A 55,461-nucleotide genomic window follows, 5' to 3' on the forward strand; every position below is an offset into this window, starting at 1 on the left:
ACGCTTCTTTTTAGAAGTGCTGGCCACTCCCGTCTTATCGCCACCCCACCGCGACCGCTTGAATGAGCTCGCACCGATTGCCGTCGCCAGCCGCCTCACCGTAATTGAATGTGCCCAGCCGGTCACCCCACAACTGGCGGAACGACTGTTTTATGTATTAGCGACCCAGCAAGCGATTGAAGTCGTCCTGCACGCTATCGATGGCCAGCAACTACTCGTCTGGCATTATATGAAATCGGACTTGGCCGAGGAAGAAGCGGCGCTCTTACAGTGGGCTGACCGTTTTGAAAGTCAGCTCCGAGACAAGTTCATTGAAGCGGAGCCGCGTCTTGGCATCAGTCGACGCTTTTTTGAGAGCGATATGCTCTATGCGGCGATGGAAGAAGCACGACGCGTTACGTCGCTTCGCCGAAAGTTCCCGTATGAGCTTGCGACATCGCGCACGTTCGAACAGATCGGAATTTATCAGCTCGTTCCCGATTTGGCCCGACGCATCGGGCTTCGTCTCGAGACGCATCCGACCATCGAGCGCCTACAGGCGTATGACGTCACGCATCACACCGAGCTCGTCACGACGCTCGAATGGTATTTCTATTTTGATGGGAACGTCAAGCGTGTCGCCGCTCATCTTCACATCCATCCGAACACCGTGCTCTACCGGATTCGGCGGATTGAAGAACTGACGAACATCACACAAGTCTCGCTCCCTGAACGGGCCGCCGTTTATCTCGCCATTAAGGCCGGTCAATACCGCCAAGACGATTGACGCCTACTTTGTGTTTTTTCACAAAGTGGGCGTTATCACTTTTAGAATCCATGCTAAAGACAGCGTTTTCGGATGGGTCTATACTAAAGGTGTGAACAAATTGTGTCAGTAGAGAAAGGGGAACTTTACATGAAAATCGGGGTATTGAAAGAGATTAAAAACAACGAAAACCGCGTCGCATTGACGCCAATGGGTGCAGCCGTATTAACTGAACTTGGACACGAGGTCCTCGTCGAGACGGAAGCGGGCGTCGGTAGCGGCTTCACAAATATGGAGTATGTCGATGCGGGGGCAACCATCGTCGACACAGCCGCAGACGTTTGGGTAAACGTGGAATTGGCGTTGAAAGTAAAGGAACCGCAACCATCGGAATATCGTTATTTCCGTCCTGACTTGACCCTCTTCACTTACTTGCATTTGGCGGCCGAACCAGAACTCACGAAAGCACTCGTCGATTCTGGTGTGACGGCTATCGCCTATGAGACGGTCGAGATCGACCGCACATTGCCGCTCCTCACACCGATGAGCGAAGTGGCCGGACGGATGGCTGCTCAAATCGGCGCCCAAATCCTTGAAAAACCGCACGGTGGAAAAGGGATTCTCTTGTCTGGCCTGCCAGGCGTACCACGTGCGAACGTCACCGTCATCGGGGGCGGTGTCGTCGGGATGAATGCCGCCCGCATCGCGATTGGTCTTGGTGCCAACGTCACGATTATGGATATCAGCCCGGCTCGCCTGCGCCAAATCGATGATCAGTTCGGCAACACAATCAACACACTCATCTCAAACAGCTATAACATCGCCAAACAAGTCGCTGAAAGTGACCTTGTCATCGGTGCCGTCCTCATTCCAGGCGCGAAAGCACCGAAGCTCGTCACGAAAGAAATGGTTCAACAGATGTCACCCGGTTCGGTCATCGTTGATGTCGCCATCGACCAAGGCGGAATCTGCGAAACCATCGACCATATCACGACGCATGACGCGCCGACGTACGAGCGTTACGGGGTTCAACACTATGCCGTCGCCAACATGCCAGGTGCCGTCCCACGCACGTCGACACTCGGTTTGACGAACGCGACGATGCCGTATATCGTCGAGTGCGCACAAAAAGGGATTTTCCCAGCACTCCGCGAGAACGCAGCCTTGCTTAAAGGATTGAACGTCATCGACGGGACGGTCACGTATGAAGCCGTCGCCCGCGACCTCGGCTACACGTTTGTCGCTCCAGTCGAAGCCATCACGAAGCAACTACAAGCGTAAACGTAAAGCCGTCGGCATTGTTGCTGGCGGCTTTTTTGTTTTCCTCGTCCCATTCAAAAACGCTCGAACCAATCGGTTCGAGCGTTTTCATGCTTATGCGTTCTCGACGGCGATGTCCTCACCGATGATTTTCACTTCTGGTTCAAGCTCAATCTCGAACTTCTCCTTTACCGTCGCCTGGACGTGACGGATGAGCGAGATGTACTCAGTCGCTGTCGCTTCATCGATATTGACGATGAATCCGGCATGTTTGAGTGAGACTTCCGCTCCACCGATCCGCTTCCCTTGCAGGCCACAGTCTTGAATCAATTTGCCGGCGAAGTAGCCCGGTGGTCGTTTGAAGACGCTACCGCATGATGGATACTCGAGCGGTTGCTTCGACTCGCGCTTGTACGTCAAGTCGTCCATGACGTCTTTGATCGCTTCATAGCCGAGCGGCTCGAGTTCAAACGTCGCTTCGAGCACAATCAACCCGTCTTTCGAAATCCGGCTCGTCCGGTAGTCGAGATCGAGCTCGTCTTTCGTAAGTGTCATGAGCTGCCCTTCAGGCGACAACACGACCGCACTCGTGATGACGTCTTTCGTTTCTCCACCGTAGGCGCCTGCGTTCATATACACCGCGCCACCGACCGTTCCCGGGATGCCACAGGCGAATTCTAAGCCAGATAACTCTTCGGTCAACGCTTGACGTGAGACGTCGATGATGGCCGCACCGGCTTGGGCGATCAGTTGATTCCCGTCTCGACGAATCGTTTTCAGTTCGTTCAAGTTTAAGACGATGCCACGAAGGCCTCCGTCACGGACAATCAAGTTCGACCCGAACCCGAGAATCATGAATGGGACGCTCTCGCGATGGGCGAGCTCAAGCACGGCTTGAACTTCTTCATACGTGTGCGGGGCCACGAAATAATCGGCCTGCCCACCTAATTTTGTATACGTGTGTGCCGACAGCGGCTCATCTTGCTTCACGCGATCGGCCGGAATGATAGTGAGTAGTTGATTTAAAAAGCTCATGCGTTGCCTCAATCCTTTACGTTCAATTTTAAAGCATGCCTCGGTTCGTCAAGAGAGAGGCAGGCACGTCACTGAATGATTTCAGTACGAAACACAGTATACAAATCTTTGACAGGGGTGACAAGCAACGTTTTCTTTACAATGAAGGAATTGATTTATAACAATAATGATGTAGCAACGGCCACGACGATAGGAATTGTAAAGTTATCCCAATCTCGATACGAAATTGCTTCTGTGAGTGTGGCAACGATTGAAATAATGAATCCATATGTTACCACTTGCCAAAGTGGAATATCATCCCACAAAAATAATAAAAAGAGGACGGCATACGAGCTGAGGAACATGGCCATGCTACCTTGGAACGAGCGCTTCTGTCCGTATAAATCATAGGTCACTGTCCCGTACTTCCGACCAATGAGCGCGGCCAGGCCATCGCCCCAAGCCAAGACGAGCGATCCTGCCAAAAAGGCGAGCGGCTCTGATTCAAAGAAGAAGAACAGGATGACAAGCAAGGCGATCGGATAATAGACGGTGCCGAGCGATTTACGTTCCGTCTGATGAACCGGTGACGGACTCTTATAAAGAAGGAACGCGTTCGCGAACGTGAAAAAGACGAGCGGCACGGCGGCGACGTACCAAGTTTCCATTAACCAAACTGCAAGCAGCGACCAATGGCCGACCGCGATATGTACACTTTTACGAATTGTCTCATCCGTCCAACCGAGGCGTTTGCCAATCTGTTCAAGACCGACGAGAAACACCAGGACAATGACGATGGACAGGATGGAACTGACCCATTCATTCATCGATGAACCACCTTTATCTACATTTTTTTGTACGTTTTCATTATACCTTAATCGAGCGATAGCCTAGCTTCCTTTTCAAACATTTGGTAGAATGAGGTCAAATGACTGTATAGCCAACGAACGAAGGCGGCTATAGAAAGGATGCCTGTATGCGCGACGCAATTTCGATTCAAACTTTGGCTGATTGCCTTCACTATATGCGGGTTGGCGACGTTGACCGGGCCATCTCGCTCTTTCCCGAGGACGTGCGCGAACATTTCCCGAAAGAGCTTCGCAAAATCCACTTGTTTCATATTGAAAAGAACGGACTGTCAATCAATCAAATCGTCGCTTTGGCGAACACGTTGACCGGAGAGCATTTATCCGCGACCACGATTCAAAACTGGACGAAGCGAGAAGTCCGCAAAATCATCGGGGTCCCCCGGGTCGGAAAGAAATACTCGCTCCAACAAGCGGCTATCATTTATTTGCTGGATGATTTGAAGCACTTGTTCTCACTTGAAGAGACGAGTTCTCTCCTCGCACTCATCTTCAACAATCCTGACCGCGACGAGGACGACCTCATCTCGCCCATTGACTTTTATCGTCTCTATGCCGAGTACGCCAAGTCGACGAGCCCGATCGAGCTCCTCGACACGCGTGCGAAGCGCTCGATTGAAAAGATGGGGGTCACCCACCCGAACATCTTGCACGTCCTCAAACTCTGTCTATACGCCCATCGCGTGACGACACTCGAGATCGAGGCAAAACACTATTTGAACCGCTTCATTTGATTTTCGTCGAATGAGGCTTTTTTTTAGAAAAAAACACCAGTCGCAGTGACTGGTGTTCGTCATATTGGTTACACCGATACCGCGATTGGCATCCGTGATTTGACTGTCAACGTTTTAAGGACAGACAACAACTCGAACATCGAGAGTTGGTCGGCCTCTTTCGTCAGGCAGAAGCAATCATCGTCTTGTTTGCGGAGTTCCGCCACAAGCTTACCTGCTTTGTCTCGAACGCTGAACTTGTAACGCTCGACATCGTATTGAATCGTATAGAGACCGCGTTCGTAGACGTTGTACTCACACTTTTTCCCGAATAATGAGAATTTGTCCTTCAACTGACCGATCGCTTGTCCGTCGTGGTTCATGACGACCCACTTCTGACAGTTCGGGATATACTTCCCGTGAGCGATTTGACGGCCTGACAAGTTGTGCACTTGAACACTGCCCTCCGCGTCGCGGTGAACAGATCCGATCGCATCATTTGTCTCGTCATAAATGGTCGCTTCGCCTTGCGTAAAGACGCAACCTTTTACATAAATTAATTTGCGCACCGCTCTTCCTCCTAATACGTTCCAACCGTTGATTTGTGTGTGTTTGGTTGGTATTTCTATGAAACCCCAAATTGGTACTGTGCGTCGCGTTTTCTCGTTTCAGCGACTACATATTTCATATGACGAAGATGATTATTGCACCTATTCGTGAAAAAGACAACCCCTTTTTCTTCGACACAATCCGCCATTCTGTCAAACTTGTGAACACGCCTGATATTATCGCTTGAAACCGGCCTGTTTCAACATCTCTTCGAGCTCCGTTCTTGCAATCAAACGAACTTGATTTGGCTCCGCCAATTCGTATGCACTATCGGTATAAGAGGAGTTCGTCACGACCCAACCTTCGTTCACCCCATAGTATGGAACGGAGGCTGCGACTTGTTGGACTGCCTCAAGCCCGACCGCTTTTTCATAACGTTTCGCTTGGACCGCGATTGACCATCCGTCCTCCGCTTCAAGGAGCAGGTCCGCCCCAAAGTCACGCGACGCCGGCGTCACCGTCACCGTGTAACCGAGTGCGGTGAACACTTCTTCTAAAAACAATTCAAATTCACGACCGTCCATCCGATCGATGCGGTGAATCGTCGACAGACGCATGCGCCAGATGAGCCAGAGCAGGCCGATTCCTAAACACGCGACGATACTCCATATCGGCGCATCTCTCCACCATAATCCGATGGCGATCAACAAGCTGAGCCCCATTCCCTTCACATCTATCGTCCTCTCTATCTGTTCTTGTCTTCACTTTACCGTTTGGAGGCAGGAAAACAAAGGGGGAGCTGTCGAATGTATTGAAGATGTACCCGTGTGACATACAGAAGGAGGGATCATCGTTAATGGAGAACCGAGGACATCTCCAAAACGAATTGCTGCTCGCCTTGCCTTACGGTGTAGCCTTAATCATGACGGACGGGACAATCGTCCAAGCGAACCGGCCATTTTTAGAGCAATTCCCTGAAGACTTACAAACGAGAACAAACATCTTTCATATGGTCAACCAATCACCGATTACGATGGAGCTATCGAGACGAATGGAGCAAGGCTTGCCTTGGACGTACGAGATGCCGACAATCCGCATCCACGCTATCCCGAACGGTGACGTCTATATCTTATCGATTGAACCTCTCCCGCTCGATACGCGCGTGACGGTCCAACATAACGCGTTCGAAGCGATGATGCACACCGAACTCGACATGGCGATGGTTATGACCGATGCAAATCTGTTAATCAATCGCTTCAATAAAGGGGCGACCGAGCTGTTCGGTTACGAGCCGCATGAAGTACTTTACGAAATGACCCCGTTCGGTCTATTCGAGTCGCGCGAGCTGAGCGAGAAACGGACCCATTATCAAGACGAGACAGAGCGGTTGTTGTCATTCGAACAGATGCTGCGTGTGGCGTTAGACCGCGGCGACCGTGAATGGAAGTTCCAACGAAAAGACCGGACCCATTTCGTTGGAAAGCTGTTCATGCATCCGGTGTACGAACAAGCTCGCGTCATCGGCTTCTTCTTTTTCGTGTTCGATGTCAGTCCCGAAATCGCCTTGAAAGGCGAATTGCTACACAAAGAACAACGGTATCGCATGTTCGCCGAATCAGTTATCGAAGCCGTGCTGTTTCACGAAGGTGGGACCATCTTAGACGCGAACAAGGCGGCCGAATCGATTTTCCGAATTCCGGCCGAACAGATGGTCGGTCGCCAAACGATTGAATTTATCGCTGAAGGCTATCGGGCCGACGTGTTGCGCCGGATCCGGAACCATATCCAGACACCTTACGAGGTCATCGGCCGTCGTGAGGACGGGACGTTTCTCGAGATGGAAGTGTATCCGAAAGAAGTGACGTTCCAAGGCCAGACGCTCCGGGTCGCCGTCATGCGCGACATTAGCGATCGGAAGAAAGTCGAGCGGATGCTCGAGCGGGAGAAGAATGCCATCGCCCGGCAACGAGATATCATCCAATCGATTTTACAGGCCTCCAATGAAGCGTTCGTCTTGACCGAATCGAACGGAAGCGTCCTGTTCATGAACGTGCACGCCCGTCGCCTGCTCGATTTGCCAGGAATCGCCCCGAACAAGATGCAAGAGCGGATTCCGCTCCTGTCGACGTTCCGTACGCGCGACCGCACTGAGATGTTGAAAAAAATCGACTTATTACTCGACGGGTCGGCCCGCGAAGTGTCGATGCGTTTCTCCATCCCGCAACCGAACGACCGGGATGAACAGTATTACGAGATGTACGGGACCGGTATGGATACAAAACGCCAAATCGGAATGGACAGCGGCTTCTTATTCGTGTTCCGCAACCGGACCGAGGAAGAGCGGATGGACCAAATCAAAAACGAACTGGTCAGCACCGTCTCACACGAACTTCGCACCCCGCTCTCGTCGCTGTCGGGATATATCGAGCTGATGCTTAGCCGCGACTTGAATCCCGAGAAACGCGAGCGTTACTTAAAGACGATGGCGAAAGAAGCGAAGCGTTTGACCGACCTGTTGAACGCCTTTCTCGACATTCAGCGCATGGAAGACGGCAATCAAGAGTATAAGAAAGACCATTTCGTCTTGAACGAACTCGTCCGTGACGTCGTCGAACGCTTCCGCGAGACGAGCAACCATTCGATCCATTTTGATGACGCCGATGAAGTGCTCCACCTCATCGCCGATCAGGACCGCATCGAGCAGGTCATCATCAACCTGCTATCGAACGCCATCAAATATTCGCCGAACCATCACGAAATCGAGGTGCGGGTGCGCAAAGAACGAAATCAAGCCCACGTCTCGATTCAAGACTTTGGCATCGGGATTCCGGAGCATGCGTTCGAAGAGCTGTTCAAGAAGTTTTATCGCGTCGACAACTCGGATACACGCCAAATCGGCGGGACGGGTCTCGGGCTATCCATCTGTAAGGAAATCATCGAATCGCACGGCGGAAGTATCGAGGTCGAATCGAGCGTTGGCGTTGGCTCGACATTCACGTTCACGTTGGACTTAGCGGAGGAGACACTATGAACCATTACGCTTTCACCGGTTTCCCCGGCTTTTTAGCCGGAAAGATGATCACGCACCTCGCGTCATTGCCGAATCAGATTGGGACGATTTACGCACTCCACCTCCCGACCGAACGTTCCGGCGCACATGCTTTAAAACAGGAGCTGTTGGAAGCGACGTCGTTACGAGATGATCAGCTCGTGCTCGTCGAGGCCGATATCACGCTACCTGAAGTCGTGCTTGATCCAATCATGCGCTCCGTCATCGAGCGTGAAGTGAATTACGTGTTCCATTTGGCAGCCGCTTACGATTTGAGCATCCCTTATGATGTCGGATATCGCATCAACTTGCTCGGGACGAAACACATCACCTCATTGGCGAAACGGGCACCCTATTTAAAGCGGTACGTCTACTTCAGCACCGCCTATGTGTCTGGACGCCGTCAAGGGACCGTTTATGAGAACGAGTTATGGCACCGCGTTCGTTTTAAAAACCATTACGAGGCGACGAAGTATGAGGCCGAGGCCATCGTCTCGCGCGAGCTCGGCTCGATGCCGGTGACCATCATCCGTCCGGGCATCGTCATTGGCCATAGCGAGACCGGCGAGACGAAGAAGTTTGACGGGGTCTATTTCGTCTTAAAGTTAATGGACCAACTTCGTCAAGCTGCCCCGCTGCCTTACATTGGACGACAGAATATCGAAGTAAACCTCGTTCCTTATGATTACGTCGTCGAGGCGACCACTTATCTCGCTCACGCTCCGGTCGGTTTGAAGCGGACGTTTCATTTGACCGACCCGTTTCCACACGGGGCCCGCGAAGTGTACCGTATGATTCACGAAGAGATGTTCGGTCGCCCTCCACGCGGGACCATTCCGCATGCGGTCGCGGAGACCGGATTCTCGGCGCTACATCTGTCGGAACGTTACGGCGTTCCGCGTGAGCTACTCGCCTACTTTAAGCATCAAGTCCATTTCGATACGACACAGACGCTCCGCGCACTCAGCGGCACTGATATCGTCTGTCCGGATTTAAAGGACTATCTGCCAAAAGTCGTTGCCTATTACGAGACACAAAAAAAGCCCTAATTAGGGCTTTTTTTGTGTCATCCGATTAGCAACTTCTCTTTTGGATAGCGAATCTTCCGGTCCATCTGGCGTGCGACCGTGAAGAGGATCGTCAACGAACCGACACGACCGAGTAACATCATGAACATGATAAAACTCTTACCTGCATCGTTCAGTTCCGCCGTGATCCCGAGTGATAACCCGACCGTCCCGAAGGCCGAGACTGTCTCGAACAAGAGTGCTGTCGCCGGAATATGACCGTTCGTCAAGATAGTCAGTGCGGTAATCAATAAGATGAAGAAGAAACTCGTAATAGCCACGATGTACGCTTTTTTAATTTGGAACGCGTCAATCGTCCGCTCGAGGATGACCGTCTCTTTTTTCCCGACGATGAACGCCCACATATCGGCCAAGATGACAACTACGGTCGTCACTTTAATCCCAGACCCAGTGGAAGCGGCTCCAGCACCGATATACATGAGAATCAAGACGACCCCGATTGAGATCGGCGCCATCGTCGTGAGGTCGATTGTATTGAAGCCTGCGGTCCGTGTCGTCACAGCCTGGAAGAAGGTGACGTGCATCGCTTCTCCGAACGGACGGCCATACAGTCCGCCCTCATTCGATACCCACTCAAACAACATGAGCGAGAACCAGGCAATCCCGTTGACGATGGCAAGCGAGGCAATCATGATTTTCGAATGGAGGGCGAGGCGCTTCCAACGCTTCACCTCGGTCGCATCCGCGATGGTCGTGAAGCCGAGACCCCCAATCATGAGCAGCACAGCAATCGTGATCACAATGGCCGTATTCTGCTCGAACTGCATCAAATTGTCCGGCCATAGGGCGAACCCGGCGTTGTTAAACGCTGAGACCGCGTGGAAAAAGCCATAATACAGCGCCTCACCAAAGCGATACTCACCGGTGCTGTACAGTTCGACCGTTAAAAACAACATGCCGAGAAACTGGACGATGAGCGTCGTGAAGACGATGTTGCGGACGAGACGGACCGTGCCGCCGGGACCCGACAAGTTGAGTGATTCTTGGAGCAAGATGCGCTGCTTTAAACCGATTTTCTTTCCGAGCACACTAAGCAGCATGAGCGCGACCGTCATAAAACCTAAACCGCCGATTTGAATCAAGGCGACGATGACGAGCTCACCGAACGTATTAAAGGAAGTCCCAATATCAATTGTCGATAATCCGGTCACCGTTCCGGCCGACGTCGCGATAAACAGACAATCAATCCAGGACACGGGCTGTGTCTGTGCGAACGGCATATAGAGTAACGTCGCCCCTAAAAAAATGGCGAGCAAAAAGCCTGTCGCGATAAAACGGGCCGGCTTTTCAAACACGAGCCGGTAAAGCGCCTCAATTCGTTTTATGCGCAATTCCCGTACGGTCAATCGATGTCGCATCTCGCTATCTCCTTCAAATCAAGTTTTCTAAGGCTCATACTACTCCTCACTTATAAAATTGCCAACTAGAAAAATGTATCGCTAACTGTTTGCCAGATTTTTTGGTAATATGAGAGATAGACTTTATGAATGTTGAGGAGGTTGAATGAAACCGTGGACCCTAGTACGGTAGATCATTCGCTAACGGATGTCTCGCGAAGGTTGGAGCGTCAGTCACAATGCATGCCCGCCCATCTTTATTTCCAGCTCGAAGAACTGCTACATTGGTCACTTGATCAAGAAGTTGTGAATCAATTGTACGCATTATTAAAAAAATACGACGTGTTAACCGATATAGAGCGTGAAGAACGAAATATCAGCATCCAAATGCTGATTGACGAAAACGGCGCTTAACCATCGGGAACGCATTTGCGGGAGACGAGTTAAGTCTCTCGCTTTTTTTGTCTCCTGATTTTTTTTAGAAAGGTGGAAAACATAGACATGGATGTCGTCACGTTAGTAGGACTCATACTTGGGTTCCTCACCCTCGTCGGAGGGATGGTATTGAAAGGAGCCGGGATTGCCCCGCTCATCAACCCGGCAGCACTCGTCATTATTTTTGTCGGGACAGCGGCCGCGGTCAGTATCGCCGTTTCCAAAGAACAGCTGCAAAACGTACCGAAGTTGTTCGGAATTCTCTTCAAAAAGCAGGAGTTACCAAGTAAATCCGGGCTTTTGACACAGTTCGTCGACTTGTCGACGCAAGCGCGTAAAGAAGGACTCCTGTCGCTCGAGACAGCGCTCGAACAAGTTGAAGAGCCGTTCTTGAAACAAGGGATGATGATGGTCATCGACGGCCAACCATCCGAATATATCGCCGAGGTCATGTCGCGCGATATCGAGAACATGGAGCAACGCCATAAAGCGAACTCGGACATCTTTACCCAAGCCGGCACGTACGCGCCGACACTCGGCGTTCTTGGAGCCGTTATCGGTTTGATTGCGGCCCTAAAAGATTTGTCTGATATCGAAAAGCTCGGTCACGCGATTTCAGCCGCGTTCGTCGCGACGTTGTTCGGGATTTTCACAGGATACGTCCTCTGGTTCCCGTTCGCCAATAAATTAAAGCAGTATTCGAAGAGCGAGGTCATCATCAAAGAGATGATGATTGAAGGAATTCTCTCGATTCAAAGTGGGGAGTCTCCGAAGACGTTAGAAGATAAATTGTCTGTGTATTTGTCTCCAAAGGAGCGAGCCGACTATGAAACGCAAAAAGAAGCATGATCATGAGGAACATATCCCGGAAGGTTGGTTAATCCCTTACGCCGATTTATTGACGCTCTTACTCGCCCTATTCATCGTCTTGTTCGCCTCGAGTAACATCGACCAGACGAAGCTCGAGAAAATGTCTCAATCCTTTAACCAAGTGTTCTCTGGCGGGACGAGCGTGTTCCAAGCGTCAACCGCCTCGAACAGTGACATCAGCCGTACGAACAAGACAGATACGACAGCGAATCCTCGGACATATGAGCTCGCCAAACTGGATGAGTTAAAAGAAGAGGTCAATCAATACATCAAAAAGAACGGGCTCGAACAAGAGATTGAAGCGACCATCAACTCGAGCGGTCTCGTTTTGACGATTCAAGACCGAGCCTTGTTCAGTATGGGGGAAGCGACGCTTGACGCCGAGGCTAGAACGGTGGCCGGCTCGATTAGCGGTATCCTGGAAAAAGCCGGTAACCGTGAGATTGTCATATCGGGTCACACCGATAACATCCCGATCAACACGGCCCGGTTCCCGTCGAACTGGGAACTCAGTTCAGCCCGGGCCACGGCTTTCATGCGCGGCCTGTTGACAAACGATGCTTTGAACCCTAGCCAGTTCACGCTCGCTAGCTACGGAGAATACAAACCGATTGCGACGAACGACACCGAAGCAGGGCGCTCGAAAAACCGCCGGGTCGAAGTGTTGATTAAACCACTCGTCGATTTATCAGAAGGCTCACCGAAGATGCTCGAAACGATCGTCTTGCCATAAAAAATCCCACTCTGTTGAGAGTGGGATTTTTTATTATCGAGTCCATTCGAAATACTTACGTGACAAATCCGTGAGCGGGCTGTTGAACAAGCGTTTCCGCCAGTAAAGGTCGGCCACTTTTTTCACGGCCTCGCTTCGCGACGGGTACGGATAAATCATGCGGGACAGCTTGCCGATTTTATCGCCTCGTTGCATCGCATAGACGACGATTTGCATCCAATCCCCGGCCGTCATACCGATGGCGTGACCGCCGATGATTTTGCCGTTCTTGCGCGTGATGATTTTGACGAAACCTGTCTCTTGTCGGTCGGCGACGAAGCGGTCGACCTCAGACAGTTTCGCTTCAAACACCTCGACGTCGTCACCATGGCGCTCCCGTGCCTCAGCTTCGGTCATGCCGACGTGGAACACTTCCGGTTCCGTGAACGTGATCCACGGCATCTTCGTGTAGTCGACCTTGTTCCAAAGTCCGAACAAGGCGTTGGCCACGACCGCTTTTCCTTCCTCGCCAGCTGCGTGTGTGAACGGTAACGTCTTGATTGTATCGCCAATTGCGAATATATGAGGTTGCGATGTGCGGTACGTCGACGTAACGTCGACAAATCCGTCTTTGACGTGGACGTGAGCCCGGTCGAGTCGAAGCTCATCGATTCTCGGTTTCCGGCCTGTCGCCACGAGCAGCTTGTCCGCCTCGTACGTGACCGTTTCGCCATCGATTTCGCCGGTGACGTGAACGCGTCCGTCGACTTCCGAGACTTGATTGATGTTGATGCCGATTTTAAGGCGCATCGCCATCTCGAGCTGCGAACGGAGCAACTTGCTCACCGACTCGTCTTCTCGCGGTAAAAACGTATCCTGTGCCTCGAGCACGGTCACTTGGCTACCGAGACGAGCGAACGACTGGGCGAGTTCGAGACCGATCGTCCCGGCCCCGATGACGATGATGCTCTCCGGCAATGTCTCTTCTTCAAACACTTGCTCATTCGTTAAGTATGGCACGTCGTCCAAGCCGTCAATCGGCGGTATTGTCGGTTGCGAGCCGGTCGCGATGACGAATTTCTTCCCAATCAGTAAATCGTCACCGACTTTGAGTTCGTATGGGCTTTGGAACGAGGCCTCGCCGATATATACGTCGACCCCAAGTTTTTCGAAACGTTCCGTCCCGTCATGGTCTTGAATGATGGCACGGGCACGGTCGACGCGTGCTTTCGTCGTCTGGTAATGGTCGCGGCCGTCAAACTCGGCTCCGAGCACTCGGGCAGCTTGCATCATGCTGCTCGCTTCTTTCGAGGCGGCGATCAGTGCTTTCGATGGGACACACCCAACGTGAAGACAGTCTCCACCAAGGTGTTTTTTCTTCTCGACCAAAGCGACTTTCGCCCCTAAATTTGCGGCACCGGCCGCGACCGTCATTCCGGCCGCACCCCCACCAATCACAATCAATTGATAATCCTTCATCTCATCAACCTCCGATAGCGTTCACTCACGTCTTGCATCCGTTTCCGGTTCACCCCAAAGTCAGAGTGACCGAGTCGTGATGCCGAGCGGAATTCAATTTGTCTTGTCTCATCGTCGAATCGGAATTCGACGTCATCCTTAAAGCGCATCAATTTCGTTGTCACGACATAATGGAGCGTGTCATCCGTCTCCTTGACGAGCTCGGTCCGAGGCAGTTGCCCCATCACCATCTTGATTGTCTCGATGCTCTCGGCGCGGTCTCGCCCGTATGGGAGCGGCTCCATGCGTAGCGCTTCGATTGTCGTTTCGGTCGAGACGGCGTTCGGACTACCTGACAATGGCTTCAATGATTTCGTTGCCATGAAAAAAACCTCCCTCATTCTACATACAATTACATGTATCCTGAATTCGGAAGGTTTAACCCTTTTAATGCAGTTCGCTCGGGTCAAGCGGCAAGAGAACGGTCACCGTCGTCCCATGACCGATCTCACTTTCGATAACGAGCTTTCCTTCGTGCGCCTCGATTAGCTCCTTAGCAATCGCCAAGCCGAGCCCGCTGCTCCCTTTCGTCACTTGCGCCTGATAGAACATTTCAGTGATGCGCTGCAAGTGTTCCCGTGAAATACCAGGTCCCTCGTCAATAATTGAGATGAACGCGACTCGCTCCGATTGCACGAACCGTATCGTCAACGTCCCACCTTCTGGCGAGAAGCGGATGGCGTTCTCGAGCAAGTTTAAAAATACTTGCTTCAGCCGGTTCTCATCGAACAGTCCGATCGACTTTTGCGGATATCGCTCAATGAGCGTAATCTGTTTGTCTTCGAGCGACTGTTTCAATTGAATCGTCACTTTCCGTAACAACGACACGAGATCAAGTTCTTGCCGATACAAGACGAGCCGGCTCTCTTCAATCTTCGTGTAATCGAGCAGCTGCTCGACGAGCCCGATCATCCGCTCCGTCTCCGAATGGATTATGCTCAAACCGAGCTCAGTCTCGTCCGACACTTTCTCGTCCCCGCCTCGAATCGTCTCCGTCCACCCTTTAATCGAAGTGAGCGGTGTCCGCAATTCGTGCGACACGTTGGATAGAAATTCATTCCGCGTCGACTGGTGCTGCTGGACTTTCGCACCTAAATATGTGAGCGTCCGGGCCAGTGCCCCGAGCTCATGTTTTTCATTGGAATAGACTTCAACATCGAAATCACCTTGTGCCATCTCATCGGCCGTCTCAATGATGTCTCGAATCGGTCGCACGAAGCGGTCTGCAATCCGAATGACAGCATAGAGCGCGACCAGCCAAATCAAGATGCCAATCATGACGACAGCCATCCAAATCTCGCGAATCAACGTGTCAAGGTCGGCGAGCGGCCGCGTGAAGCTGATGGCGAATTCACTCGTCTCTTCCGTGATGATTGGACTCGTCACCGACAAATAGTGATTCCCATCGGCATCGTAGTCTTGGACGACGGACTCGCCTCGAGCGAGATCTTGCAACTGTTTGGTCGAAAAGGCCGCCTGTTGCGCCCGCTGTCCCGTAGTTTTGATGATTTGACCGGTCCGGTCGACAATCGTCAAATCGGTACCGGGATAGCCGAACGTCCGAACGAGCACCGAGAACGCGCTCGGTGTCTCGAATCCGACTTGGGCCTGTGGATACAGATAGGCGCTCGTCGTCGCATGGCTAAGTAGCGCCTCTGATTCATATTCATAGTAATAGCGGTACGTTCCGTACGACAGGACGCTCACGAGCAAGACGAGCACGAACGTCATGACGAGCATAATTCGAATGACGAGCTGTTGCTTCATCCGTCATGTCTCCGCCACTTGTACCCATGCCCCCATAGCGTCTCGATATAAGCCGGGTGACTCGGGTCGTCTTCAATCTTTTGACGGAGACGACGGATGTTGACGTCGACCGTCTTTCTGTCCCCGAAGTAATTGATGCCCCAGACGGCATCTAACAGCGCGTCACGCGATAAGACGACTTCCTCGTTTTGGACGAGGTGACAAATCAAATCGTATTCGGTCGGGGTCAAATCAATCGCCTGCCCATACTTCGTCACTTGCTTCGCCGCCAAATCGATGGCGAACGGTCCGGACTTCAACCGTTTCTTTTCTTTACGCTTCACTTTCTCGACACGGCGCAGGAGTGCTTGAATCCGTGCCACAAGCTCACCTGGGCTAAACGGCTTGGCGATATAATCGTCCGCCCCTCTGCCGAGCCCTTCAATCTTATCTTCTTCAAGCGTGCGTGCCGTCAGCATGATGATGCCGACGTTCTCATCTAAGTCGCGGATGGCGGCGCATGCCTCGAATCCATCCATTTCAGGCATCATCACGTCGAGCAAGACGACATCGAACGGCTCACGGTCGAACGCTGTGACCGCCTCGCGTCCGTTCGTCGCCTCAAAGACGTCAAATCCGGCTCGTTTTAAATTAACGATGATAAAGCTGCGAATCGCATGCTCATCTTCGGCTACTAATATTCGATTCATATATCCACCTCTTCTGAAGTTCACTACTCTACATTATAGTTACGTTTTTGCGACAAGGTTGTCAATTGACCTCAAATCGTATTAGGATGGAGTCATTAGATTCTGAAGGAGGACTCCTTACCATTATGAGTTACAAGATGATTGTTTTAGATATGGACGATACGCTCCTCACGAGCGACCATACAATTTCCGCCAAGACGAAAGCAGCCTTGCTAGATGTACAAGAACGCGGACATAAAGTCGTGCTCGCGAGCGGTCGCCCGACATACGCGATGTGGGATGCCGCCCGTGAACTCGAACTTGCCAAATATGGTAGCTATATTCTCTCATTCAACGGTGCCTCAATCATCAATTGTGAGACGAATGAAGAAATCTTCTCGAGTACGTTGCTTCCGGAAACGGTCGCCCATCTCCATGATATCAGTGTCCGGGAAGAAATCGCGATTCATACGTACATCGGTAACGAAATCGTAACCGATCAACCGAACCCGTATACTGATATCGAAGGTGAATTGACGGGGATGCCGGTCATCCATGTCGCCGATTTCAAAGAAGCGGTCACGACGCCTGTCGTCAAATGTCTCATGCTCGGTGACGGCGACACGCTCGCTCCAATCGAAACGAAACTGCAAGTCGAACTTGAAGGAAAACTTGCTGTCGCGCGTTCAAAACCGTTTTTCCTTGAGTTCACTGAAGCGGGTGTGACGAAAGGGACGAGCCTCGCCTTCCTCGCCGAACACGTCGGAATTGAGCAAGCCCACGTTATCGCTTGTGGTGACGGGAACAATGACCTCACGATGATTGAATGGGCCGGCCTCGGAGTCGCCATGGGCAACGCCAACACGACGGTCAAAGGCAAAGCCGACTTCATCACGAAATCAAACAACGAAGACGGGATTGCCCACGTCATTGAGACGTTCATGGGAACGGTCCTTATCGATCGGTAAGTGAACAAACTGGATTGAACCAAGGAGGAATTACGATGAATAAAGGATTGAAACGAGCAGGACTTGGACTGGTCGGTACGGCTGTCGCCGGTGCCGCCTATGTATTTTTGTCCCCGAAACCGACCTCACGTCTCGTTAAGACCTCATTTGCCGGCGGGAACGAAGTGGCCATCAAAGGGTTTGATGAAGTCGTTCAAAAAACATCGGTCCGGAAAGATATCGACTATCATTCAGCCTATGAGAACGGGACGTTCGACTTGATTCGCTATGAAGGCGAGAAACAAATTGTTCCGACCATCTTTTGGGTGCACGGCGGTTCGTTCGTCGGTGGCGACAAGGCCGACGTCTTCAAATATGCGACGTCAATCGCGAGCAACGGCTATAACGTCGTCAGCGTCAACTACGCCCTTGCCCCTGACGTTACGTATCCCGTCCCGCTCCAGCAGCTTGAAGAAGCATACACGTATATCGCGGAAAACAATGACCGCTTCCGTCTCGACCTCGACCGCGTCTTTTTTGCGGGTGATTCGAACGGTGCCCAACTCGTCGCTCAGTTCGTCGGTATTCAATTGAACGACGACTACGCACCATCGGCCGAAGTGAATCAAGTCGTTCCGAAAACGTCGATCCTCGGCACGATTCTCATGTCAGGTCCTTATGACTTAAAACGAAGCATCATCGAGTCATCGAAGGCGGTCAACCGCTTCTTGTTCAAACGGATTGGTTGGGCTTACTTCGGAACGTACAATTGGGAAGACTTGCCGGTCGTCGCGGAAGCGTCACCGCTCGTCAATATCCCGGCCACGTTCGTTCCGACGTTTATCACCGATGGCAACACCGGTTCGTTCGAGACGCAAGCGAAAGAATTTGCGACGATCCTCTCAGGTCGTGCGGACGTCACGAGCGTCTTTTATGACCGAAACGAGCACACACTCGGCCACGACTACCATTTTGAAATGGATAAGCCGGCAGCCAGTGCAACGTATCGCCGTTTAATCACGTTCTTGCGTGAAACGACGCGTTAAAAAATAATCCCCGCCCATCATTGGGCGGGGATTATTTTTGTCAGTTGAGCAATGCGAGCGCGCGGCCAATCAACTCATGCCGCGACGGTGACGTCTCACGTAACGCGTGCAACCGTTCCGTCAACGCTTGTCGAAGCGCATCAGACTCGACGAGCTCCAAGCATTCGATGTGGAGCAACCAAGCATCGGGATGATCGGCAAGAATCGTCGGCACGAGCTCATCAATCGACTCGCCTTGCTCCCGCATATTGCGGACCTGATTGAACATCGGGTCATCGTTCGTCCATACTCGGGCGTCACGTTCGATCTGGACCGGCTTCTCCAAGATGACGAGTTCTTCAATCTCGGTGCCCGGAAAAATCGACGGCAGCGTATCTTGTCTCACTTCGAGTGTCTCCAGTTTAATCTGTCGTCCTTCGATGGTGATGACGACGTCTTCGAGATGCAACGCCTCTGTCGTCTCGCTGACGACTTGACCGTCTAACCGAATGTCCGCTGTCGCCAACACGTCTTGAAGCGGTCCATCGAGCACGAGCAGGCCATGATTATGCAAGTTCGTCAATTGACCGTGATTGACGTTCACGCAGTCGTCCCATTGGATAAGGGCACGGGCTCCAGAGCGTGTCACGTGACGAATCACACCGACGCGATCCGTCCCGTCTTCCAGTCGGATGGTCGATTGACTGCCCGACGCGAGCGCCTTCTCGAGCGAAGCGATCCCACCTTGGTTGACCGCCATCCGTGACTCGAGTTCGTCTAGCGCGTCCTTCAACGCTTCAAAGTCTGGAATGACGAATAACTCGCGTTGCATATTCGTCACGTCTTGCTTCGTCTCGAGGGCATGCTCCAAATTGAATGGATGCTTCGTGACGGCGTCTGTCAAACAGTGACGGCTCTCTCCGACCGAAGATAACAGGCCTGCCCCGTAGATGAGTGGATTGTCTACATCACCGATGAGACCAAACTCGACCGTCCACCAAAAGATGCGGGCGACTTGTTGTGCTTCCGAGAAACCGGTCACTTGGGCTTTGGCCGCATGAACAGACGCTTCGGCTGCCGCAATCTCCTCGTCCGTCGAGTTCGCATTCTCCTTCACGACGGTCAATCGTTTCAGTGCTGCAAACGAGGCATGTTCTTCTCGATTCATGAATGACCTCGCCCCGAGCTGACCGAACCGCTTCACAATCTGTGAAAATTCAGGATCCATCAACATCGGCGCATGGCCGGCCGCCTCGTGGATGATATCCGGTGCCGGACTGTACAAAATATTCTCGACTTTTCGGATATCGGTCGCGACCGGCAACATCCCGTTGCCTTGGAAATCAAAGAAAGCGACGCCTGGAATGAGACCATCGACTGCGACCGTCGACCAACCGGCCGACCGCATCTCTTCGGTCATCTGTTCGACGTTCGGGAGACGCTCAGGTCCCATCCCCGTCTTTTTCAACCCTTCGATGTAAAACGGATGGGCCTTACCTTCAAGCGTGTGCAAGTTCAGTCGCAATACGAAGCGCCAGACAGCATGATCGGTCGGCGTGTACTCGTCGTAGAACTGTGGCGAAATATGAGGGGCCAAATGGCGTGGAATGATTTGTGTGAGCATGATGTTTCCTCCTTTAGTTGACTGAACGTAAAAAAATCCCTATCGATTCACTCGATAGGGACGACTATGCCGCGGTACCACCCTGATTACTAGACGGACGTCTAGTCACTCTACTCCGATAACGGGGGACCGCTCAACAAGTGAGAGCTCGCGAACTGTAATTCGATTCATCCTATGGGCGTGTTCACAGCACCACACGCTCTCTGGGCCAGGGAAGATGTCTCTACTTCGGTTCGGTCATTGCTTTTATACTGTTATACAGTTATGCTTCTATGCACATTCGCTTTTAAGCGCTAAAGTATCTTGTTGCTAGTAACGATAACAGACGATTCGGACGCCGTCAACAAAAAAACAGTCCGCATCTGCAGACTGTCACAAACACCAATCGATTTCATGTTGTCCCCACTCACTCAACTTCGCATTCACTTGCGAGAATGGCTTCGATCCGAAGAAACCGCGATGGGACGAGAGCGGGCTCGGGTGGACCGACGTCAAGACGGCGTGTTGCGGCCCAATCCATTTCTGTTTCTTCTTCGCATCGTTGCCCCACAAGATGAAGACGATCGGCTCTTCCCGCTCTCCGAGTCGCTCGATGATGGAGTCGGTGAACTGCTCCCATCCCTGTCCCCGATGTGAACCGGCTTTGCCTGCTTCGACCGTGAGCGCGGTGTTGAGCAGCAACACGCCTTGACGAGCCCATGCTTCTAAATTCCCGCTGGTCGGTACGGGACAGCCGATATCGTCATGCAATTCTTGAAAGATATTTCGAAGCGACGGTGGGAAACGTACACCGTCTTGGACCGAGAAACTCAGTCCATGCGCTTGGTTTGGCCCATGGTATGGATCTTGTCCGAGAATGACGCATTTGACGTCCTTGAACTTCGTATAGACGAACGCATTCCAAATGTCTTCTCGGGCCGGATATACGGTCGATGACGCATACGCCTCATCGACGAACGCTTTCAAGTTAGTAAAATAAGGCTCGGCCATCTCGGATGCGATGATGTCGCTCCAATCCCCGAGCAGGCGATTTGATAACTGTTCTCCCATGTGTTTCTCCCCTTTCCGTCTTATCATACCCGAATCGATGGCACACAAAAAGGCGAGCCCGATTGGACTCGCCCTTGATCATTATACTGTGACTGCGCCTGCGACTTCTTTCGCAAGTGCTTCGGCTTTCGCTTTTGCGTCAGCAACGATTTCTTCGATTTTGTCTGGGTATTGGTTCATGCCTTCAACTGGAAGTGTCGTCACTTCTGTCACGCCTACGAATGCGAGTGCTTGACGAAGGTATGCGTCTGCGAAGTTGAGGTCTGTACCTGTGTAGATTCCACCCGTACCTTGGATGTGGATCGCTTGTTTGTTCTCGAGAAGACCGACTGGGCCTTGTTCTGTATAACGGAACGTTTTACCAGCAGTCAATACGCTGTCGAGGAACATTTTCATGCGAGCTGGGAAGAAGAAGTTCCACATCGGTGTTGCGAACACGTACATGTCAGCTTCCATGAACTTCTCGAGCATGCCGTTCATCGTCGCGACTTTAGCCGCTTCGACGTCAGTGAGGGCTTCGCCTGAAGCGAATTTGCCCCATGCGCTGAGGACGTCGCCGTCGATTTCTTGAACATCGACATCGTATAATTCGATCGCTTCGACTTCAAGTGCCGGGTTCTCGTTCGTGAGTGTCGTCATGAACGTTTCTGCGACTTGTTTGCTGTATGACAATTCTGTTGGTTTCGGGTTAGCCGATACGTATAATACCTTTTTCATAAATGGGTTCCTCCATAAGTGTGATCTCTATTTTTGTAACAACAGTTAGAACTATATCATCTGTATATCTCATAATCAATTAGTTTAACTTCAAGATAAATAGCCAAAAAAAAAAACAGGCAGGTGTTATTTGCCTGCCGCGTTATAACCGACTCGTTTCAATAAATCGATTAACTGTTCAGTCTCTTGGTCGCTAAGGGGACCATAGATGTCTTTAAAAATCTCGATATGCTCTGGATAGACGACGTCCATCAAGCGCTTACCTTCCTCTGTCAACGAGGCGTATGTGACGCGTCGGTCAGACGGGCAAGCCACACGCTCAATTAAGCCACGTTTTTCAAGCTTATCAATCACGTACGTGACGCTTCCGCTCGTAATCAAAATTTGGTCTCCGATTTGCTGGAGCGGGGTATCCCCTCGTTTATACAAGACGGATAAAACACCGAACTCTGTTGAATTCAATTGGTGGCGTCGTAAATCGTCCTTCACACGGTCACTGATTGCGTCCATCGCTCGTGCCAAGACGATCCATGCCTTCAATTCGAGTGATTCAATCATGTCGGTTTCACCTCAATTCGTTCATCATTTACCTTTAGTATAGCAGGACATGAGCAGTATACGGTGGGAAAAACGCTTCGTCAAGAAACTTCTTCATTGTCGCCTCTGTCTGAAACGTATAGAATGGAATTATTGCGATTTTTAGAAAGGGTGGACGGTATGCGTGAGTATTACGAGATTTCATTGACGATTAAACAAGCCTATTTGAGTACGGTCATCGAGTTGTTGAACCGGGAAGGGATCGCCCCAGACTATGCGCTCGAAAAAGAAGGCGCGGTCTTTTTACTATTCAACCACTTGCCATGGCCGAACGTCACGCGCGAACCCCATGCGGTCGAACGCTTCTTATTGACGTTGTCGCGTGAGGACTATTTGTTCGTCAAAACGAAACGTAAGTCCCCCGTCCCGGACCATGAGCCGGTCGCCTGCATGGGTGCATTCGACTCGCCGTTCCATGAACATTTGAAAATTGAACTCGCCGTCGATGAATCAGATGCTAGCCACCTTGATATGTCGGCATTCCGCCATTATTAAACAACACGTCTGTGTTGTTTTTTTATGACTAGCCTCGCCACAGGACGGGAATACATGACAATATCTGAATGTGAAAAGGGGAATGTACTTTGATGGATACAGTCATGTTAATCGTCAACCCGTCGTCTGGGAAAGAGTTAGGGAAAGAACACGCCGCGGCCGCGGAGGAGGTCTTGCGAGAGCGTTACGGCAACGTCGATGTCCGGTTCACGGAGAAAGCAGACGATGCCACACATTTTGCGAAAGAAGCGGCATCGAAACAATATAAAGCTGTCATCGCGATGGGTGGCGACGGGACACTAAACGAGGCCGTAACGGGGCTCGCCGAAGCCGATCATCGTCCTGATTTCGGCATCATCCCGCTCGGTACCGTCAACGATCTCGCACGCGCGCTCGGTGTCCCTAGCGACCCCGCAGATGCCATCGAGGCGCTCAAGACGGCGCAACCGACATCGATGGATATCGGTAAATACGAGAACGGCTACTTCATGAACGTCATCGCGATCGGCCTCATCGCCGAGGCTGTCGACGAGGTCAGTGTCGAAGAGAAGACAAAATGGGGCCCGTTCGCCTACTTGATTGAAGGAATCAAAGCGTTCCGTGAGCATAGTCCATACGCCTTGTCGGTCCAAGCCGAAGAGCACACGTTCGATGGAGACGCCTATTTGGTCGTCATCGCCCTCACGAACTCGGTCGGCGGGTTTGAAAACTTTGAACCGGACGCCGAACTGAACGACGGGTTACTTCACGTCTATCTGTTTGAGAACCTCGGCTTTAAAGACGCCATCCAACTCGCGCCGGCCCTCTTCACCGGCAAGTTGAAAGAGACGGACAGCGTCACGTCCTTCACGACGAAACGGGTCCATGTCGACTCGCCAGAATCACTTCCGGTCAATGCCGACGGAGATACGGGCGGTAAACTCCCGCTCACGTTCGAAGTGCTTCCGAGCCACCTCAACGTCTTGAAGCCGATTCAGTAAAAAGGGGACTTTTCAGTTCGAGGGCAAAGAAGGATGCCTGAAAGGAGGGGAACTCGATGCCCATCTCGCTCGTCCCATTGCGAGAAGCGTCCGACGCCATCGTCGCGACGTTCAATCGTTGGAATAACGATCCCGCCATCGTCCATTTGATTCGTCCGGCCCAATCCGAAGCCGAACTCGTCGCGGAACACCAAATGACGGTCGCAGACTTGACGGAACGTCTGGACACGCACGATATTTTCTTGATTTACGACGATGATCGGCTCATCGGCGAGGTGAACGTCATCTATGACGCCCCGCACTTGTATGACAAAGAACGCGGCAGCGCTTGGCTTGGTCTGGTCATCGGTGAACAAACAGGTCGCGGGAAAGGCGTCGGCACCGCAGCCCTCACGTTGTTGGCAAATCGACTTCGTGCCCAAGGTGTGCCACGCATCGAGCTAGGTGTGTTCGGATTCAACGAAGCGGCGCATCGCCTCTATCAAAAGCTCGGTTATCACGAAATTGCCCGTATCGAGGCATTCACGTACTGGGACGGTCAATTTTGGCCGGATATCCGGATGGAAAAACGATTGGATTGAATAAGGCCTTCCTCGATGCGAGGAAGGCCTTTCGTCAGTTATTTAAATTCTCGACTTCGACGACGCGGAACCCTTTTTGTTCGAGTTTGGCGACAATCTTGTCTTTTGTCTTCTCGTCACAGTCCGGCGGCAACGTGATTAACACACGACGCAACACCTTGCTCTTGGCGTCAAGCGTCATGAGGCTGGCGATTGATGAATATTTGCTGATGACTTTCGTGATTTTCTCGAGCGCCCCTGCCTGCTCACTGAGTGCAATCGTGACGACATAACTCCCCGTGTCACGGCTCCATGCCTCTTCGAGCATGCCGAGCATCTTCCCGTGTGGCAAAATCCCGTAAAATTCGTTGCTCTCGTCTTTCAAGACCGCGATATACGGAAGTTCTTTGATTGAGAAGAAGACTTTGAAAAAGCCGTCTGACTCGTGGACGTACTTTTGTGTGTTCTTGATGAGTTCCATGACGTTATCGTCTAGGCTCGCCCCACTCATCCCGTGGCGATAAATATGCATTTTATAAATATTACCGCGGAAAAACGTTCCCGTCTCATCGAGTACAGGGACACAACGGTATCCTGTCTTTTCGAGCGTGTCGAGCGCCTCGCGCAATGTCGCCTTTTCACTGATTGTGACGACATCTTTCTTCGGAATGCATAAGCTATGCACTAACATGCGGTTTTCCTCCTAGCCAATTGAAAGTGGTCTACACCCTATTCATTACTATTCCCCAAATACGATTGAAATCCTGCCATCAATTTTCAAAACTTATTCCGGTCTTAATGCGACCTCGGGATTTGTCGTAACGCCAAAAAGTCGTTATAGTGAAACTATCCAAACAGACAAAGGGGATTGAACGACTATGACGATGAAAAAAGCTTTAACAATCGCTGGCTCGGATACGAGTGGCGGTGCAGGCATCCAAGCTGACTTGAAAACGATGGAAGAGCTCGGTGTTTACGGCATGACCGCCCTCACGGTCATCGTGGCTCAAGACCCACATAACGCGTGGCATCACGAAGTGTTCCCGATCGACACGACATTGATCGAGAAACAGATTGATACGGTCCTCGCTGGGATTGGTGTCGATGCTGTCAAGACAGGTATGCTCCCGACTCCAGAGATTATCGAACTCGCTGCCCGTAAAATTAAAGAGTACGGCATCCAAAACGCGGTCGTCGACCCAGTCATGGCATGTAAAGGTGCCGACGAGATTCTCAACCCGGACGTCGCGGTCGCGATGCGCAAGCACCTCGTGCCGGTCGCTAAAATCATCACACCAAACTTGTTCGAGGCGCGTATGCTCGCTGGCCTCGATAAGACACCTTCAACGATGGAAGAAATCAAAGAGGCTGCTCGCTTGATCCATGAACTCGGCGCTGAAATCGTCATCGTCAAAGTCGGTGGCAAGCTCGGCTTCGACACAGCATTCGACGTGCTTTACGACGGCAACGAGTATCGCCTCCTCGAGAGCGAAAAAATCGATCCTGCCTTCACACACGGCGGCGGCTGCACGTTCTCGTCAGCTATCGCGGCGTCACTCGCGAACGGTCACTCGGTCGATGAAGCCATCGAAATCGGAAAAGAGTTCATCACGGAAGCGGTCCGTCATTCGTTCCGCCTCAACCAATACGTTGGGCCAACGAACCATACCGGTTACCGCAAAAAACTAGCAACACAATCATAACGGGTGGCCCGGGACGCATGTCTCGGGTCATCGTTTCCATTGGAGGGAACCGCGTGAAATCAATTCAACCTACAACCATCCAGACTTATTTGGACGCGCATGTATCCATGCCGCTCTATGTCCATGTCGAGACGACGAACGGGGCGTATGCGACGCATAACGACCCTGATTTCCATAACGCCGGTATGTTCATTCGCAACGTCGTCATTGAATATAGCATCGGCCAAATCAAGGGCGATGGACCATACCGGGTCGGCTTGAAACTCGATCACGGTTGGCTTTACGTCGAAGGTTTGACCGACTACGAACAGCACGGAGACCAGCTCCTGCTCGCCGGCCATGACCGTCTCGGACGTCTCGCCTGCGCCTTACACTTAGACATCAAACCGCTCCCGCAAGGAGCCTCGGAGGTGGAAAGCCAATGAATGGACCATTACTCGTTATCTTTCCGCATCCCGATGATGAAGCGTTCAGCTCGGCCGGTACGATTATCCAACACCATAAACACGGATTCCCGGTCACGTACGTCTGCCTGACGCTCGGTGAGATGGGCCGCAATATGGGTTCGCCGATTTTCACGACGCGTGAAGAGTTGCCGAAAATTCGTAAACATGAGCTCGAGGAAGCGTGTGCCGTCATGGGCATCGATGACCTCCGCATGTGGGGACTTCGCGACAAAACCGTCGAATTCGAAGACGAAGCGGAACTGGCGGCACGTTTCAGCGCCTTAATCGAGGAAGTACAGCCGGCACGCGTTATCTCCTTCTATCCGGGTTACGCCGTCCACCCTGATCACGAGGCGACGGCACGTGCGGTCGTCCGAGCGTTGCAAGACATCGATGCCTCGAAGCGTCCTGAATTTTTAGGAGTCGCGTTCGACCATCGCACCGACGCCGAACTCGGAAAACCGCACGTAGTCATCGAAGTCGGTCAAGAGAGCACGGCGAAGCGTGAGGCGTTGCTCGCCCACCGTTCACAGACGGAAGGCCTGTTACGCGCCATCGACAACGCAGAAAACGCCCACGTCATGGAGTTACTCCAACGTGAGCGCTTCTATCACTATCCGTTCTCATGATTCATAGGCAAGGCGTGTCACGTACAATAATGTACCGACAGCTCCTAAGCCGATTAACGTTCCCAATACGACAACGATATGTTCCATGTTCTCACCTCTACTTGGTTATACGAACTTGATGGATCATTGGTTTCAAAGCGCATGTGCTGACATGCGCTTTTTTTCTTAGAAGTACAAGAAGTAAATCACAGCCGCCAACACGATGCGATAAATCGCGAACGGCGTCAACTTCACTTTGTTGATCAACTTCAAGAAGAACTTAATCGACAAGAGCGCGAACAAGAACGCGCTAATGAATCCGACAACGAAGACCGGTAGGGTCGCCATCGTAAAGTACTCCCATTTGCTGTAGAGCGACAGCGCACTAGCACCGAACATGATCGGTACGGCCATGATGAATGTAAAATCTGCCGCGGCCCGGTGACTCATCCCTAAGAGGACACCGCCAGAGATGGTCGACCCTGAGCGTGAAAAACCTGGCCAGAGCGAGAAACATTGAATCAAGCCGACACCGAGCGCTTGTTTATACGAAATCTCATCGAGCGTTGCTGTCGTTTGACGCTTCACGCCTGACAAATCCGCGGCAATCATGAAGAATGCTCCGATGACGAGTCCGATTAAAACGGTCTTGATCGAGAACAAGTTCTCGTCGATATAGTCTTCAAACAATAGCCCGAGCACGCCTGCCGGGAGCAGACCGATGAAGATATGCAGCAAATTCAGTTTTTTTGTCGGCCCGCTGCTACGAATCGCGAGCAACTCCTTCGGATTCAACAACTCTTTGAATCGATTTCGAAATACGACGATGACCGCTAAAATCGAACCGAGCTGAATTACGATCTTAAATGTGTTCGCCACCTCTTGACCGAGGAAGCTGCTCGAGTTGAGCCACAGGTCATCCACGAGAATCATATGTCCCGTTGACGATACCGGAGCAAACTCTGTCAGTCCTTCGACGACGCCTAACAAAAAGCCAATAAATAATTCATACCATTCCATTGTTTATCTCCTACTCCAGTATTGTTTCTTATCATACACAAATTTATTCTCAACCGCCCTAGGTCTTGAGACGTAAAAAAAGAGGACGCTTCAGGAAGCATCCTCTTTCCACGCTCTGACCGTGACAATCGCTTGATGCACACAAACGGTAATCCCGATGAACAAAAAGGCGGCGAACAGCGTCACCCCTGCCCCGACGGCAAACACGAGCCCGAACAGGATGATGCCGCCATGCAGCAACATCGAGACGGACGATTCCGTCGTCGCCCGAATCGTGGACGGGACACGGTGGTGCAACGCCCCGAGATAGAGCGGTTCAACGATCCCGATGAGACAGGCCATTCCGACCATCATCACGAGACCGGTCGGCCCTGGATACAGACCGAGGATGACAAAGCCAATGCCGATGCCCCAGCCAATCCAGCGCAACCAACGCTCGGCCGTGGCGAAACGTAACAGCACCGGTGCGACCAACTGTCCAGGTATTTGGATGAGCAGTAGAATCGTTGATAGCATCCCGAACCAATAAAGCGGAAGCGCGACGTCGCGCGCATACAACTGCCAGAACTCATCGATAAAATTGAACGCACTAATGGTCACAACAAACAACGACGTTACGATAAACACGCGACGATGTTGCCGAATAAAGCGGAAACCGGCCGCGATGTCCGCCCACATCAACCGTTCGTCCGATGCGACTCGCTTTGTTTCAATCAGACCGAGGCTGCATGTCGTCGCGATGAACAAACTGACAATCGACAGCACGTAATTCAGCTCAAACGGGAAGCGTGTCGCCAACAGACTGCCACTGAGAGCCGCGAGCACGGCTGCGACGATTCCGATGACGTTCAATCGACCGACTGTACGTTCAAACGTTCCCGCCTTTCCGTCCTGTTCGAGCGTCTCATACAGCAACGCATTCTCGGCCCCGCTTCGAAACGCCGCTCCAATGCCTGACAAGCCGATGGCGACAGCAAACCCGACAAACGAGAACGACAACAGTAGAACGATAAACGATAGACATTCCAACCCGACCCCGATTTGCATCAGCCGCCGCCGCTCAAATCGGTCGGCGAGGACACCCGTCGGCACTTCAAGCATCACGACGAGGACGGCGTAAATCATTTCGAGATAGACAACCTCTTGAATCGTGATCGTCCGCGACTCCCAAAACAGACGTTCAATCGTGTAGGCCGGGATGAGCGCATCGAACCAACGCATCCAACCAAGCAACACAACGTTTCGACCGACTTAACTAGGTGAACGTGCTCTTTTCATCATACATCTCCTCCTTGTTTGTCTATTCCCGCTGACACAAAAAAAAGCCACGGAAACATTCCGTGGCCTGCACATTATTTAAGCAGATTGAGCATCTCGCGATTGAACGCCGGGATGTCGTCCGGTTGACGGCTCGTCACGAGCTGTTCTTGGCAGACGACGACTTCTTTGTCCGCATACTTCGCTCCAGCGTATTCCATGTCGACTTTAATCGACTTGTAGCCCGTCGCATCGCGGCCTTCGAGCGTCTTCGCCGTAATCAACAGCTGTGGTCCGTGACAAATGGCGAACACCGGCTTTTTCGCGTCCATGAACGCTTTCGCGAACTGGACGAAACGGTCATCTTCGCGCAACAAATCAGGTGAGAATCCGCCCGGTAAGAGCAGTGCGTCAAAGTCTTCTGGTGAGACGTCGTCGATGGCTTTGTCGATTGTGACCTTCGACTCCCCTTGTTTGCCTTCGACTGTATTCCCAGCTTTCTTTTCAATCGTGACAACTTCGTGCCCCGCTTCCACCAATGCGTCGCGTGGACCCGTGAACTCTACGTCTTCAAACATGTCTGTGATTAGCGTTGCTACTTTTGCCATATTGAAACACTCCCTCATTATTTTTAAGCACATAGGGAGTGTTCCACAACTAACCGGACCATAAACATTCAGCGAAACTTGGAGACGTACGGATTGGTCCGTTCGAAGAAGCGATACGGATAGTCACGCGCTTCGCCCGTGTTCGGAATCCCGATGCGCGGACCGGCCTCGATGTCTGGAATGACGTCCCCTTCGACGATATAGAGCGGTTCATGTTGGAGCGAATGCCCGTACAAGTCCATCGTGATCCCGAGCGCTTTCGTCAGTTTCCCAGGACCGTTCGTCTGATCGAACCGTTTGATGCCAGGACGATGCATGTCGATAATCGCCTGTCCTTCAATCGGCTCGATGGCTCGGATGAGGACGGCTTCCGGCGTGCCGACCGGACCGCTCACGACGTTCAAGAGTGTATGCGTGTGCATCTGATACGTATAGACGTGTCCCGGCATCCCGAACATGACCTCGGTCCGATTCGTCCGTCTGCCGCCGAAGCTATGGGCCGCTCGATCGATGGCACCAAGGTACGCTTCCGTCTCGACGATTTTCCCGACAATTTGACCGTCGAAATGATTGTGGACGAGATACTTACCAAGCAGCGCTCGGGCCAATTCAATCGTCGGTTGTTCATAAAATGATAGGTCGAGTCGTTTCATCGTCATCCCTCCTCCACCTATTTTCTCAAACGTTAGCGCACGGACACAAAAAAAATGCCCTTCGTAGTCAAAGGGAATTCATGATCGGAATCGAATGGTATGACATACGAGAAAGCGAGGCGAAGAAAGATGGGGTATCTTCTAGAGTTAAGACAGACAGTGGGGAGCAGGCCGCTCATCAGTGTCGGGGCGACCATCCTCGTTTTGAACGAATACGGGGAGCTGTTGTTCCAACATCGGTCCGATACGAATGATTGGGGATTGCCCGGAGGCTCGATGGAGTTGAATGAGACGTTAGAAGAAGTGGCCGCTCGTGAATTGAATGAAGAGACAGGGCTTGAAACGAATCAATTTGAACTCGTCGGTGTCTGTTCGGGACCGAAGTTTTACTTCAAGTATCCGAACGGAGACGAAACGCATAGTGTCATCAACCTCTTCCATGCGAAGCGCGTGCAAGGGGCGTTAGCCATGAACGACGGAGAAAGTCTGGACTTGCAGTATTTCTCAAGAGCTGACTTGCCATCGAACATCGAATCGAGGGCTCAGGCGCTCATCGACCAGTTCGGAGATGCGCTATGGGAACTTGAGAGCTCTTTTACTTGAGACACTCAAAAACCATCCAGGACCTTTAATTGTCCTAGATGGTTTTTTTGAGTGATTCGATTAAGATGCGATTCGCATCGTCTCACGCTGCTTTCCCAACTTCACGTATCCGAGAATAATCGAGAAAATCGGGCTGAGCCAGAGGAAGAAGGCGAATGGTGTGTATTCAAGCACCGGCACCCCGAGTGTAGCGGCGAAGAACGCACCCGACACGCCCCATGGAATGAGCGGGTTGATGACCGTCCCACCGTCTTCGAGGGCACGTGACAAGTAACGGGGATCGATGCCGCGATCGATGAACCCTTGCTTGAACGCTTGACCTGGGAGCAAGATTGACAAGTACTGTTCGCCCGCGAGCAAGTTGACGCCAATCGAGCTGAGGACGACCGACAACACCGAGCTGCCTGGTGATTTCAATCGTTCGAGCAACGCATCGACAATCGCTTGGAATACGCCGAGCTCACGGAGCAAGCCACCGAACGCGAGCGCAATCAAGACGAGACTGACCGACCAGAGCACCGACTCGAGTCCGCCACGATCGAGCACAGCTGCAATCGTCTCGTTCTCGACACCCGACTTGAACCCGGCCTGCATGACACCGAACCAGTTTGTGACGTTCCAGTTGCCTTGAACGAAACCAGCCGTCAACACTCCGGCGAACATCCCGACGAGCATCGTCGGCAAGACCGGCATGCGACGGAACGCAAGCACCGCGACGAGAACCGGCGCGAGAAGCGTCAACCATGACAAGTTGAATCGTCCAGCGAGTGCCGCCTGCGCTTCAGCGATTTGCGTCGTATCCGCCGCTTGACCGCTCCGACCGAGAAGCGTGAACAAGACGAGGGTGATGAGGATGGCCGGTACGGTCGTCCCCATCATAAAGCGGATATGGTCGAATAGTTTGACACCAGCCACGGCCGGTGCAAAGTTCGTCGTATCCGATAGCGGACTCATCTTGTCACCGAAGAGTGCACCCGAAACGATGGCCCCGGCCGCGAGCGCCGGAGAGATCCCGAGCGCCATCCCGATTCCGAACAAGGCGACCCCGACCGTACCGACTGTCGTGAAGGCACTACCCGTGAACGACGAGACGATCATTGTGATGAGCAGGACGCTCGGCAAGAACCATTGTGCTGAAATTGTATCTAAACCGATGGAGAGGATTGTCGCCACCGTACCAGACATTTGCCATACGCCAATCAACATCCCGATCAACAGTAAAATCAAGACCGGCATGATGGCTTCACGAATCCCGCTAATCATCGCCGCTTCAATTTGTTTGAAATCACGCGTCCGATAATACGCGTAACCCCCTATTAATACCATTGTGCCAAAGATCGCCATATGTGGCGTCGCTTTGGCCAAAAACATCAGTGCGAGCAGGGAAATACCGCTCATCAGTACGACGAATACAGCCTCTTTTCCTTTCATCTGCATCGACGTCCCCTCCTTTCAGTTCCATCATTTTCTACCTAACCGCTTAAACGCTTTTATGCGCGAAAGTGTTTCAGTGATGTTCTTTACTATATCTGCTTCTCTTTTCCCTGTCAAACGTCTTTTTATGGTAAAGTAAACGCTCGAGGGTGACCTCCGGAGTTCGTAACCTCCTCCGACATCAAAACTAGCGAAAAAGGAAGTGTGCACGTTGCAACACGAAAAAGCATTGGTCGTCTTTAGTGGCGGTCAAGATTCAACCACCTGCCTATTTTGGGCAAAACAACAATTCTCTCATGTGGAAGCGGTGACGTTCGCCTACGGGCAACGCCATGACGCGGAAATCGAGGTCGCAAAAGAGATTGCGGCCGAACTCGATGTCCCGCACCACATCCTCGACTTGTCCTTACTCGGACAACTCACCTCTAACGCGTTGACGAGACATGATCTCGACATCGACAATGCGGACGTCCCAAACACGTTCGTCGATGGACGCAATCACTTATTCTTATCCTTTGCGGCCGTCATGGCCAAACAGCTCGGTATGCATCACATCGTCACCGGCGTATGTGAGACCGACTTCTCAGGTTATCCGGATTGCCGGGACCAGTTCGTCAAATCCTTGAACGTGACGCTCAACTTGGCGATGGACTATCCGTTCGTCATCGACACACCGCTCATGTGGCTCGACAAAAAGCAGACGTGGGAACTCGCGGATCAACTCGGTGCGTTCGATTATGTCAAAGAACGGACGCTCACGTGCTATAACGGCATCCTCGGAGCAGGTTGTGGCGAATGCCCGGCTTGCGTACTCCGTCAAAACGGCCTCGCCGCTTATGAGGAGGTGCGCGTATGAAGAACGCTCCATTCCTCGCCCCGACGAGTGTTGAAGCTAAACAAGACGGCTCGCTCATCTACTGTCCGCACCGTGTCCAAATCGTCAAAGAAGTGACATTCGATGCCGCCCATCATTTGTTTGATTACGACGGCAAATGCCGCGCGCTGCACGGACATACGTATAAATTGCAAATGGGCATCAGCGGTTTTCTCGATAACCGTGGCATGACGCTCGACTTTGGTGATTTAAAAGCCATCTTTAAAGAAGAACTCGAACCATACCTCGACCATCGTTATTTGAATGAGTCGTTACCTTATATGAACACGACTGCCGAAAACATGTGCTACTGGATTTTCGAACAGCTCGCCAAGCACTTGCCTGACGAGCGCGACGTCCGCGTCGAATTCGTCAAACTGTACGAGACGCCGACCTCGTACGCCGAGTTCCGCCGCGAATGGTTGGTGGACTGATGAAAATCCCTGTCCTCGAAGTGTTCGGCCCGACGTTTCAAGGGGAAGGCCGCGCCATCGGGCAAAAGACGATGTTCGTCCGGACCGCCGGTTGCGATTATCGCTGTTCGTGGTGCGACTCCGCCTTCACTTGGGACGGCTCAGAAAAACCTGACATGCTCACAGCCGACGAGGTGATCGAACGGCTCGACGCGCTCGGTGTGTATGACTACGTCACCATCTCGGGCGGCAACCCGCTCCTCATCGCCGCGATGAAAGACTTGGTGACGAAACTGAAGGCGCGTGACGTCAAACTCGCCGTCGAGACGCAAGGCAGTCGCTATCAGGATTGGCTCGCTGACATCGACGACGTGACGCTCAGCCCGAAACCACCGTCTTCCGGCATGACGACCGACTGGGAGAAACTCGACGCCATCGTCGAACGGCTGCGCCCCGAACAGACAACGTTCAAAGTCGCCGTCTTCGACGAGATCGACCTCGCCTATGCGAAATCGGTCCAGACGCGCTACACCCCGGACGTCATGTATTTATCGGCCGGCAATCCTGAGCCCGGTGCGGACGGTGACATCACCGACGCCCAGCTCCGTCGCTTAAAAGAACTGTGGGAAGACGTCGCTCGTGACCCGTCATGGCAAAGCGTCCGTGTCCTACCGCAACTGCACACATTACTGTACGCCAACGAACGTGGCGTCTAAGGAGAATACTTATGAGACCAGATGACTTACAAGACTTGTCGCTCCTCGGACAGAAGAGCGTCCCATATATTTTTGAATATGCACCGGACGTCCTCGAGGCGTTCCCGAACCGTCACCCGGAGAACGATTACTTCGTGAAGTTCAACGCACCGGAGTTCACGTCACTCTGCCCGATCACGAACCAACCGGACTTCGCGACGATTTACATTTCATACATCCCGGACGAGAAACTCGTCGAGTCGAAATCGCTCAAGTTGTATTTGTTCAGCTTCCGCAACCATGGCGATTTCCACGAGAACTGCATCAACGTCATCGGGAAAGACCTCGTCAAGTTGATGGAGCCGCGCTATCTCGAAGTGTGGGGCAAGTTCACGCCCCGCGGCGGCATCTCGATTGACCCGTACTACAACTACGGAAAACCGGGCACGAAATACGAAAAAATGGCGGAACATCGTTTGTTCAACCACGACTTGTATCCTGAGACGGTCGACAACCGATAAATCAAAAAGTAGGCGCTCCCGTTGAGCGCCTACTTCTTTTTATAGCGATTAATTTGTCGTTTAATCGGTTCGCGGAACACGGTTGCAACGAGCGTCAGGACGACTAAGACGACGAGGGCGAGGATGATCATCTTAAAGTCTCCACTCGCGATACTGCTGCCGAGGAAGTTGTTGGCGAACGCTCCTGGAATCATCCCGACCGTGGTCGCGAAGATATAACCTGGGAGGCGCACTTTCGCGAGCCCTGAGGCGTAACTGACCAAGTCAAAGTTGACGAGCGGAATCAAGCGTAAAATCAACACATAGAAGAACCCGTCCTCTTCAATCTTATGCTGCACCTTCTCGTAGCTGCTCGTCTCGAAATGATGGAGAAAGCGGTCACCAAAGCGAATCGCGATATAGTAGGCGACGAGCGCACTGAGCGTGGCCCCGATGATCGTATAGACGACACCGGGCAACGTCCCGAATGCCAACCCACCGGCGACGGACAAGACGGACGTCGGAAATAAAATCAACGGACGAACGGTGAACAATAAAATATATACGAGCGGGGCGAGCCAACCGAATTGAACGATATAATCTCGAATCTCACTCGGACGCAAGTCAATCCACTGATAAAGGAACGTCACAGTACCGAATACGAGCAAGACGACGGCAATGATCCATTGGGTTTTCCATTTATCCATCGGTCGCCCTCCTCTCTTTCTTTCATCATATCGCCTCGTCTCAAAAAAGTAACGCCTTCCTTTTTTTAGGAGTCACATTATGGTACGGTTAGAAAAAGCAGAAGGAGGAATCCCTATGTATTTGGCAGACGCCATTAAACTGAAACAACTGCTGCTGAAGCAGATTGATAAGTTGCTCGAAGAAGTCGAACGCGTCGCGTTCATCGAACTCGAGAAAGATGAACCGCTCCCGACGATTCAGTCCCGGTCGCTCGAGGATATCGAAGTCGAGCTCGAGTCGATTCGAACTGACTTGCGTCGTCTGGACCGTCTCGTCTGTGAAGCAAACCTACGTACCGTCGTCGAGACGAATGATGGACCGCTCCCGCTCGTCGAAGCGATGGAGTTCGCCATTCAATTACGCGCTCAAGCTCGGATGTATCAAGATTTGGCCGAACGCCCGAAGCGCGAGTTCCGAACCGGGTATGTGGAAGGGACGGCCGTCATCAAACATGCGCTCTATGACCCTGAGCTGTATCGCTTGAAAGCCCGAGACGTCGAGAAACGGGCCAACCGGATCGCCAGCGCCATCGAGGCGGCCAACCATCGGACCGAAATCGACTTTGATGCAAGCCGCTATATGTAAGAAAAATGCGTCGGGAACGTTCCCGACGCGTTTTACATATGGTGATCGTGATGGTCGTGGTGATGCGAGCTCGAACGGCGTCGCGGTGCCGGCTCATCGGCGAACTTCTCCCCGTCCAAGATGCCGAGCCGCTTGTATTGGCGGTCAATCCGCTCCTTCGTCTCCTCGTGCACGTGCGGTGACTCCATCACCAACTGATAGCTGCCGAGTGCGACCCGGAACGGCTCCATCTGTGTCCGTTCGACCGGGAACGACGTGACGTCCCGCAAATAGTCGGCGAGCCGGTTCGCCGACTCGTCACTCGGATGGTCGGCCAAGTCTGACGCGAACTGCTGCATATCTTTCAACAGACTGTTCGTCTTCACTTGATTGCGGATGCCTGCCATCACGGCAAACACAATCAACGCGATAATACTAATAACCACAATCGGAAAGATGCTGAACATCCCTTCGAACAACGAATCGCCCATCCCGGTCGAATCGATGTATACTTCTTCCCCGAACGCAAACGTATAGACCATGATGTTGCCCCCTTTTTTCTATAATACGGACGAGGTGCCATTTGGTTTCATCGACACGAAAAAACCGTGGCATGTGCCACGGCTCATCGGTCAGTTCAATTGTTTTTCCATCATGATGCGCGGCTCGTTCTCCTCGGTATACGCCCCCATGATGTCGTAGCCACACAACAGGTTCAAGATGATGACCCCTTTGTTCGTGTTGCGCGCTTTCGTTCGAATCGAATGGAACCCTTGTGCCTTCACCCACTCGAGTTGCGTGTCCATCAGCTTGCGACCGATGCCATGCTTTTGAAACTCAGGGTGAACGCCGCCGGCCCAGCTATAGAAGCGATACGGCTCGGCCTCATAACCGATTTTGAATCCGACGAGACGCTCGTCCGAAAACGCGAGCAACACGAGCGGGTTCGCATGGCGATACAGCCGTTCTTTAAAACGCAGTTGATCGATGTCCCCGTATAACGTCCGATACAGGTTAAAGAATTCCTCTTCATAGTCTTTGAAATTCGTTGTCACATCTTTCACGATAAATGAACTGGTCGTACTCATCTTTCCATCCCCTTTCAGTATATGGACAAGTTGCTCGTACGCCTGTACCTTTCGCCGTTTATTCCGTTTTTCCTGTCTCGCGCGCAAAAGCGGTCAAACCTTTTTGCTTATATACGCCGAGTGACCGCTTCGGAAGACTCTTCACCATCCAATTTTTTAAGATGCGCTGTTTGTCTTCTGCCTTCAGTCCATAGCCGTCCGTCACGACGTGGCGCGCCCGCGTCGTCACATCGTATAACGAGATGGCGGCAGCGACCGAGATGTTCAAGCTTTGGACGTAGCCTTGCATCGGAATCAAATAATTGCCGTCCGCTTTGGCGAGCGCCCGTTCCGATACGCCGTGATGTTCATTCCCGAATAAGAGCACGGTCGGTTTTGAGACGTCGATGTCCTCGAGCGGGACCGCCTCTTCACTGAGTGCCGTCGCGAGCACTTGATAACCGTCGGCCTTCAACCGATCGATTGCGTCCTCGATGGAAGGGTGTTCGACCACGTCGACCCAACGATCAGCGCTCTTGGCAATAATCGAGTTCGGTTTGAACTTGGCTCGTCCTTCGACGACGTGCAATGTCTGGACACCGAACGCGTCCGCCGAACGGAGCACGGCCGACTGATTGTGTGGGTCATCGACCCCTTCCGTCAAAATCGTGATATGGTTCGTCCGTAAATCCAACACTTCCTGCATCCGTTTGACACGGTCTGGCATCAACATGCTATATAGCAGTCGGTCTTCTTCTAATAAAAGGCCCGACTGCAACAACTCCTCAAGCATGGCCACCTGCTCTTCTTTTGATAATGCCGATGTCGTCTGTCTCCATCCCATCGTTCTCGCCCCTTTCAACCTCTAGTATTGTAGCGAGATTCGTTCCGACTGACAAGCTAATGGAGGAACGAGTCAAATTGGGTTCGATTATGAAAATCTATGAAAATTAGGAAAACGGTTGCACAAAGTTATGCAATCGATTACAATAACCTATGCAAGCGATTGCATTGACAGTCGCCATAGACAGATAAAAAGTTCCGCATAGGAAGGAAGCGTATAGCATGAAACAACTCATCTCGTTCGACTTTTGGCAGAAACTCGGCAAGGCCTTAATGGTCGTCATTGCCGTCATGCCGGCCGCGGGTCTCATGATCTCGATTGGTAAATTGATTGGCATGTCAGCCGGAGACGTCAGCATCTTGCTCACTACGGCTCGCATCATTGAAGATCTCGGTTGGGGAATCATCGTCAACTTACATATCTTGTTCGCAGTCGCCATCGGTGGCTCGTGGGCGAAAGATAAAGCCGGCGGTGCCTTCGCTGCACTGATTGCCTTCATCTTGATTAACCGTGTCACAGGTGCCATCTTCGGCGTCAACGGAGCAATGCTCCAAGACCCGGAAGCGACTGTCCAGTCTCTCTTCGGAGCTGACCTTGTCGTCGCCGACTACTTCACATCTGTACTCGGTTCACCAGCTCTCAACATGGGCGTGTTCGTCGGGATTATCGCCGGTTTCCTTGGTGGAGCCCTTTATAACAAGTTCTATAACTTCAACAAATTGCCGAACGCCCTCTCGTTCTTCAACGGGAAGCGCTTCGTCCCATTCGTCGTCATTCTCGGTTCGGTCGTTGCCGCCATCGCCTTGTCGATCATTTGGCCGACGATTCAAGGCGCGCTCAATAGCTTCGGTGAATGGATTGCCACATCACGCAACACGGCACCAGTCCTCGCGCCGTTCATCTACGGTGCGCTCGAGCGTCTCCTCTTGCCGTTCGGTTTGCATCACATGCTCACCGTACCGATGAACTACACGGAGCTCGGTGGCACGTACACGATTTTGACAGGTGCGACAGCCGGTTCGGTCGTTGCGGGTCAAGATCCGCTCTGGTTGGCTTGGGTCACAGACCTCGTTAACCTTCGCGCCGCTGGTGATACAGCCGCTTACAACGCCTTGCTCGCTGACGTCGTACCGGCCCGCTTCAAAGTCGGTCAAGTCATCTTGTCGTTCGCTGCCTTGATCGGTGCCGCTTATGCGATGTACCGCAACGTTGACGAAGACAAGAAAGCACAATACAAACCGATGTTCTTGTCGGCTGGTCTCGCCGTCTTCTTGACGGGTGTCACAGAACCAATCGAATTCATGTTCATGTTCGTCGCGCCAGTCCTTTACGTCGTCTACGCGCTCATGGCCGGTGCCGCCTTCGCTTTAGCGGATGTCATCGATCTTCGTGTCCACGCGTTCGGTGCGATTGAATTGCTCACACGGATCCCGATGATCGTCAAAGCAGGGTTGCTCCAAGATTTGATTAACTTCTTCCTCGTGTCGGCCGTCTTCTTCTTCTTGAACTTCGGTGTGTTCAACTTCTTCATCAAGAAGATGAACCTTCCGACGCCTGGTCGCAACGGGAACTATATGGAAGAAACAACTGAGAAATCGAACGTGACCGGCAACGAGCAGGTCATGGGGATTATCGCTCTACTCGGTGGGGAAGAGAACATCGAGGACGTCGATGCCTGCATGACGCGTCTCCGTGTCACAGTCAAAGACATGTCGCTCGTCTCAGAAGAGAGCGAATGGAAAAAGAACGGCGCCATGGGCCTTATCTTGAAAGACCGCGGTGTCCAAGCAATCTACGGCCCGAAAGCCGACGTATTGAAGTCAGATATTCAAGACGTCATCGGTGCATAATCAACAGGCCAGCTCGTACGAGTTGGCCTGTTTTTTCTAAAGGAGGACTACCGTGAATATTTTAACGCTGAACTGTCACGCCTGGTTAGAGGACCGTCAACAAGAGAAAATCGACTCGATCGTCGAACGAATCGCGAGCGAGGAATATGACATCATCGCACTCCAAGAAGTGAATCAACATAAAGAAGCCCCGCTCATCGACGGTTTGATTCGAGAGAACAACTTCGCCTATGTGCTCGTCGAGCGTTTGAAAGAGCAAGGCGTCGATTACTACATGACATGGGACTTCGCCCATTACGGCTATGACATCTACGAAGAAGGCGTCGCCATTTTGTCGCGCACCCCGTTCGTGTCGACCGAATCGTTCTTCGTATCCCAGACGACCGACCCGAACGATTACAAATCTCGGAAAATCGTCAAGGCGATCGTGGACGGCATGGACGCACCGACGGCAATTTACTCGTGTCACCTCGGTTGGTGGCATGATGCCGACGAACCGGTGCGCCATCAGCTCGATGAACTGTTGCGCCGCGTCGAGGACGACGACCGCGCTTTGTTGCTCGGTGACTTCAATAACGACGCGTTCATCCGTGGCGAAGGGTACGACTACTTGATCGAGCACGGCCTCCAAGACTTGTTCCATTTGGCGACCGAGCGTGAAGGTGATGCGACCGTCCAAGGCAAGATTGCCGGCTGGGACGAGAACAAGCGGGCGCTTCGCATCGACTTGATGCTGACGAACGCCCCGATTCACGTCTCACGCCATGCCGTCGTCTTTGACGGCGAGAACGGTCCGATCGTCTCCGACCATGCCGGTGTCGAAGCGACGGCATTCTGGCGCTAATCAGACCCTTTTCTTTCACAATGTGAGAGAAAAGGGTTTTGCTTTTGACGAAAATTCGGTATGGTTGGAAACGACTGATGTCTAACGACCATTCTTTTTTGAAAGTAGTGATTTCTTTTGACGACTTCTTCAACGCTCAGTCGGACCGACTGGACGCTTATTTTATCACTCGCCCTGCTCACGTTTGTGCTCGGGACGAGTGAATTTGTCATCGTCGGGATTTTGCCTGATATCGCCGATGGTCTATCGATTTCGATTGCCACGGCCGGAACGCTCGTCTCGGCATTCGCCATCACGTTCGCCATCGGCACGCCACTGACGATGTCATTGACGAGCCATTTACCGAAACGAAAACTGATGCTCGTGCTCACCGCTCTGTTCATCGTCTTCAACCTATTCAGCAGTCTCGCTCCGACGTACGGGATCTTGCTCGTGCTCCGGATGATGACCGCCGTCGTGACGGGCGTGCTCATCTCGCTCGCCATGCTCGTCGCCAGTGAATCGGTACCGACCGGGAAGCGCGGGATTGCCGTCTCGTTCATTTTCGGTGGCTTTACGATGGCGAACGTATTCGGCGTCCCGCTCGGTACGTTCATCGGCCAACGGACCGGATGGGAAACGACGTTCCTGTTGACGACCGCCTTAGGTGTCATCGCGCTCTTCGCCGTCTACCGCGTCGTCCCGAGTCAGTTGACGAACGCCAAGACGTCGATTGCCGATCAATTGCGCCTCTTGACGAACCCGCGAATTTTAATCGCGTTCTTCATCCCGGCGTTCGGCTTCGGCGCGACGTACGTCGTCTATACGTACCTCGTCCCGATTTTGAAAAGTGTGCTCGACGTCCCTATCGCATGGATCAGTCCAATCCTGTTCGCTTACGGGTTCATCTCCATCTTCAGCAATATGGCGGCCGGTAAAATCGCCAGTCACAATCCGATCGGTCGGCTCCGATACGTCTTCCTCATTCAAGCGCTCGTCTTGGCGGCGTTGTATGTGACGACGTCGAACGTGACACTCGGCCTGATCAATATCGCGTTCATGTCGTTCATGGCGATTCTACTGACGACATCGACGCAAATCTATTTGATCGACTTGGCCGAGAAGTTCAATCCGGACGCCAAAGGCCTGGCTTCATCGCTCATGCCGGTCGCGAGCAACGTCGGCATCGGTATGGGCTCAGCGCTCGGCGGGCTCGTCTATGCGAACGCACCCGTCATGACGCTCGCCCTCGTCGGGGGAGCCGTAGCACTCTTGACGGCATTGTTAACCACCGTCAGTTATAAGCTCGACCAACGTTAAAACAGCGTGCCCCATGATGTGGGCACGCTGTTTTTTAGAGCCAATCGATAATTTGGTCAATCGTCTCGTCTTGTTGCTCTTTGGCGCTGAGCGGGCTATCGTTATCCCCATCCTGCGGTCCGTACATCCCAAAATTGGCGTGATTGCCGTCCTTAATCTGATGGAAGACGGCGTCATTCGGGACGTTGTCACGGCTCGCTTCGATATCAGCCGGTGTGGCCAGACCGTCGATTTCTCCAGAGACGGACAAGACACGCAGATTGCTATCCGCCATCGTACTGATTGGGTACGACGCGAGGAAGATGACGCCCTCGACTTGTTCCTCGTGTTCGAGCGCGTAACCGGACGCGGCCGAACCGCCGAGTGAATGCCCCCCGACGACCCAACGCTCGATGTCTGGATGGGCGGCGATGATGGCATCTGCGGCATCGATATCGGCTATCCCGAGATTTAAGCGCAACGATGGGATGGCGACGAAGATTCCTTCTTCCGCTAACCTTGCTCCATAATAGGCGTACGCCTCTTTCTCGACTTTCGCTCCCGGATACAGAATGAAACCGACCTCGCTCGACGAGTCACCGAACTCGAGACGATTGTCCACTTCCGTCGCCTCCCCCGCGTAATCGAGCGCTTCTTCCGTCGGTCCGTACGTCAGTTGCGTCCACACGAGGAAGCCGATGATGGCGACCAATATGACCCCTAATAGGCCAAGGCCAATCCACTTCAGTTTTTTCTTCATTATATACCTCCATTTGCATCCACTTCCCCGTCACGGTACACTAATAAGAAAAAAGGGAAATACCAGGGGGACATCATGACCAAAAGTTCTGTAACCACGACGATTCAGTGGTTTATTTTTATTTTAGCTACAAACATTGTACCACCGCTCTCCATCGCTGCCTTATTCGAACTGTCGCCAGCCGACACGATGACATTCATCTCACGTTCGCTGTTCGTCTTTGCACTCTTCAGCATCATCCAGACGCTTCTCGGCCACCGACTGCCAATCTTAGAAGGACCGGCCGGGATTTGGTGGGGCGTGTTCACACTCTATGCCTCCATCGGTCCAGCACTTTATGGTAGCGGACAAGAGACGCTCCAAGCGCTCGGTTTCATGTTGTTCTTGAGTGGTGTGCTCGGTGTGGTCATGACCGTCACCGGTCTGTTGCGACGGATGCTGTCGTTATTCACCCCACAAGTGCTCGGGGTCTATATGATTCTGCTCGTCCTGCAACTGTCAGGTGCCGTCATCAAAGGCGGCTTTGGCGTGACCGAGGACGGCATTAGCATCGTTCAAGCCGTGGCGACAGCCGGTCTCGTCTTATTCGCGCTCACGCTCGAGCGGAGCCGATTCAAACAGTATGGACTCGTCATGACGCTCATCGCCGGGTTTTGGCTGTTCAACTTGCTCGGACTCGGTAACCCGATCGTCCGTTCCGAGTCATTCTTCCTCGTGCCTGAACTGTTCCCGTTCGGAACGTGGGTGTGGGATTGGAACTTGCTTCCGACCGCGTTCGTCATCACGCTCCTTCTCATGACGAACGTGCTCGCCAATATCAAATTGATTGAGCGCATCGTCAGTTCACGCGAGAAGCGCCAAATCGAAGGCAACGTCCCGGCGTCCGGCGTCGTCAGCGGCATCAGTCAAATGGTGGCGGGCATGTTTGGGACACCGGGACCGGTCGCCATCTCTGGAACGGCCGGCTTCTTATCCTCGACGGAGAGCGTCCATCGCTCCCCCCATCTCGTGGCCCACGCCGTGATGATGGTGCTCGCCCTCATCGGTCCGTTCGTCTCGCTCATCGCAAGCATCCCGGCCGCCGTCGGATACGCCATCGTCACCCCGCTCATCGCGACGATGATTATCATCGGAATTAACGAGGCGGCGTTCGAATTGAACCAGAAAACGGCATCGCTCACGGTCGGTCTCCCGCTCGTCATCGGAGCCGGCGCGATGTTGCTCCCACCTGGGGCGATGAACGATTTGCCGCCGCTCTTGGCGACCGTGTTCTCGAACGGACTCGTCCTCGGCACAATCGTTGCCTTGACGACGGCCATCCTCAGCCGCATCCACGACTAAAAAAACTGACCTCGCGTGAGGTCAGTTTTTTTCGATTACGTGCATTTGGAGCGCTTTGTCATGCGGCAAGACGGCACCGTCTTCGGCCTCGAAGTGCGCACGGTCCTTGACGTAGGTGACAATCGAACGCGTGTCACGGTGCAGTGCTCGTTTGAGCGCCTGCTCGGCTGTGACAGGTGTCCCGTCGTCGTTTTTCAACTCGAGACCCATCAGTTTATAGCCGAGCGTCTGTCCGACGCGGCGCATCTGACACGCTTCGAGCGCGTAGGCGACGAGTGTCGGCGTGATGACGGCATGGACGAACTCGCTCTTCACTCTCTTCCGGACGAGCTGTTCGACACCGTAACTGACCAATCCAGCGACGACGCTATCAATCAATACGGCTTGTGTCCGTTTTTTCGTCAGTCGCTTCATTGGCTCATCCTCTGCATCATGCCAGACGTCAATACTTCGATGCCTTGCCCTTCTTCTGCAGCCATAATCAATGCACGCGCCACGTGGAGCGCTTGAATCGGTGCGGCATCCGGGAGTTTATCGAGCAAGAACGGTTGGAGCGGACGGCTGACGACCTCGGCCGCTTTCTCGCCGAGACGGAACTCCTCTCGATCCCCGAGCAGGAGCGACGGACGGGCGATAATCAAGTGCTCGAAGCCGAACACTTTGAGCCCGTTCTCGAGCTCCCCTTTCACGCGGTTATAGAAGAACGATGAACGTAGCGATGCACCTTGTGCCGAGACGACGGCGTAACGTGTCGCCCCATGCTGTTTCGCGACGCGCGCTACTTCGAGCGGCAAGTCGAGGTCGACGTGTTTGAACGCCTGGCGTGAACCGGCGACGGCGATCGTCGTCCCGAGTGCACAGTAGACGTCATCAATCTGTGGCAACGCCTCGTCCATCCCTTCGAACCCGACGACTTCATGCAGTTTCGGATGACTCCAACGCTTTGAGCGGCGGACGACAATCCAGACTTGATCATACCGTTCCTGTTCGAGCAGCTGTTCGACGAGTTCGCGTCCGATCAATCCGGTGGCGCCAACGACAAGTGCAGTTTTCCCCATGCTTGTTCCCCCTAGTTACGTAGTTCCTTTCAGTCTAGCTGACTTGCCGGTTATCGGCAACGACCTCGGCCGGACGGAACCGGTCGACGAGTCGGAAGAACCCATTCAACAACAAGGCAGTGAACGATCCGGCGACGATGGCACTGTCCGTGAACAACTGCACCGCTTCCGGCATATTTGCGACGATGGCCGGGTTGGCCGTGATGCCAAGCCCGACACCGATCGACAAGGCGATTGTAATCAAGTTCTCATTTTTCGCAAAATCAACTTGGCTCAAAATCCGAATCCCGGACGCGGCGACCGTGCCGAACATGACGAGCATCGCCCCACCGAGAACTGGTTTCGGAATCAATGTCGTGAACGTCGCGACTTTCGGCAAGAAGCCCAGTAAAATCAATAGACCGCTCGTCCAGAAGATGACGCGACGCGATTTGACGCCTGACAATTGGACGAGTCCAACGTTTTGACTGAACGTCGTGTACGGGAAGCTGTTGAAAATCCCTCCGAGAATCGTTGCCACACCCTCGGCCCGATATCCTTTCGTCAGCTCGTTCGAGCCAATCGGTTTTTTCGTGATATCGCTCAGTGCCAAGAAGACACCCGTCGATTCAATCATCGAGATGATGGCCACGAGCGTCATGACGAGGATGGCCGAGACATCAAACGTCGGCATCCCGAAGTAGAACGGTTGTACCATTTGGAACCAACCAGCCTCACGGACCGGGCTGAAATCGACGAGACCGAGGAATGCGGCGACCCCTGTGCCGATCAAGACCGCAAACAAGACGGCGGCCGCCCGTGTGAACACGGTACCGATTCGGTTCAAGACGAGAATCAAGCCGATGGTCAAGCCACCGAGCGCCAAGTTTTGCATCGAAGCGAAGCCAGGCTCACCCGGCATCCCGCCGCCGATGTCATTGATGGCGACCGGGATGAGCGAGAGACCGATAATCGTCACGACTGAGCCGAGCACGACCGGCGGGAAGAAGCGGGCCAGTTTTCCGACAAAACCTGAAATTAAGATGACGATGATCCCGCTCGCGATAAGCGCCCCATAGATGGCGGTGATTCCGCTCGAACTACCGATGGCAATCATCGGACCGACCGCGGTGAACGTACAACCGAGCACGACCGGCAGACCAACGCCGGTAAAACGAGTCGTCCATACTTGTAACAGCGTCGCGACACCACACATGAACAAATCGATTGCGACGAGATACGCGAGTTCCGTCGGACCGAGTCCGATGGCGCCACCGACGATGAGCGGGACAATGGCCGCGCCCGTGTACATGGCGAGTAAGTGTTGGAAACCAAGGCTGGCTGTCTTAAACGTATTCATCGGACCACCTCCACGAAGGAAATCTCACCCGCTTCAAGCTTTGCGATCCGGGCGAGTGACTCGACACGGTACCCTCGTTCGAGCAACTTGTCCCGTCCCGGTTGGAACGACTTCTCGATGACGATGCCGACACCGGCGACGACCGCCCCGGCGGATTCGACGAGCTGCGTCAAACCGAGAGCGGCTTCCCCGTTGGCAAGGAAGTCATCGATGACGAGCACGCGCTCCCCGGGTTGGACGAAGCGTCGGCTCAAACTGATGCGGTTCGTCTCTTGTTTCGTGAACGAATAGACGTCCGCTTCAACGAGATCGTCTTGGAGTGTAAGTGATTTACGTTTACGTGCGAAAACGAACGGGATGTTCATCTCAAGCGCCGTCATCATGGCCGGAGCGATTCCACTCGATTCCAATGTGACGATGCGGTCAATTCCCTCGTCACGGAACCGGTCTGCGAACTCGCGTCCGATGGCTTGCATTAAGACAGGATCGACTTGATGGTTCAAGAAGGCATCGACTTTCAATACGTGTTCGGACAACGCTTGTCCTTCATCTCTGATTTTGTCTTCTAACTGCTTCATTGTTTTCCCTCCAATAAAAAATGCGATTCGTCACCCCAACCCGGGGACGACGAACCGCATGGAAACAAAACGAATGCACACGACAAGCGTCACCCGTAGTCGAACCATTTACGGTGGTTCGGTAGAGACTTGTGAGCCATATTCTCACGGATATACGAGTGCGAATCTTTTATTTATATAAGATAGGACTTATTCTAGACGATATTTTATAAATTGCAACCCGTTTTGGAAAAGACGGCTAAAAGTTCGATTTTTCTGAAACTGCTGTATACTAAAGATACTGGAAAAACGAGAGGAGCTACGTCCATTATGAAGCTATTCGTATTAGGGGCCACAGGCCGGACCGGTCATCAGTTTGTCGACCAGGCCATCGAGCACGGCCACCATGTGACCGCCTTCGTGCGGGAACAGAAAAAACTCATCCGGACACCGCAACTTGAAATCATCGAAGGCGACGTCACAGACAGCGCCGCACTGACGAACGCACTCGCTGGTCATGATGCTGTCATCAGCTGTCTCGGAACCGACTTGAGCGATCCCGACTTCTTGGCCCGCGTCACCGATGCGCTCGTCCCGGCACTGAAAGCAAACGCCATCAGTCGGGTCGTCTATCTCGCCTCGGCCGGAATCGACAAAGAGATTCCAGGTATCGCCGGCACGGTCGTCACGTTCATGCTTCGGAAACCGCTCCGTGATCACCGGGCCGCGGTCGATTTATGGCGCAACTCGTCGTTCGATTACACGATCGTGCGGCCGATGCAACTGACGGACGGTCCTCGGACGTCAGCGTATCGCACATCCGTCGACAGCATTCCCGACAACGGCAAACAGATTTCACGGGCCGATGTCGCCCAATTCATGCTGAACGCCGTTGAAGACCAACTCTTCATCCGCCAATCGGTCGGACTGGCGTACTAATTTTTTTGAATCCATGCTACAATATCGGATAGTCAACTTTGAAGGGAACGAATAAGAAATATGAGTATATTAACAGTACAAAACTTGAGCCACGGTTTCGGTGATCGCGCCATTTTAAATGACGTGTCTTTCCGTCTATTGAAAGGCGAACACATCGGCCTCATCGGAGCGAACGGTGAAGGAAAATCTACGTTCATGAACATCATCACGCGTAAGCTCCAGCCGGACGAAGGCAAAATCGAATGGGCGAAAAACGTCCGTGTCGGTTACCTTGACCAGCACGCTGTCCTCGAACGTGGGATGACGATTCGGGACGTGTTAAAGAGCGCGTTCCAATACTTGATTGACACCGAAACACGAATCGGTGAGCTCTATATGGAAATGGGCGATGCGACACCTGAACAGATGGACGACATGCTCGCCGAAGTCGGCGAACTGCAGGAAATGCTCGATTCGAACGACTTCTATATCATCGACGCGAAAGTCGAAGAAGTTGCACGCGGTCTCGGTATTTTAGATGTCGGACTCGACCGTGACGTCACGGACCTCTCAGGTGGTCAGCGGACGAAAGTATTGCTCGCGAAATTGCTTCTCGAGAAGCCGGACATCCTTCTCCTCGATGAGCCGACCAACTATTTGGACGAGGCCCACATCGAGTGGTTGAAGCGTTATCTCCAGAACTACGACAACGCCTTCATCTTGATTTCGCACGATATCCCGTTCTTAAACAGCGTCATCAACTTGGTTTACCATATGGAGAACCAAGACTTGTCACGCTATGTCGGGGACTACGACAAGTTCATGGAAGTGTACGAGATGAAACGCTCGCAGCTTGAATCGGCTTATAAACGCCAGCAGGCAGAAATCGCCGACTTGAAAGACTTCGTCGCCCGCAACAAGGCACGTGTGTCGACACGGAACATGGCGATGTCGCGCCAGAAAAAACTCGATAAGATGGACGTCATCGAACTGAGTGCGGAACGTCCAAAACCAGAGTTCCGGTTCTTGCAGGCACGCACGTCAGGTCGTCTCATCTTTGACGCCAAAAATCTCGTCATCGGTTATGATGAGCCGCTCTCACGACCACTCGACCTCCAAATGGAGCGCGGTCAGAAGATTGCCCTCGTCGGTGCGAACGGGATCGGGAAAACAACGCTGTTGAAGAGCCTTCTTGGCATGATCAACCCGCTTGAAGGAACCGTCGAACGCGGTGAGTTCTTGGAGATTGGGTACTTCGAACAAGAAGCGGCCGTCAGCAACAACACATGTATCGAAGAGATTTGGAGCGAGTTCCCATCACTCAACCAGCAACAAGTCCGTGCCATGCTCGCGAAATGCGGTCTCATGACGAAGCATATCGAGAGTAAAATCGCGGTCCTCAGTGGTGGAGAGAAGGCGAAGGTCCGTCTCTGTAAGCTCCAAAACAACGAATCGAACTTGCTCCTCCTCGATGAGCCGACGAACCACTTGGACGTCGACGCGAAGGAAGAGTTGAAACGTGCGTTGAAAGAATATAAAGGCAGTATCCTACTCATCAGTCACGAACCAGAGTTCTATCAAGACATCGTCACCGACGTCTGGAACTGCGAATCGTGGACGACAAAAGTATTCTAATCCGTGTAGAGGAAGTGGCGTATGGCTGGCCCGATTCAAGTAAACGAACGTATCGTTCTATATGACATCATTCGAGGGTTTGCCCTATGCGGCATCTTTCTCGTCAACATCCCCACAATGCTCGGAAGCGACTGGATTTCCGGTCGCGCCGACTATGCGGGGAGCGATTTACTCGTTCGGACGCTATTCGATTTGTTCGTCCAGACGAAGTTTTACACGATTTTCTCGCTCTTGTTCGGAATCGGCTTCTCGATTTTTCTCGAGCGCTCATATGCGCGCGGGGACTCGGTCGCCCGTTATATCCGCCGTATCGCGATTTTGTTTCTATTCGGACTCGTTCACCTGGCCATTTGGTCGGGTGACATCTTACATACGTACGCGATGTGGGGCTTGTTGCTCCCACTGTTTTATGGATTAAGCAACCGGGCGATTTTGACATGGGCATGGAGTTTGTTGATTGGGAGCTTTTTACTCTTCTATGTCTCATCCATGTACTTAGAATTATCGCTCGGATTTAGGTTTAGTGGTGATCCTTTCCCGGCAATCTTTAATTCTGGATTCGGCCCATGGTTCGACTATCGCTTAGACGAAGAGATTTTTGACATGTTCCAAAACTCATTTTTTGTCGGGGTTGAAATTCTAAGCCTGTTCTTGTTCGGACTTTATATCGGACGGGAACGGAAACTCCTCACGTGGAGCATCCGAGGATTGACACGGACGGCCATCATCTGTACGATAGCGGCCCTTCCGTTCTTCGCAGTCATTATTTGGCATCACTACGGTAGCGGTGCCGAATATTCGGCGACGAACTCTGCGGCTGTCCTCGTCTCTGGGAAACTGCTCGCGACGACGTACGTCTGTCTCTTTACGATTGCCGTCCGTAACGGGCGCGCATTCCGTCCACTGCAGGCGCTCGGCCGTATGGCGCTGACGAACTATTTGACGCACACGCTCGTCGTCGTCCTGCCGGTCATCGCCCTCGGCTACTACGGTCGTCTGTCGTTGACGGAAGGATTGTTCTTAAGCATCGCAATTTTGATTGCCCAAGCGTTCTTCTCGATGTGGTGGCTCAAATCGCATCGATATGGTCCGTTCGAGAAGTTATGGCGCATCGGAACATATGGAAGACAATCCAACTAGAGGGACGCCGGTTCATGCTGTTCGTGATTACGAAATCCTGACAATATATATGCGAACAAGGCTCGAAGCAGACGCTTCGAGCCTTGTTCGTTATAAAACAAAAAATGAACGCCCAGTCGATCGACAGGACGTCCATGCATTTCTTAGTTTGTGGCTGCAGCAGTCAACACAGGCACAATTTGTTTTTTACGTGAGACGACACCAGGGAGTGTCGCAAGGCCATCGACCAATTTGACGTTGAACGCCTGCTCGAATAGGTCAGTCTTCTTACCGACAACGAGTGCTTCTGAATCGTTCGTCAAGATGTTCGTGATGGCGAAGACAAACAAATCGAGTTCTTTGTCTAATATCTTCACGGCCATTGCCGCTTCGACTTCAGCTTTACGGCTCAATACATCGTTCGCGTCGACCGTGTTCACTTGAGCAATCTCGATGCGGTAGTCGCCCATCGCAAACTCTTTCGCGTCGAGCGAGATGAGTTCTGGGATCGTCTTTTGGCTAAGGTCCGCTCCGGCTTTCAACATCTCGAGACCGTATGTCTCGATATCTGTACCAGAGATAGCTGCGAGTTCTTTTGCCGCTTTGATGTCCTCGTCCGTGCATGTCGGTGACTTGAACAAGAGCGAGTCCGAGATGATCGCCGATAGCATCAATCCTGCCATGTCAGGCGCGATTTCGACACCGTGCTCTTTATAGAGTTTGAGCAAAATCGTCGCCGTGCATCCGACAGGCTCCGCCCGATAGTAGAGGGCATCTGCTGTTTGGAAGTTGGCGATACGGTGGTGATCGACGACTTCGAGGATGCGTACGTCCTCGATGTCTTCCGCGCTTTGTTGGAACTCGTTATGGTCGACCAAGATGACCGAGTTCACTTCGTCCGAGACGCGTTCCACGAGGCGTGGTGCTTTGACGCGGAAGTGGTCGAGCGCATATTGCGTCTCCCCGTTCACTTCACCGAGGCGGATCGCCTCGGCGTCCATCCCTAACTTTTTCTTGAGCTCCGCGTAAGCGAGCGCCGAGCAAATCGTATCTGTGTCTGGATTTTTATGTCCAAAGACTAGTACTGTACTCATCATACATTCTCCTCACTATGATAGTTTTCCCTTATCCATTATAACGTCTATACTCATTCTTTCAATTCCCAAACAAAAAGAGCCACTAGGGGCTCTTTACGCTTGTTCGTCTTCGTCCGTCTTTTCGAGGTCCGAATGATCCCCTTTTGAATCTTCTTCGTGCGAAATATCCGGTTGGTCTCGTTTCAACTTCTCTTGTTCTTCTTGTTCACGCTTTTTATCTTGTTCTGACATCTGTCTCATCCTTTCGGTTTTGTCATGTCGTAGACTCTTCCCCGAGCTGGATGGCTTCAAACGGATGTATTCTTTCTGTTAACAAACTGTGATGTCACGCTTGAACGAATACGACCTCGTCGCCTCGAATCTCGACGTTGACGTCTTGTCCTTGGAACAACCATTCATCCTGTTCAGCCACGACGAAGCGAATCCCGTCCGCTTCCGTTTCGACCGCCGCGTTGTCGACATCTTCTGTGATGACCCCCACTGAGAAACCGTGCGTCAAATCGGTCGAACCCCCATATTTAGCGAATAAACGCACCGTCTGGCCAGCCTCGACCTCCATCTCATCTTTAAAAAATTGGAGTGCTTCTTCTGTCACGTTAATCTTCATCTGTCATCCTCCTCTCGACTTCTGTTTCCATTCTAATCGTTTCAGAAAAGACGAGCGAGGAAGTTGCCTAGAGTGTCGTCCCCGGCAAATACGTGACCGTTAAACTGTTTGTGACCGAAGCTGCACCGTTCATTTCATCAAACGTCACGTCGAACAGCGTCCGGCCGATGTCTTCATTTGGCGAGTGCATCGTCGACAGACCGAATGCCTGACCGATCGGATGACCATCGAAGCCCAGGATGGCGACTTCATCGGGGATGCTGACACCGCGACGGCGTAATTCCCCTAAAAAACCGAGCGCCACATAATCGGACGAGAAAAAGAGCGCTCGAGGACGCTCTTGTTGACGCAGAAACGCATCGGCCAGTCCGATTCCGTCCTCACTCGTCAAGTAGCCGGTCCAGACCCATCGCTCACGCGCAAGTTCGACTTCATCGAAGTACGCCTGCTGACGCGCGATTGAGCTTGGACTGTCTTGTCGTGACAACACGATGCCGATCTCGTTATATCCGGCTTGCATCAACACGCGCAAACCGGCGACGAACGCGGTGTAATGATCGACGTGGACCGAAGAAATCGTCTGCGGCGCCCCGACGGTCGCGACCGTGATCGGACCAAACTGTCGATACGTTTCCATCTCATCGAATGACATCGTATGGGATAACAAAATCGCCCCATCGACTTCACGGTGCTTCAATAAATCAAGCGCTTGCCGCTCTTGGTCGAGTTGATATTCTGTCTGCCACATGACGAGTCGGTAATCTCTTTGGAGGGCAGCTTTCGCGAGCCCGTTGACGAACAGTCCATAATACGGATGATCTAAATACGGCAACACGACGACGAAACGCTGTGTGCGACCGGTCGATAACGTCAGCGCCTGCTGATTCCGTAAATAGCCGAGCTCGGCCATCGCCCGTCGCACCCGTTCACGCTTCTCTTTCGACACGTATGGGTGCTCATTGAGCACGCGCGACACCGTCGTCACGGATACGTCCGCATATTTTGCGATATCTCGAATGTTCGCCATCCTGTCTCACCTCAATTTGTCAGTCTTTGCATATAGTGTACCCACTCTGCCTCCTGACTGTCACCTTTCGCAATCACTTGTTTCCGGATCGCTTGGACGAGACGAAACCGTTCTTCGACGGGTAGATGAAGAAACTCGTCTTGGAAACGGGCGCACAACATTCTTCCGAGCGGCGTATACAACTGATTGATGACGAGTTCGTAGACGATCCCACTACACCATGTCTTCCAAGTTGTCGGATTCATGTTCTTTCCCTCCTTTGACTTAACCGTACAGTCTGAAACGCGTTTCAGAGCAAGTACTATTTTTATTTTGTCTATTTCCGAACATTCAGCGCTTACATGAGAATAATTTAGGTATTTTCACTCAAAATCATTGACGACAGCCTGCTCATTTTGTATAGTCATCAAGTTGATAACGTTAATTCGAAGATTGACGAACATTATTGTTCGGAGATTACTAATGATAGGGAGTTTTATTCATGAATTTTTTTCAATTGAAACAACATGGAACGAACGTTAAACAAGAAGTGATGGCCGGCATCACAACGTTCGTGACGATGGCATACATCTCCGTCGTCAACCCGGCGATTCTGTCAGACGCCGGTATCCCGTTCGCACAGGCGTTCACGGCGACCATCATCGCCATCTTGATCGGTACTGGACTCATGGCATTCTATGCCAATCTCCCGATTGCTGTCGCACCAGGGATGGGACTGAACGCATTCTTCGCGTATACGCTCGTCGCTCAGCAACAAATTGCTCCGTCAGCCGCGCTCGGCGTCGTCTTCGTCTCATCGGTCTTCTTCTTGATTTTGTCGCTGTCACCGATTCGGACGAAACTGATTCAAGCCATTCCGGCGTCGCTCAAGCATGCCATCACGACCGGTATCGGGTTGTTCATCGCCTCGCTCGGATTGAAGTTGTCAGGTCTCATCGTTGCGGATGAGGCGAACCTTGTCCGTCTCGGGGACTTGTCATCACCGAGTGTCTTGCTCGTCCTCGGTGGTTTGATCGTCTCGGCGCTCTTGTTCTCGCGGAACGTGCCGGGCTCACTCCTCATCGGGATGGTACTTACCGGAATTGCCGCCTTTTTCATGGGTCTCTTGAAGATTGAAGGCGTGACGGCGATGCCGACATTGCCGGAAGGACTGATGGTCAACCCGGTCACGGCGTTCTCAGACGTCATCCAATACGGCTTGTTCGGTGCCGTCTTGTCATTCTTCCTCGTCACGTTATTCGATACGACGGGAACACTCGTCGGAGTCGGAAAACAGGCCAACCTGTTGAAAGAGGATGGGACGATTGAGAACGGTCACCGCGCCTTGTTCGCCGACTCGCTCGCGACAATGGGTGGCTCGCTCGTCGGGACGAGCCCGTCGACGGCCTACATTGAGTCAGCTGCCGGTG

63 protein-coding genes, 1 riboswitch and 1 other annotated feature (2 of these 65 running past the window's edge) are annotated in these 55,461 nt (G+C 52.5%); of the genes, 30 read left to right on the forward strand and 33 right to left on the reverse strand.

Going from position 1 to position 55,461, the window contains the following annotated elements:
• Together KNP81_RS03455 and ald are read left to right on the forward strand one after the other, a co-directional pair.
• A protein-coding gene (locus KNP81_RS03455) for a PucR family transcriptional regulator (protein ID WP_034804315.1) crosses the window boundary here: on the forward strand, positions 1 to 766 show its 3' portion. It extends 458 nt beyond the left edge of the window; only the last 766 of its 1,224 coding nucleotides appear in the window; the start codon falls outside the window, past its left edge; it ends in the stop codon at positions 764 to 766.
• Between the two features lie 129 nt (positions 767 to 895).
• A complete protein-coding gene (gene ald / locus KNP81_RS03460; RefSeq protein ID WP_214718449.1) occupies positions 896 to 2,026 on the forward strand; it encodes an alanine dehydrogenase in 1,131 nt (376 codons plus the stop codon).
• Positions 2,027 to 2,119: 93 nt separating this feature from the next.
• Here ald and murB read toward each other — a convergent pair whose 3' ends face one another.
• Positions 2,120 to 3,040 (reverse strand): UDP-N-acetylmuramate dehydrogenase, encoded by a 921-nt coding sequence (gene murB / locus KNP81_RS03465; protein WP_021068136.1) that lies wholly within the window; start codon positions 3,038 to 3,040, stop codon positions 2,120 to 2,122.
• 155 nt (positions 3,041 to 3,195) lie between these two features.
• Complete coding sequence (locus KNP81_RS03470; RefSeq protein ID WP_021068135.1) at positions 3,196 to 3,846, reverse strand: diacylglycerol/polyprenol kinase family protein; 651 nt, start codon at positions 3,844 to 3,846, stop codon at positions 3,196 to 3,198.
• A gap of 149 nt (positions 3,847 to 3,995) precedes the next feature.
• Here KNP81_RS03470 and KNP81_RS03475 point away from each other — a divergent pair, with 149 nt between their 5' ends.
• A complete protein-coding gene (locus KNP81_RS03475) occupies positions 3,996 to 4,619 on the forward strand; it encodes a DUF1836 domain-containing protein (protein ID WP_029596252.1) in 624 nt (207 codons plus the stop codon).
• A 68-nt stretch (positions 4,620 to 4,687) separates the two neighbouring features.
• Here the strand turns inward: KNP81_RS03475 and KNP81_RS03480 are convergent, their stop codons facing one another.
• Both KNP81_RS03480 and KNP81_RS03485 read right to left on the reverse strand, forming a co-directional pair.
• The gene (locus KNP81_RS03480) at positions 4,688 to 5,167 is read right to left on the reverse strand and encodes an LURP-one-related family protein (protein ID WP_021068133.1); all 480 of its coding nucleotides are present in this window, start codon (positions 5,165 to 5,167) and stop codon (positions 4,688 to 4,690) included.
• Between the two features lie 216 nt (positions 5,168 to 5,383).
• Positions 5,384 to 5,869 carry a restriction endonuclease gene (locus KNP81_RS03485; RefSeq protein ID WP_251130276.1) on the reverse strand — a complete coding sequence of 162 codons (486 nt, stop codon included), beginning with the start codon at positions 5,867 to 5,869 and terminating at the stop codon, positions 5,384 to 5,386.
• 134 nt (positions 5,870 to 6,003) lie between these two features.
• Between KNP81_RS03485 and KNP81_RS03490 the strand changes: the two genes are divergently transcribed.
• Both KNP81_RS03490 and KNP81_RS03495 read left to right on the forward strand, forming a co-directional pair.
• A complete protein-coding gene (locus KNP81_RS03490; RefSeq protein WP_214718453.1) occupies positions 6,004 to 8,178 on the forward strand; it encodes a PAS domain-containing sensor histidine kinase in 2,175 nt (724 codons plus the stop codon).
• Positions 8,175 to 9,245, forward strand: coding sequence for an SDR family oxidoreductase (locus KNP81_RS03495; protein ID WP_214718455.1), 1,071 nt, complete (start codon positions 8,175 to 8,177; stop codon positions 9,243 to 9,245). The genes KNP81_RS03490 and KNP81_RS03495 overlap by 4 nt, the downstream gene beginning before the upstream one ends.
• Before the next feature lie 17 nt (positions 9,246 to 9,262).
• Here the strand turns inward: KNP81_RS03495 and KNP81_RS03500 are convergent, their stop codons facing one another.
• A complete protein-coding gene (locus KNP81_RS03500) occupies positions 9,263 to 10,642 on the reverse strand; it encodes a TrkH family potassium uptake protein (protein ID WP_214718457.1) in 1,380 nt (459 codons plus the stop codon).
• A gap of 141 nt (positions 10,643 to 10,783) precedes the next feature.
• Here KNP81_RS03500 and KNP81_RS03505 point away from each other — a divergent pair, with 141 nt between their 5' ends.
• From KNP81_RS03505 to KNP81_RS03515, 3 genes are all read left to right on the forward strand, one after another.
• A complete protein-coding gene (locus tag KNP81_RS03505) occupies positions 10,784 to 11,035 on the forward strand; it encodes a hypothetical protein (RefSeq protein WP_233005246.1) in 252 nt (83 codons plus the stop codon).
• An 87-nt stretch (positions 11,036 to 11,122) separates the two neighbouring features.
• A complete protein-coding gene (motA, locus tag KNP81_RS03510) occupies positions 11,123 to 11,905 on the forward strand; it encodes a flagellar motor stator protein MotA (protein WP_214718459.1) in 783 nt (260 codons plus the stop codon).
• Positions 11,883 to 12,659 (forward strand): flagellar motor protein MotB, encoded by a 777-nt coding sequence (locus KNP81_RS03515; protein ID WP_214718460.1) that lies wholly within the window; start codon positions 11,883 to 11,885, stop codon positions 12,657 to 12,659. Before motA ends, KNP81_RS03515 begins: the two co-directional genes overlap by 23 nt.
• Positions 12,660 to 12,692: 33 nt before the next feature.
• On the opposite strand, the gene KNP81_RS03520 is transcribed toward KNP81_RS03515, so the two are convergent.
• From KNP81_RS03520 to KNP81_RS03535, 4 genes are all read right to left on the reverse strand, one after another.
• Positions 12,693 to 14,117: a dihydrolipoyl dehydrogenase family protein gene (locus tag KNP81_RS03520; protein ID WP_214718461.1), complete on the reverse strand. Its 1,425-nt coding sequence runs from the start codon at positions 14,115 to 14,117 to the stop codon at positions 12,693 to 12,695.
• Entirely contained in the window at positions 14,114 to 14,479 is a 366-nt protein-coding gene (locus KNP81_RS03525) for a DUF1499 domain-containing protein (protein WP_214718462.1), read from the reverse strand. Before KNP81_RS03525 ends, KNP81_RS03520 begins: the two co-directional genes overlap by 4 nt.
• 64 nt (positions 14,480 to 14,543) lie before the next feature.
• On the reverse strand, positions 14,544 to 15,923 hold the full coding sequence (locus KNP81_RS03530; RefSeq protein WP_214718463.1) for a sensor histidine kinase: 1,380 nt from the start codon (positions 15,921 to 15,923) through the stop codon (positions 14,544 to 14,546).
• Complete coding sequence (locus KNP81_RS03535) at positions 15,920 to 16,612, reverse strand: response regulator transcription factor (RefSeq protein WP_021068122.1); 693 nt, start codon at positions 16,610 to 16,612, stop codon at positions 15,920 to 15,922. The genes KNP81_RS03530 and KNP81_RS03535 overlap by 4 nt, the downstream gene beginning before the upstream one ends.
• Before the next feature lie 125 nt (positions 16,613 to 16,737).
• On the opposite strand from KNP81_RS03535, the gene KNP81_RS03540 reads away from it, so the two are divergent.
• Positions 16,738 to 17,559, forward strand: a complete 822-nt coding sequence (locus KNP81_RS03540) for a Cof-type HAD-IIB family hydrolase (protein WP_214718464.1) — start codon at positions 16,738 to 16,740, stop codon at positions 17,557 to 17,559.
• A gap of 35 nt (positions 17,560 to 17,594) precedes the next feature.
• Complete coding sequence (locus KNP81_RS03545) at positions 17,595 to 18,584, forward strand: alpha/beta hydrolase (protein ID WP_021068120.1); 990 nt, start codon at positions 17,595 to 17,597, stop codon at positions 18,582 to 18,584.
• 40 nt (positions 18,585 to 18,624) lie between these two features.
• On the opposite strand, the gene KNP81_RS03550 is transcribed toward KNP81_RS03545, so the two are convergent.
• From KNP81_RS03550 to KNP81_RS03565, 4 genes are all read right to left on the reverse strand, one after another.
• Entirely contained in the window at positions 18,625 to 20,187 is a 1,563-nt protein-coding gene (locus tag KNP81_RS03550; protein ID WP_214718465.1) for an aromatic amino acid hydroxylase, read from the reverse strand.
• Positions 20,188 to 20,240: 53 nt separating this feature from the next.
• Positions 20,241 to 20,437 (reverse strand) — a binding site (T-box leader).
• A gap of 122 nt (positions 20,438 to 20,559) precedes the next feature.
• A complete protein-coding gene (locus KNP81_RS03555; RefSeq protein ID WP_214718466.1) occupies positions 20,560 to 21,237 on the reverse strand; it encodes a uracil-DNA glycosylase in 678 nt (225 codons plus the stop codon).
• Positions 21,238 to 21,318: 81 nt separating this feature from the next.
• Positions 21,319 to 21,954, reverse strand: coding sequence for an FMN-dependent NADH-azoreductase (locus tag KNP81_RS03560; protein ID WP_214718468.1), 636 nt, complete (start codon positions 21,952 to 21,954; stop codon positions 21,319 to 21,321).
• 126 nt (positions 21,955 to 22,080) lie between these two features.
• A complete protein-coding gene (locus KNP81_RS03565; RefSeq protein WP_021068116.1) occupies positions 22,081 to 22,512 on the reverse strand; it encodes a MarR family winged helix-turn-helix transcriptional regulator in 432 nt (143 codons plus the stop codon).
• Between the two features lie 159 nt (positions 22,513 to 22,671).
• Between KNP81_RS03565 and KNP81_RS03570 the strand changes: the two genes are divergently transcribed.
• From KNP81_RS03570 to KNP81_RS03580, 3 genes are all read left to right on the forward strand, one after another.
• Entirely contained in the window at positions 22,672 to 23,046 is a 375-nt protein-coding gene (locus tag KNP81_RS03570) for a hypothetical protein (RefSeq protein ID WP_021068115.1), read from the forward strand.
• 92 nt (positions 23,047 to 23,138) lie between these two features.
• On the forward strand, positions 23,139 to 24,026 hold the full coding sequence (locus KNP81_RS03575; protein WP_214718470.1) for a diacylglycerol/lipid kinase family protein: 888 nt from the start codon (positions 23,139 to 23,141) through the stop codon (positions 24,024 to 24,026).
• Between the two features lie 56 nt (positions 24,027 to 24,082).
• Positions 24,083 to 24,607 carry a GNAT family N-acetyltransferase gene (locus KNP81_RS03580; protein ID WP_214718472.1) on the forward strand — a complete coding sequence of 175 codons (525 nt, stop codon included), beginning with the start codon at positions 24,083 to 24,085 and terminating at the stop codon, positions 24,605 to 24,607.
• A gap of 34 nt (positions 24,608 to 24,641) precedes the next feature.
• Here the strand turns inward: KNP81_RS03580 and cbpA are convergent, their stop codons facing one another.
• On the reverse strand, positions 24,642 to 25,277 hold the full coding sequence (cbpA, locus tag KNP81_RS03585; protein WP_021068112.1) for a cyclic di-AMP binding protein CbpA: 636 nt from the start codon (positions 25,275 to 25,277) through the stop codon (positions 24,642 to 24,644).
• A 187-nt stretch (positions 25,278 to 25,464) separates the two neighbouring features.
• Here cbpA and pdxK point away from each other — a divergent pair, with 187 nt between their 5' ends.
• Genes pdxK through bshB2 form a run of 3 tightly spaced genes read left to right on the forward strand, consistent with a single transcriptional unit; the run spans position 25,465 to position 27,364 of the window.
• A complete protein-coding gene (gene pdxK / locus KNP81_RS03590) occupies positions 25,465 to 26,289 on the forward strand; it encodes a pyridoxine/pyridoxal/pyridoxamine kinase (RefSeq protein ID WP_021068111.1) in 825 nt (274 codons plus the stop codon).
• 53 nt (positions 26,290 to 26,342) lie between these two features.
• Positions 26,343 to 26,714 (forward strand): YojF family protein, encoded by a 372-nt coding sequence (locus KNP81_RS03595; protein WP_029596267.1) that lies wholly within the window; start codon positions 26,343 to 26,345, stop codon positions 26,712 to 26,714.
• Positions 26,711 to 27,364, forward strand: a complete 654-nt coding sequence (gene bshB2 / locus KNP81_RS03600) for a bacillithiol biosynthesis deacetylase BshB2 (RefSeq protein ID WP_034805162.1) — start codon at positions 26,711 to 26,713, stop codon at positions 27,362 to 27,364. Before KNP81_RS03595 ends, bshB2 begins: the two co-directional genes overlap by 4 nt.
• A gap of 165 nt (positions 27,365 to 27,529) precedes the next feature.
• Here bshB2 and KNP81_RS03605 read toward each other — a convergent pair whose 3' ends face one another.
• The 4 genes from KNP81_RS03605 to KNP81_RS03620 form a co-directional block, all read right to left on the reverse strand.
• Positions 27,530 to 28,363, reverse strand: coding sequence for an undecaprenyl-diphosphate phosphatase (locus KNP81_RS03605; RefSeq protein WP_021068108.1), 834 nt, complete (start codon positions 28,361 to 28,363; stop codon positions 27,530 to 27,532).
• A gap of 90 nt (positions 28,364 to 28,453) precedes the next feature.
• Positions 28,454 to 29,596: an MFS transporter gene (locus tag KNP81_RS03610; RefSeq protein WP_251130263.1), complete on the reverse strand. Its 1,143-nt coding sequence runs from the start codon at positions 29,594 to 29,596 to the stop codon at positions 28,454 to 28,456.
• A 119-nt stretch (positions 29,597 to 29,715) separates the two neighbouring features.
• Positions 29,716 to 30,228, reverse strand: coding sequence for a type 1 glutamine amidotransferase domain-containing protein (locus tag KNP81_RS03615; protein WP_029596270.1), 513 nt, complete (start codon positions 30,226 to 30,228; stop codon positions 29,716 to 29,718).
• A gap of 68 nt (positions 30,229 to 30,296) precedes the next feature.
• Positions 30,297 to 30,887 (reverse strand): DNA-3-methyladenine glycosylase, encoded by a 591-nt coding sequence (locus KNP81_RS03620; protein ID WP_214718474.1) that lies wholly within the window; start codon positions 30,885 to 30,887, stop codon positions 30,297 to 30,299.
• Positions 30,888 to 31,010: 123 nt separating this feature from the next.
• On the opposite strand from KNP81_RS03620, the gene KNP81_RS03625 reads away from it, so the two are divergent.
• Complete coding sequence (locus KNP81_RS03625; protein ID WP_034805169.1) at positions 31,011 to 31,484, forward strand: NUDIX hydrolase; 474 nt, start codon at positions 31,011 to 31,013, stop codon at positions 31,482 to 31,484.
• A gap of 60 nt (positions 31,485 to 31,544) precedes the next feature.
• On the opposite strand, the gene nhaC is transcribed toward KNP81_RS03625, so the two are convergent.
• Positions 31,545 to 32,921, reverse strand: coding sequence for a Na+/H+ antiporter NhaC (nhaC, locus tag KNP81_RS03630; protein WP_214718476.1), 1,377 nt, complete (start codon positions 32,919 to 32,921; stop codon positions 31,545 to 31,547).
• Positions 32,922 to 33,129: 208 nt separating this feature from the next.
• Between nhaC and queC the strand changes: the two genes are divergently transcribed.
• The 4 genes from queC to queF are packed head-to-tail and all read left to right on the forward strand — an operon-like array spanning position 33,130 to position 35,421.
• A complete protein-coding gene (queC, locus tag KNP81_RS03635; RefSeq protein WP_214715028.1) occupies positions 33,130 to 33,774 on the forward strand; it encodes a 7-cyano-7-deazaguanine synthase QueC in 645 nt (214 codons plus the stop codon).
• Complete coding sequence (gene queD, locus KNP81_RS03640; RefSeq protein ID WP_021068101.1) at positions 33,771 to 34,226, forward strand: 6-carboxytetrahydropterin synthase QueD; 456 nt, start codon at positions 33,771 to 33,773, stop codon at positions 34,224 to 34,226. Before queC ends, queD begins: the two co-directional genes overlap by 4 nt.
• Positions 34,226 to 34,921 carry a 7-carboxy-7-deazaguanine synthase QueE gene (queE, locus tag KNP81_RS03645; RefSeq protein WP_251128948.1) on the forward strand — a complete coding sequence of 232 codons (696 nt, stop codon included), beginning with the start codon at positions 34,226 to 34,228 and terminating at the stop codon, positions 34,919 to 34,921. Before queD ends, queE begins: the two co-directional genes overlap by 1 nt.
• A gap of 11 nt (positions 34,922 to 34,932) precedes the next feature.
• A complete protein-coding gene (queF, locus tag KNP81_RS03650) occupies positions 34,933 to 35,421 on the forward strand; it encodes a preQ(1) synthase (RefSeq protein ID WP_214715054.1) in 489 nt (162 codons plus the stop codon).
• A 29-nt stretch (positions 35,422 to 35,450) separates the two neighbouring features.
• On the opposite strand, the gene KNP81_RS03655 is transcribed toward queF, so the two are convergent.
• The gene (locus tag KNP81_RS03655) at positions 35,451 to 36,107 is read right to left on the reverse strand and encodes a TVP38/TMEM64 family protein (RefSeq protein ID WP_214715056.1); all 657 of its coding nucleotides are present in this window, start codon (positions 36,105 to 36,107) and stop codon (positions 35,451 to 35,453) included.
• Positions 36,108 to 36,222: 115 nt separating this feature from the next.
• On the opposite strand from KNP81_RS03655, the gene KNP81_RS03660 reads away from it, so the two are divergent.
• A complete protein-coding gene (locus KNP81_RS03660; protein ID WP_214718478.1) occupies positions 36,223 to 36,732 on the forward strand; it encodes a hypothetical protein in 510 nt (169 codons plus the stop codon).
• Positions 36,733 to 36,764: 32 nt separating this feature from the next.
• Here the strand turns inward: KNP81_RS03660 and KNP81_RS03665 are convergent, their stop codons facing one another.
• The 3 genes from KNP81_RS03665 to KNP81_RS03675 all read right to left on the reverse strand — a co-directional run bounded on the left by KNP81_RS03665 (position 36,765) and on the right by KNP81_RS03675 (position 38,622).
• Complete coding sequence (locus KNP81_RS03665) at positions 36,765 to 37,253, reverse strand: hypothetical protein (RefSeq protein ID WP_214718480.1); 489 nt, start codon at positions 37,251 to 37,253, stop codon at positions 36,765 to 36,767.
• Between the two features lie 90 nt (positions 37,254 to 37,343).
• A complete protein-coding gene (locus tag KNP81_RS03670) occupies positions 37,344 to 37,886 on the reverse strand; it encodes a GNAT family N-acetyltransferase (RefSeq protein ID WP_214718482.1) in 543 nt (180 codons plus the stop codon).
• A complete protein-coding gene (locus tag KNP81_RS03675) occupies positions 37,858 to 38,622 on the reverse strand; it encodes a TrmH family RNA methyltransferase (RefSeq protein WP_214718485.1) in 765 nt (254 codons plus the stop codon). The genes KNP81_RS03670 and KNP81_RS03675 overlap by 29 nt, the downstream gene beginning before the upstream one ends.
• 221 nt (positions 38,623 to 38,843) lie before the next feature.
• On the opposite strand from KNP81_RS03675, the gene KNP81_RS03680 reads away from it, so the two are divergent.
• From KNP81_RS03680 to KNP81_RS03690, 3 genes are all read left to right on the forward strand, one after another.
• On the forward strand, positions 38,844 to 40,472 hold the full coding sequence (locus tag KNP81_RS03680) for a PTS transporter subunit IIBC (RefSeq protein ID WP_214718486.1): 1,629 nt from the start codon (positions 38,844 to 38,846) through the stop codon (positions 40,470 to 40,472).
• 52 nt (positions 40,473 to 40,524) lie between these two features.
• Positions 40,525 to 41,316 carry an endonuclease/exonuclease/phosphatase family protein gene (locus tag KNP81_RS03685; protein ID WP_214718488.1) on the forward strand — a complete coding sequence of 264 codons (792 nt, stop codon included), beginning with the start codon at positions 40,525 to 40,527 and terminating at the stop codon, positions 41,314 to 41,316.
• A gap of 117 nt (positions 41,317 to 41,433) precedes the next feature.
• Positions 41,434 to 42,615, forward strand: a complete 1,182-nt coding sequence (locus KNP81_RS03690; RefSeq protein ID WP_214718490.1) for an MFS transporter — start codon at positions 41,434 to 41,436, stop codon at positions 42,613 to 42,615.
• Positions 42,616 to 42,649: 34 nt separating this feature from the next.
• On the opposite strand, the gene KNP81_RS03695 is transcribed toward KNP81_RS03690, so the two are convergent.
• Complete coding sequence (locus KNP81_RS03695; protein WP_214718492.1) at positions 42,650 to 43,354, reverse strand: alpha/beta hydrolase; 705 nt, start codon at positions 43,352 to 43,354, stop codon at positions 42,650 to 42,652.
• Positions 43,355 to 43,429: 75 nt separating this feature from the next.
• Between KNP81_RS03695 and KNP81_RS03700 the strand changes: the two genes are divergently transcribed.
• Positions 43,430 to 44,695, forward strand: a complete 1,266-nt coding sequence (locus tag KNP81_RS03700) for a purine/pyrimidine permease (RefSeq protein ID WP_214718494.1) — start codon at positions 43,430 to 43,432, stop codon at positions 44,693 to 44,695.
• Between the two features lie 21 nt (positions 44,696 to 44,716).
• On the opposite strand, the gene KNP81_RS03705 is transcribed toward KNP81_RS03700, so the two are convergent.
• From KNP81_RS03705 to KNP81_RS03720, 4 genes are read right to left on the reverse strand one after another with little or no spacing between them, the layout of a single operon-like run.
• Positions 44,717 to 45,109, reverse strand: a complete 393-nt coding sequence (locus tag KNP81_RS03705; RefSeq protein WP_214718496.1) for an RDD family protein — start codon at positions 45,107 to 45,109, stop codon at positions 44,717 to 44,719.
• Positions 45,106 to 45,753, reverse strand: coding sequence for an NAD(P)H-binding protein (locus KNP81_RS03710; RefSeq protein WP_214718498.1), 648 nt, complete (start codon positions 45,751 to 45,753; stop codon positions 45,106 to 45,108). The genes KNP81_RS03705 and KNP81_RS03710 overlap by 4 nt, the downstream gene beginning before the upstream one ends.
• Before the next feature lie 34 nt (positions 45,754 to 45,787).
• Positions 45,788 to 47,092, reverse strand: coding sequence for a nucleobase:cation symporter-2 family protein (locus tag KNP81_RS03715; RefSeq protein ID WP_214715076.1), 1,305 nt, complete (start codon positions 47,090 to 47,092; stop codon positions 45,788 to 45,790).
• Positions 47,089 to 47,670, reverse strand: coding sequence for a xanthine phosphoribosyltransferase (locus KNP81_RS03720; RefSeq protein WP_214718505.1), 582 nt, complete (start codon positions 47,668 to 47,670; stop codon positions 47,089 to 47,091). Before KNP81_RS03720 ends, KNP81_RS03715 begins: the two co-directional genes overlap by 4 nt.
• A 76-nt stretch (positions 47,671 to 47,746) precedes the next feature.
• Positions 47,747 to 47,848, reverse strand: a riboswitch (purine riboswitch).
• 131 nt (positions 47,849 to 47,979) lie between these two features.
• Here KNP81_RS03720 and KNP81_RS03725 point away from each other — a divergent pair.
• Genes KNP81_RS03725 through KNP81_RS03735 form a run of 3 tightly spaced genes read left to right on the forward strand, consistent with a single transcriptional unit; the run spans position 47,980 to position 51,342 of the window.
• Positions 47,980 to 48,588, forward strand: a complete 609-nt coding sequence (locus tag KNP81_RS03725) for an NAD(P)-dependent oxidoreductase (RefSeq protein ID WP_214718507.1) — start codon at positions 47,980 to 47,982, stop codon at positions 48,586 to 48,588.
• A 60-nt stretch (positions 48,589 to 48,648) separates the two neighbouring features.
• Complete coding sequence (locus KNP81_RS03730) at positions 48,649 to 50,202, forward strand: ABC-F family ATP-binding cassette domain-containing protein (protein ID WP_021068083.1); 1,554 nt, start codon at positions 48,649 to 48,651, stop codon at positions 50,200 to 50,202.
• A 21-nt stretch (positions 50,203 to 50,223) separates the two neighbouring features.
• Positions 50,224 to 51,342 carry a DUF418 domain-containing protein gene (locus KNP81_RS03735; protein WP_214718509.1) on the forward strand — a complete coding sequence of 373 codons (1,119 nt, stop codon included), beginning with the start codon at positions 50,224 to 50,226 and terminating at the stop codon, positions 51,340 to 51,342.
• Between the two features lie 143 nt (positions 51,343 to 51,485).
• Here KNP81_RS03735 and KNP81_RS03740 read toward each other — a convergent pair whose 3' ends face one another.
• From KNP81_RS03740 to KNP81_RS03760, 5 genes are all read right to left on the reverse strand, one after another.
• Entirely contained in the window at positions 51,486 to 52,415 is a 930-nt protein-coding gene (locus tag KNP81_RS03740; RefSeq protein WP_214718511.1) for a manganese-dependent inorganic pyrophosphatase, read from the reverse strand.
• A gap of 96 nt (positions 52,416 to 52,511) precedes the next feature.
• Positions 52,512 to 52,649 (reverse strand): hypothetical protein, encoded by a 138-nt coding sequence (locus KNP81_RS03745; RefSeq protein ID WP_214715087.1) that lies wholly within the window; start codon positions 52,647 to 52,649, stop codon positions 52,512 to 52,514.
• Positions 52,650 to 52,743: 94 nt separating this feature from the next.
• Entirely contained in the window at positions 52,744 to 53,025 is a 282-nt protein-coding gene (locus KNP81_RS03750) for a HesB/YadR/YfhF family protein (protein WP_214718512.1), read from the reverse strand.
• Between the two features lie 67 nt (positions 53,026 to 53,092).
• Positions 53,093 to 54,052 carry a LacI family DNA-binding transcriptional regulator gene (locus KNP81_RS03755; protein ID WP_214715097.1) on the reverse strand — a complete coding sequence of 320 codons (960 nt, stop codon included), beginning with the start codon at positions 54,050 to 54,052 and terminating at the stop codon, positions 53,093 to 53,095.
• Between the two features lie 11 nt (positions 54,053 to 54,063).
• Positions 54,064 to 54,297 carry a hypothetical protein gene (locus tag KNP81_RS03760; protein WP_214715099.1) on the reverse strand — a complete coding sequence of 78 codons (234 nt, stop codon included), beginning with the start codon at positions 54,295 to 54,297 and terminating at the stop codon, positions 54,064 to 54,066.
• Between the two features lie 236 nt (positions 54,298 to 54,533).
• Between KNP81_RS03760 and KNP81_RS03765 the strand changes: the two genes are divergently transcribed.
• Positions 54,534 to 55,461: the 5' portion of an NCS2 family permease gene (locus tag KNP81_RS03765; protein WP_214715101.1), read on the forward strand. 362 nt of this gene lie beyond the right edge of the window; only the first 928 of its 1,290 coding nucleotides appear in the window; it begins with the start codon at positions 54,534 to 54,536; its stop codon lies off the right edge, out of view.

Origin of the sequence: Exiguobacterium sp. s149, from assembly GCF_018618395.1 — a bacterium.
GTDB lineage: Bacteria > Bacillota > Bacilli > Exiguobacteriales > Exiguobacteriaceae > Exiguobacterium > Exiguobacterium chiriqhucha.

Excerpts from the sequence above, each read along its gene's own strand:
- KNP81_RS03705 (WP_214718496.1), bottom strand. The coding sequence starts at position 45,109 with ATGAAGCGACTGACGAAAAAACGGACACAAGCCGTATTGATTGATAGC.
- bshB2 (WP_034805162.1), top strand. The coding sequence starts at position 26,711 with ATGAATGGACCATTACTCGTTATCTTTCCGCATCCCGATGATGAAGCG.
- KNP81_RS03665 (WP_214718480.1), bottom strand. The coding sequence starts at position 37,253 with ATGGTCTATACGTTTGCGTTCGGGGAAGAAGTATACATCGATTCGACC.
- KNP81_RS03620 (WP_214718474.1), bottom strand. The coding sequence starts at position 30,887 with ATGACGATGAAACGACTCGACCTATCATTTTATGAACAACCGACGATT.
- KNP81_RS03755 (WP_214715097.1), bottom strand. The coding sequence starts at position 54,052 with ATGGCGAACATTCGAGATATCGCAAAATATGCGGACGTATCCGTGACG.
- nhaC (WP_214718476.1), bottom strand. The coding sequence starts at position 32,921 with ATGCAGATGAAAGGAAAAGAGGCTGTATTCGTCGTACTGATGAGCGGT.
- cbpA (WP_021068112.1), bottom strand. The coding sequence starts at position 25,277 with ATGTTAGTGCATAGCTTATGCATTCCGAAGAAAGATGTCGTCACAATC.
- KNP81_RS03565 (WP_021068116.1), bottom strand. The coding sequence starts at position 22,512 with ATGATTGAATCACTCGAATTGAAGGCATGGATCGTCTTGGCACGAGCG.
- KNP81_RS03675 (WP_214718485.1), bottom strand. The coding sequence starts at position 38,622 with ATGGGATGGAGACAGACGACATCGGCATTATCAAAAGAAGAGCAGGTG.
- KNP81_RS03530 (WP_214718463.1), bottom strand. The coding sequence starts at position 15,923 with ATGAAGCAACAGCTCGTCATTCGAATTATGCTCGTCATGACGTTCGTG.
- KNP81_RS03575 (WP_214718470.1), top strand. The coding sequence starts at position 23,139 with ATGGATACAGTCATGTTAATCGTCAACCCGTCGTCTGGGAAAGAGTTA.
- KNP81_RS03730 (WP_021068083.1), top strand. The coding sequence starts at position 48,649 with ATGAGTATATTAACAGTACAAAACTTGAGCCACGGTTTCGGTGATCGC.
- KNP81_RS03470 (WP_021068135.1), bottom strand. The coding sequence starts at position 3,846 with ATGAATGAATGGGTCAGTTCCATCCTGTCCATCGTCATTGTCCTGGTG.
- KNP81_RS03550 (WP_214718465.1), bottom strand. The coding sequence starts at position 20,187 with ATGCTCACACAAATCATTCCACGCCATTTGGCCCCTCATATTTCGCCA.
- KNP81_RS03725 (WP_214718507.1), top strand. The coding sequence starts at position 47,980 with ATGAAGCTATTCGTATTAGGGGCCACAGGCCGGACCGGTCATCAGTTT.
- KNP81_RS03520 (WP_214718461.1), bottom strand. The coding sequence starts at position 14,117 with ATGAAGGATTATCAATTGATTGTGATTGGTGGGGGTGCGGCCGGAATG.
- KNP81_RS03515 (WP_214718460.1), top strand. The coding sequence starts at position 11,883 with ATGAAACGCAAAAAGAAGCATGATCATGAGGAACATATCCCGGAAGGT.
- KNP81_RS03490 (WP_214718453.1), top strand. The coding sequence starts at position 6,004 with ATGGAGAACCGAGGACATCTCCAAAACGAATTGCTGCTCGCCTTGCCT.
- KNP81_RS03695 (WP_214718492.1), bottom strand. The coding sequence starts at position 43,354 with ATGAAGAAAAAACTGAAGTGGATTGGCCTTGGCCTATTAGGGGTCATA.
- KNP81_RS03615 (WP_029596270.1), bottom strand. The coding sequence starts at position 30,228 with ATGGCAAAAGTAGCAACGCTAATCACAGACATGTTTGAAGACGTAGAG.
- KNP81_RS03745 (WP_214715087.1), bottom strand. The coding sequence starts at position 52,649 with ATGTCAGAACAAGATAAAAAGCGTGAACAAGAAGAACAAGAGAAGTTG.
- KNP81_RS03625 (WP_034805169.1), top strand. The coding sequence starts at position 31,011 with ATGGGGTATCTTCTAGAGTTAAGACAGACAGTGGGGAGCAGGCCGCTC.
- KNP81_RS03740 (WP_214718511.1), bottom strand. The coding sequence starts at position 52,415 with ATGAGTACAGTACTAGTCTTTGGACATAAAAATCCAGACACAGATACG.
- KNP81_RS03715 (WP_214715076.1), bottom strand. The coding sequence starts at position 47,092 with ATGAATACGTTTAAGACAGCCAGCCTTGGTTTCCAACACTTACTCGCC.
- KNP81_RS03605 (WP_021068108.1), bottom strand. The coding sequence starts at position 28,363 with ATGGAATGGTATGAATTATTTATTGGCTTTTTGTTAGGCGTCGTCGAA.
- KNP81_RS03720 (WP_214718505.1), bottom strand. The coding sequence starts at position 47,670 with ATGAAGCAGTTAGAAGACAAAATCAGAGATGAAGGACAAGCGTTGTCC.
- KNP81_RS03495 (WP_214718455.1), top strand. The coding sequence starts at position 8,175 with ATGAACCATTACGCTTTCACCGGTTTCCCCGGCTTTTTAGCCGGAAAG.
- pdxK (WP_021068111.1), top strand. The coding sequence starts at position 25,465 with ATGACGATGAAAAAAGCTTTAACAATCGCTGGCTCGGATACGAGTGGC.
- murB (WP_021068136.1), bottom strand. The coding sequence starts at position 3,040 with ATGAGCTTTTTAAATCAACTACTCACTATCATTCCGGCCGATCGCGTG.
- motA (WP_214718459.1), top strand. The coding sequence starts at position 11,123 with ATGGATGTCGTCACGTTAGTAGGACTCATACTTGGGTTCCTCACCCTC.
- queE (WP_251128948.1), top strand. The coding sequence starts at position 34,226 with ATGAAAATCCCTGTCCTCGAAGTGTTCGGCCCGACGTTTCAAGGGGAA.
- KNP81_RS03710 (WP_214718498.1), bottom strand. The coding sequence starts at position 45,753 with ATGGGGAAAACTGCACTTGTCGTTGGCGCCACCGGATTGATCGGACGC.
- KNP81_RS03570 (WP_021068115.1), top strand. The coding sequence starts at position 22,672 with ATGCGTGAGTATTACGAGATTTCATTGACGATTAAACAAGCCTATTTG.
- KNP81_RS03525 (WP_214718462.1), bottom strand. The coding sequence starts at position 14,479 with ATGGCAACGAAATCATTGAAGCCATTGTCAGGTAGTCCGAACGCCGTC.
- KNP81_RS03545 (WP_021068120.1), top strand. The coding sequence starts at position 17,595 with ATGAATAAAGGATTGAAACGAGCAGGACTTGGACTGGTCGGTACGGCT.
- KNP81_RS03735 (WP_214718509.1), top strand. The coding sequence starts at position 50,224 with ATGGCTGGCCCGATTCAAGTAAACGAACGTATCGTTCTATATGACATC.
- KNP81_RS03475 (WP_029596252.1), top strand. The coding sequence starts at position 3,996 with ATGCGCGACGCAATTTCGATTCAAACTTTGGCTGATTGCCTTCACTAT.
- KNP81_RS03500 (WP_214718457.1), bottom strand. The coding sequence starts at position 10,642 with ATGCGACATCGATTGACCGTACGGGAATTGCGCATAAAACGAATTGAG.
- KNP81_RS03535 (WP_021068122.1), bottom strand. The coding sequence starts at position 16,612 with ATGAATCGAATATTAGTAGCCGAAGATGAGCATGCGATTCGCAGCTTT.
- KNP81_RS03700 (WP_214718494.1), top strand. The coding sequence starts at position 43,430 with ATGACCAAAAGTTCTGTAACCACGACGATTCAGTGGTTTATTTTTATT.
- queD (WP_021068101.1), top strand. The coding sequence starts at position 33,771 with ATGAAGAACGCTCCATTCCTCGCCCCGACGAGTGTTGAAGCTAAACAA.
- KNP81_RS03750 (WP_214718512.1), bottom strand. The coding sequence starts at position 53,025 with ATGAAGATTAACGTGACAGAAGAAGCACTCCAATTTTTTAAAGATGAG.
- queF (WP_214715054.1), top strand. The coding sequence starts at position 34,933 with ATGAGACCAGATGACTTACAAGACTTGTCGCTCCTCGGACAGAAGAGC.
- KNP81_RS03580 (WP_214718472.1), top strand. The coding sequence starts at position 24,083 with ATGCCCATCTCGCTCGTCCCATTGCGAGAAGCGTCCGACGCCATCGTC.
- KNP81_RS03540 (WP_214718464.1), top strand. The coding sequence starts at position 16,738 with ATGAGTTACAAGATGATTGTTTTAGATATGGACGATACGCTCCTCACG.
- KNP81_RS03760 (WP_214715099.1), bottom strand. The coding sequence starts at position 54,297 with ATGAATCCGACAACTTGGAAGACATGGTGTAGTGGGATCGTCTACGAA.
- KNP81_RS03660 (WP_214718478.1), top strand. The coding sequence starts at position 36,223 with ATGTATTTGGCAGACGCCATTAAACTGAAACAACTGCTGCTGAAGCAG.
- KNP81_RS03555 (WP_214718466.1), bottom strand. The coding sequence starts at position 21,237 with ATGGGAGAACAGTTATCAAATCGCCTGCTCGGGGATTGGAGCGACATC.
- ald (WP_214718449.1), top strand. The coding sequence starts at position 896 with ATGAAAATCGGGGTATTGAAAGAGATTAAAAACAACGAAAACCGCGTC.
- KNP81_RS03485 (WP_251130276.1), bottom strand. The coding sequence starts at position 5,869 with ATGGGGCTCAGCTTGTTGATCGCCATCGGATTATGGTGGAGAGATGCG.
- KNP81_RS03560 (WP_214718468.1), bottom strand. The coding sequence starts at position 21,954 with ATGAAAAAGGTATTATACGTATCGGCTAACCCGAAACCAACAGAATTG.
- KNP81_RS03655 (WP_214715056.1), bottom strand. The coding sequence starts at position 36,107 with ATGGATAAATGGAAAACCCAATGGATCATTGCCGTCGTCTTGCTCGTA.
- KNP81_RS03680 (WP_214718486.1), top strand. The coding sequence starts at position 38,844 with ATGAAACAACTCATCTCGTTCGACTTTTGGCAGAAACTCGGCAAGGCC.